Here is a 56,983-nt window from a genome sequence, read left to right as displayed (position 1 = left end):
AGCCCGGGTCCTGGAACACCGCGCCGATGCGCGTGCCGCGGATGGCCCGCCACTGCGCGCTCGTGGTGCGGTTCAGATCGATGCCGTCGAAGACGCGGCGCTGGGCCGTCACGACGAGCGCGTCGGGGACGATGCCGAGCACCGAGCGGCAGGACAGGGATTTGCCACTGCCGGACTCGCCCACCAGCCCCAGCGTCTGCCCGCGGTCGATGGTGAACGACACGTCGTCGACGAGGATCGAGCCGTCCGTGGTCGTGATCGAGAGCTGCGAGACCTCGAGAAGGGTCATGCTGTCACTTCCTGTCGTGTGCGTGCAGCATTCTGCGGCTGCGGTGCGCGAGTGCTGAGGGTCTGGGCGTCTCTCAGCGCATCGGCGAGTGCGTTGAACGCCCACACCGTGGCCACGATGAGTGCGGCGGGTGCCAGCGGGCCGGCCGGGCGCTGATAGAGGTATTTCAGGTCCCCGGCGAGCAGGCCGCCCCAGGTCGGCTCCGGCGGTACGACGCCGATCCCGAGGAAAGTCAGGGAAGCCACGACGACCAGCGCCGTGCCCATCATCGACGCCGCGGTCACGGTGATGGCGGGGAGCACCTGCTGCCACACGTGCCTGCGGAGCACCCATCCGGTGGACGCGCCCATCAGCTCTGCGGCTTCGACGTACTGCGATCGCGCAGTGCTGAGAGCAGCAGCACGGGCCACGCGGAAGAACGCAGGGGAGATCAGGATGCCGACAGCAACCATCGCCTGCGGCACCCCGTTGCCGAGCAGTGCGGTCATCGCGATCGCGAACACCAGGAAGGGCAGCGTCATCAGCGCGTCCGTCACGCGGAGCGCGAACCATTCGAACGTCCGCGACAGCTGGACGGACAGCAGCGCCGGCACCACTCCCAGGGCGGCGCCCACGAGCACCGCCAGCAGCGCCGAGATCACGGAGAGCGGCGACCCGGCCAGCAGCCTGCTGAGCACGTCGCGTCCCAGTTCATCCGTTCCCAGCAGGTGCGCCGGGCTTGGGCCCTGCAGCATTGCCGCGGTGTCCTGCGCATAGGGATCGTGCGGTGCGATCAGCGGCCCCACGACGGTCAGCAGTGCGATGACCACGAGGATCGCCACGGCGATCCGTGCGCTGGTGGACCGCAGGATGTCGGTGATTCTCATTCCGCGCTCCTTCTGGATGCCGGCTGCAGGATCGTCAGTCCGATGTTCACGAGCACGTTGAAGACGAGCACGAGGATGATCGACACGACCAGGGTTCCCAGCACGACGGGCACGTCGCCGCGGAGCGCCGAGTCGGCGGCGAGCAGTCCGAACCCCGGCATGTTGAAGATGGTCTCGGTGACCACGGCGCCGCCCAGCAGCGCGGGGATCTTCATGCCCAGTGCAGCGACAGCGGGCCCCGATCCGTTGCGCAGCGCGTGCACGAACAGGATCCGCCCGGGGGAGAAGCCGCGCAGGACGGCACCAGTGATGTACGGCTCGGACAGCGTGTGCACGAGGCCCGTGCGCAGCTGCCGGGCGATGTCCGCCGCAGGCTCCAGGCTGAGCGCGATGGCAGGCATGATGATGAGCTTCAGCCACATGGCGGGATTCTGCTCGAAGGGCACGTATCCCGACGAGGGGAGCAGCTTCAGCCAGACGCTGAGCAGGACGATCAGACCGATCGAGACGACGAACGGGGGGAGCGTGGACACCGCCGACACGAACGCGGTGATGCTGCGGTCCACCACCCGTCCCTGGTTGACGGCTGCCGCCAGCCCGAGCACGATGCCGGCGGCCACACCGAGCAGCAGTGCGACGACCACGATGGACGTGGTGATCGTGAGCCGCTGCCCGATCAGCGTGGAGACCTGGAAGTGGTTGTACCAGCTGACGCCGAGATCACCGGACAGCAGTGACCGCATCCAGTCGAGGTACCTCACCAGCAGCGGTCGGTCCAGGCCCAGCCGGTGCTCGATCTGCGCGATGCGCTCCGGTGTGGCCTCGTCTCCCGACAGCGATGCTGCCGGGCTCAGGCCGCTGGCGGCGCCGAGCAGGAACGTGATGAGCGTCGCGATGATGAACACCGGGACGACGGTGATGAGGGTCGCGCCCACCGTCCGGAAGGCGCGACCTGAGATGTATCTCATGAGTGAGGAGTCAGCGGCATCAGCTGTCGACTCGCACCCCCTCCCAGCGCACCTGCGAGGGCAGGAGGTTCAGGTCGCTCACCCCGGGCGCCGAGATGAAGATCCACGGCGAGGTGTAGAGGTAGTTCGTCGGCGACTGCTCCACGCCCGCCTTCACGGCCGCGCGCAGGACGGTCGGGTAGTCCGGCGAATCGATGGGCGTCGCGCGGACGGCATCCAGCGCCTTCTGGAATTCGGTTGAGGAGTGCGGGCCGGACAGATTCATGATCCCGGCGGGGCCGTACGTCGCGAGCAGGTTCGCCACCGGCGATTCCCGCCCGATGGTGCCGTCCAGGGCCAGCTGCGGGGACTTGGCCACGTACACGTCGTCCTGCCAGGTGGTGGACCCTGCGGGAACCAGGCGGATCGTGGAGTCGATGCCGACCGCCTTCAGCTGCGACTGGGTGAGCTGGGCGTCGAGTTCGCCGCCTGCGTGCGCGGTGATCTCGATGGACAGCTGTCCGTCCTTGTAGCCGGCGTCGGAGAGGATCTTGCGCGCCTTCGCCGGGTCGTAGGTCCAGAGCTTCTCGACCTCGGGGTTGAAGGCGATGTATCCCTTCGGGAACGGCTGGTGCACAGCGCTGCCCTTGCCCGCGGTGATGGCGTCGACGAACGCCTTCCGATCGAACGTGTAACGCAGCGCCTCGATCACAGCGGGGTCGTTCAACGGCGCCTTGTTGAGGTTCAGCGAGGCGTCGTTGACCGCGAGGGTGTCGGCGATGGTCACGTGCAGACCCGCGGCCTTCGCCTGGTCCAGCTGAGTGGCGGGGAGCCTGGCCACATCGACGGAGCCGGACTGGACCGCGGAGACGACGGTGGCGGCATCCAGCGCCGTGCTCAGCTCCAGCTTGTCGATGTGGATGTCCTTCGCATCCCAGTAGTCCTTGTTCTTCACGAACGTGGCGTGCGACTCGGGTACGAACTCGGTCAGGACGAATGGACCCGCGCCCACCGGGTCGACGGCCAGCTTCGCGGGATCCTCCGCGGCCTTGGGGCTCGCAATGGCACCGGTGCGCCCGGCGACGAGGTAGGGGATCTGGTAGTCGACCTCGGAGAGGTGCAGGGTCACCTGGGTCGGCGAGTCGGCGGTCACGCTCGCGAGGTCGGCGAGCTGGTCGCGCAGATGGGAGTCGGCCTGCGTCTTGCCGCGCTCGAAGTGCGCTTTGACCGCCTCGGCATCCAGCGGCGTGCCGTCGCTGAATCTCAGGCCTTCTCGAAGCGTGAAGGTGATGGCGGTGCCGGCGTCATCGTACTTCCAGCTCTTCGCCAGACCCGGGGTGACGTCGCCCTTCGCGTCCAGCTGGGTGAGCGAGGCATAGGCCAGCGAGATCGTGTTGATGTCGATGCCTGTGCGGCTCGCGACCGGATCCCACGACGTGGGCAGTCCCATCGACCAGCGCAGCACTGTCTGCTGTCCGGATGCTCCGGCATCGCCGGATGCGCCGGACGCGCACGCGGCCATGCTCGCGGTGAGGGTCACTGCGAGGGCTGCTGCGGCAAGGGTGCGCCATGATCTGGTCACTGTCGGTCTGCTTTCTGTGAGGTGGTTCCGGTGAGGTGGAATGGGAGAAGCGCGGTCAGGAGATCGTCGCGAGCTGATCCGCATCGACGGCGGATGCGACGGATTGCGCGGATGCCGCCGTCGTGTGGCGGTTCTGGGGGACTGGCAGTCCGAGGTGCTCGCGGAGCGTGGTGCCCTCGTACTCGGTGCGGTGCAGGCCACGGGCCTGCAGGATCGGGATCACATCCCGTAGCAGGCGGCGGAACTGCGCGGGTTGGGCGACGTAGACGTTGAAGCCGTCGACGGCCCCGGCCTCGAACCACTCCTGGAGACGGTCTGCGACGGTGGTCGGCGAGCCCACGAACGGAGAGGGGTGGAAGGCCGAGAGCCGCTCGACGACCTGTCGGAGCGTGAGCGAGTCCTTCTTCGCGAAGGCGACGATGTGCTCCGCGTTCGTGCGGAAGCTGCGCTGGGCGAGATGCAGCACGTCGGGGAACGGCGCATCCAGGTCGTGGACGGTGAAGTCGTGCCAGCCGAACGGCCTCCCGAGCTCTGCCAGGGCGATATCGAATGAGTTGCTCTGCTGGTGGGCGGCGCGCTCGAGCGCCCTGGCTTCCTCATCCGTGTCGCCGACGAAGATCCGCGCCCCGGGCAGGATCAGCACGTTCTCGGGGTCGCGACCGGCCGCTGCGGCGCGCCCTCTGATGTCCTGCCGGAACGCGATGCCCGCCTCGATCGTCGATGCGTGGGTGAAGATGCCCTCCGCGTGACGTCCACCCAGGTCTCGACCGTCGTTGCTGTCGCCGGCCTGGAAGATCACCGGCTGGCCCTGTGGGGAGCGCTGGATGTTCAGCGGACCGGCGATGTCGAAGAACTCCCCGTGGTGATCGGTGTCGTGCAGCTTCTCCGGATCCAGGAACACCCTTGTGTCCCGATCACGGGGGAACGCGTCGTCCTCGTAGCTGTCCCACAGCGCCTGCGACGCCTGGATGTGCTCGGCGGCGCGACGATACCGGGTCGGATAGTCGAAGTGCTCGTCGAGTCCATAGTTTCTGGAGGTCCCCGCGTCGCCGCTGGTGACCACGTTCCATCCGGCCCGACCGTGGCTGATGAGGTCGAGCGATGCGAATCTCCGGGCGAGGTTGTACGGGGAGTTGTACGACGTCGTCGCGGTGCCCACCAGACCGATGCGGTCGGTGGCGACGGCGAGGGCGGACAGCAGCGTCAGCGGCTCGAGCCGATTCAGGTAGTGGGGCGGTGAGTTCGGGGTGATGAACTGGCTGTCAACGATGAAGACCAGGTCGAACTTCGCCTGCTCGGCGAGACGCGCGTACTCGATGTACCAGTCGATGTCGACGCTGGCATCTCCGGGGATCTCCGGATCCAGCCAACGCAGCTGATCGCCGGGCCCGCCGGTGCCGGTGAGGATCGCGCCGAACTTGATCTGACGCGGGGTGTTCGTCTCTGCCACTTTCCGACTCCTGTTCCTTGTGCTGTCCCACGATTGTGGGACGCGGTCCAGGAAGGCGGAAGGACAGATGTAACACGGCGTGACTTCGCGAAATCGGATGACGAGGGACTACCGCTGGAGCAGAAGTTGTGCTGCAGGTCATGCGATCGGCGGCACTGTCGATGGTGTTCTCCGTGCGGAGACCGCTCTGATCAGGGGATCAGCACGATCTTGCCCGTGGCGGTGTGCTGCTCGATGAGTTCGTGGGCGTGTGCGGCCTCGGCCAGCGGCAGCTCGGGACCGAGCTCGACTTGGAAGTCACCGGCCTCGATGAGATTGATGGCCACGCCGACGGCTTCGTGGCGCCACGCCAGCTGCTGCTCGGTGAGCGGAATCGGGTTGCCGCCGGAGTACGCCTGGATGCCCAGCTCTGCGGCATCCGGCCCCCGCACGATGGTCGCGATGCGGTCGTGGTCTGAGACCAGGTCCAACGAGGTCTGGATGGCCTCGTCGGTGCCCGCGCCGTCCAGGGCTACGGTGACACCCTGCGGCGCGGCCTCGCGGACGCGGTCGGTGAGGCCCTCGCCGTAGGCGACGGGGATCGCGCCCAGCGCGCGCAGCTGGTCGTGCCGCGCGGGACTTGCCGTGGCGATGACCGTGGCGCCCCACAGCACGGCGAACTGGATCGCGGCCTGGCCGACAGCGCCGGAGCCGGCGTGGATCAGCACGGTGTCGCCCTTGCGCACCCCGAGCGAGCGCAGCGACTGGTACGCGGTGCCGGCGGGGATCGCCAGAGCCGCGCCCTCGGCGGACGTGACGCCGTCCAGCAGGCGGGTGATGTGCCCCACTGGCACGGCCAGCGACGTGGCGTATGTGCCGCGGGTGTCGCCGATGGCGACGCGCTCACCGACCGCGTAGCCGCTCACGCCCTCGCCGATCGCGGTGATGGTTCCCGCGCCGTCGAAGCCCACGTGCCGCGGCTCGGTGATGGGAGGCAGCGGACGGAGTCCCGAGCGCTGCTTGACGTCGATCGGGTTCACTCCGGCCGCCTCGATGCGCACGACCACCTCGCCGGGGCCGGCGACAGGGTCGGGCACCTCCACCAGCCGGAGCACGTCAGGGGAACCGAGTTCTGTGTGGACGATCGCGCGAGCCATGGATTCAGGCTAACCCGACTCAGGCGCCTGCGAGCGCCTTCATGATGCGCTGAGGCGAGACGGGCTGGGCGGTGCCCAGCCGCTGCGCGAACACGCTGACGCGATACTCCTCCAGCAGCCAGCGCACGTCCACCAGCGCGGCGGATGCGTCGGAGGCGAGGGGTATCGTGCCGCCGGCGTCCTCGTAGGCCTTCGCCATGCGCTCGAACTCCGTCATGCGGGTACGGTCCTTGCCGGGCTCGTTGGCCAGTATCTTCAGGCGCTCCAGCATCCCGTCCAGGTAGCGCGGCAGGTGCGCGAGGCGCTCCACACCGGTCGCGGAGATGAAGCCGGGCCGGATGAGCCCGGCCAGCTGAGAGCGGATGTCGTTCAGCGGGCCCAGCAGGGCCAGCGAGTTCTGCGACTTGATGCCGCGCTCCACGGCGCGGCTCTTGGTCAGGATGGCGGCGACCAGCGACACGCAGGCGAACAGGCTGTCCACGAGCGCCGCGTTCACGGCATCCTGCACCCGGCGGAACTCTGCCTCGTCTCGGATCACGCCGTTCGGAACCTCGGCCTCGATGAGTCCGCGCACCACGGCCGTACGCGCGTCCTCGATGAGGGCCGCCACGTTCTGGTACGGCGATGCCGCCAGCGCGAGCTTCTCGGCCGAGGTCAGGTGGTTCTGCACGTACGAGGCGGGCGAGGGGACGTTCAGCAGCACCAGCCGCAGCACGCCGTCGCGGGTGGCGGATGCCGCGGCATCCGCCGTCGCCTCCAGCCGCACCGACACGCTCGCGCCGCGATCGACGATGGCGGGGTACCCGCGCACCACCCCGCCGGCGACCTTCGTGTCGAGCACCTCGGGCAGGTCGCCGAAGGTCCAGTCGGTGAGGTCGTCGCGCTCGATGGACGTGGGGCCGCTCGACGGGCTTACGGACCCACGGAGCGCAGCGGGCATGCGACCCTTCGACAGGCTCAGGGATCCAGTCCCATCGCGGGTGCTCTTTCCGATGGACCGCGCCACGCTCTGCCGGGACCGGTCCGACAGTCGCTGCTGCAGCGTCACCAGATCGCGATCCGACCCTGCCACGCGCCCGCGCTCGTCCACGGCGCGGAAGTTCATCCGCAGGTGCCCCGGCACCCGCTCGTCGTCGAAATCCGCGGCTGATACCCGCTGGTTGGCGATCGGCTGGATGAGCCTGGCCAGCGCCTCCTTCAGCGAGCGCTCCGGCACGCCGGCGTGCTTCTCCGGGCCCTCGTCGGCGAGCTCGGCGCTGAGCTTCGCCGCCCAGTCCGCCGCGGGCACGACATGCCGGCGGATGGCCTTCGGCAGCGCTCGCAGCAGTGCGGTGATCAGCTCATCGCGCAGTCCCGGCACCTGCCAGTCGAACCCGGTGTCGCGGATCTGCGCCAGCAGCGCCAGCGGCAGCACCACGCTCACGCCGTCGTCCTCGGCGCCCGGCTCGAACCGGTACGCCAGGCCCAGCACCTGGTCGTCCTGCGTCCAGCGGGTGGGGAACTCGGACTGGTCTGCACGGTCGTCGTCCTCGAGCAGGTCGCTCTCGCGCATGACCAGCAGTTTGGGCGTGGATGCCAGCGCGTCGCGCCACCACTTCTCGAACGAGCGCACGTCGAACACCTCGTGCGGGATGCGCTCCTCGTAGAACGCGAGCACCGTCTCGTCTCCGACCAGGATGTCGCGGCGTCGCTCGCGCTCCTCGAGCTTCTCCAGCCGGCGGCGCAGCTCGGCGTTGGCGCGCCAGAACGCGCTGACGCGCTTGTCGATGCGGGACGGATCCCACTCGCCCTCCACCAGCGCATGCCGGATGAACAGCTCCCTGGCTCCCGCGCGGTCGATGCGCGCGAACTGCACGCGCCGGCGCGGGATGATCTCCACGCCGAACAGCGTCACCTTCTCGTAGGCGACCGCGGCCCCGGCATCCTTCGACCAGTGCGGTTCGGTCACCTGACGCTTGGCGAGGTCTCCGGCCAGCGCCTCGGCCCACGCCGGGTCGATGGCGGCGACCGTGCGGGCGTAGGTGCGCGAGGTCTCGACGACCTCGGCGGCCATCACCGCCTGCGGGGACTTCTTGCGCAGGCCCGATCCGGGGAAGATCGAGAATCGGATGCCGCGCGCGCCGCGGTACTCGGCGATACGGCGCTTCTCACCCTTCCGAGGCTTGTCCTTGTTGGAGCTCGGCGCCGCGGTTCGCTCATCGAGGATCCCGATCTGCGAGAGCAGACCCGCCAGGATCGCGCGGTGGATGGCATCCGGATCGGGACCGGATTCCCGATCGCCCGCAGCGTGGGTCGCTGAGCCCGTCGAAGCGCCCTTCACCAGCGTCTTCAGCTGACGGTGCACGTCGAACCACTCGCGCACGCGCACATAGTTCAGGTGCTCGCTGCGGCACATCCGCCGGAACGCGCTGGAGCCGAGCTCCTTCTGGCTGGTGCGCAGATGCTTCCACAGGTTCAGGAGCGTGAGGAAGTCGCTGGTGGGGTCCACGAACCGGGCATGGGAGCGGTCGGCCTCGTCGCGCACCGACTGCGGGGCATCCGCCGACGGCCGCTCGCGCACATCCTGGATGGAGAGCCCGGCGACGATGGCCAGCACCTCGCGCAGCACGCCGGACGACGGCTTCGCGGCCTCGACCAGCATCCGCGCGAACCGCGGATCCATCGGCATCCGTGAGATTTCCCGACCGATCCGCGTCAGGCGCGGCGATGCTCCCCGGGCCAGGTCGACCGCGCCGATCTCGGTGAGCAGATCCAGCGCGGCCTTCACGCCGCGGGAGTCCGGGGGAGTGAGGAACGGGAACGCCGTGATGTCGCCGAACCCCAGCGACAGCATCTGCAGCACCACCGAGGCCAGCGACGTGCGCAGGATCTCGGGCTCGGTGAACTCTGGCCGCTTCTCGAAGTCGTCCTCCGAGTACAGGCGGATGGCGATGCCGTCACTGGTGCGGCCTGCACGTCCCGAGCGCTGATTCGCGGATGCCTGCGAGATGGCCTCGATGGGCAGGCGCTGCACCTTGGAGCGGGCGCTGTACCGCGAGATGCGGGCGGTGCCGGCGTCGATCACGTACTTGATGCCGGGCACGGTGAGGCTGGTCTCGGCGACGTTGGTGGCGAGGATCACACGGCGGCGCAGGCCGGCGACCTTCGAGCGCTCGAACACCCGGTGCTGCTCGGATGCCGACAGCCGGCCGTACAGCGGCAGCACCTCCACGGGTGCGGACGTGGAGCGGTACGCGCCCCGGACGGCCTCGGCGGCATCCCGGATCTCGGCCTCGCCGGGCAGGAACACCAGCACGTCGCCGTTGGGCTCGCGGTCCAATTCGCGCAGCGCCGCGACGATGGCGGTGACCTCGTCCTCGGACTCCTTCTGCGCGTCAGCCGCATCGTCCACCAGCGGTCGGTACCGGATCTCCACCGGATAGGTGCGCCCGGACACCTCGATGATGGGGGCGGGCTCGCCGTCGGCATCCGCGAAGTGCGCGGCGAAGCTCTCCGGATCGATGGTGGCCGAGGTGATGATGAGCTTCAGATCCGGCCGCTCGGGCAGGATGCGGTGCAGATAGCCCAGCAGGAAGTCGACGTTCAGCGAGCGCTCGTGGGCCTCGTCGATGATGATCGTGTCGTAGCGGCGCAGGAGCCGGTCGCGGTGGATCTCGTTCAGCAGGATGCCGTCGGTCATCAGCGCGATGCGCGTGGCATCCGACACCTGATCCGTGAACCGCACCTTGTAGCCGACCAGGTCGCCCAGCTGCACGCCCAGCTCCTCGGACACGCGCTCGGCGATGGTGCGTGCGGCCAACCGCCGCGGCTGGGTGTGCGCGATGCGCTGGCGGCCCAGTTCCAGACAGATCTTCGGTAGCTGCGTGGTCTTGCCCGAGCCCGTGGCGCCGGCGACGATCACGACCTGGTGATCGCGGATGGCGGCGGTGATCTCCTCCCGTGCCGCCGAGACGGGCAGCTCGGGCGGGTACGAGATCACGGGCGAAGACATAGCCCTCCATCGTACGACGCGACCGAGCCGCATGTCGCTTGTCCGTCCTACGCTGGAGCCATGACGATTCCCACAGTCCGGTTCAACGACGGCAACAGCATCCCCCAGCTCGGATTCGGCGTCTTCAAAGTGCCCGCCGATGAGGCCGAGCGCGCGGTGACCCTGGCGTTCGAGGCCGGGTACCGGCACATCGACACCGCCGCCATCTACGGCAACGAGGAGGGCGTGGGCGCCGCCATCGCGGCATCCGGCATCCCGCGCTCCGAACTGTTCATCACCACCAAGCTCTGGAACGACCGCCATCACGACGACGAGCCCGATGCGGCCATCGCCGAGAGCCTGGAGAAGCTCGGGCTGGAGCAGGTCGATCTGTACCTGGTGCACTGGCCCACGCCCGCCAAGGACGACTACGAGCACGCCTGGGAGAAGATGATCGGCATCCGCGATCGGGGGCTGGCGCGTTCCATCGGCGTCTCGAACCACCTCGTGCCGCACCTGGAGCGCATCGTCGCCGCCACCGGCGTGGTGCCCGCCGTCGACCAGATCGAGCTGCATCCCGCCTACCAGCAGCGCGACGTCACGGACTGGGCCGCCGCCCACGACGTGCGCATCGAGGCATGGGGCCCGCTGGGCCAGGGCAAGTACGACCTGTTCGGCACTGCTCCCGTCGCCGACGCCGCCGCGGCGACCGGCCGCACTCCCGCCCAGGTCGTGCTGCGCTGGCACCTGCAGAAGGGGAACATCGTCTTCCCCAAGTCGGTGCACGAGGGCCGCATCCGCGAGAACCTCGACGTGTTCGGCTTCGAGCTCAGCGACGCGCAGATCGCCGCCATCGACGCTCTGGATCCCGGCGACGGCTCCGGCCGCGTGGGCTCCCACCCCGACGACGTCAACTGACTCCTGTCGGCGGCGTCACATGACGCCGTGTTTCACTCGGATGACGCCCCGTGTCGCTTCCCGCGACGCGGGGCGCTCCGCTCAGTAGCGTCGATGCCATGCCAGCTCCCTACCGCGTCGTCGCCGTCTCCGGATCCCTGCACGAGCCCAGCAAGACCACGGCGCTGCTGCGCGCCATCGCGGATGCCGTCGCCGCGCGCATCGACGTGGACGTGCGTGTGATCGAGCTGACCGAGATCGGACCGGGCCTCGCCGGAGCGCTGCGCCGCGACGACCTGCCGGATGCCGTGGAGCAGCAGCTGCGCGCCATCGAGGACGCCGACCTGCTGATCGTCGGCAGCCCGGTCTACCGGGCATCCTTCACGGGGCTGTTCAAGCACCTGTTCGACTTCATCGGGCAGTACGCGCTGGTCGGCAAGCCCGTGCTGCTGGCGGCCACCGGTGGCGGGGAGCGGCATGCGCTGATCATCGAGCATCAGCTGCGCCCGCTGTTCGCCTTCTTCCAGGCGCTCACTCTGCCGCTGGGCGTGTACGCCAGCAACACCGATTTCGACGGGTACGAGATCGTCTCGCCGCAGATCCTCTCGCGCATCACCCTGGCCGCCGAACGAGCCCTGCCGCTGGTGGGCTACGCGCCCGTGCAGGACCCCCGAGCGCTCGCCGCCTTCTGACCTGCACCCCGCCCGCCCACGGGCCCCGGTGCGCGGGTACGGTGGGTGCCATGACCAACCGGCTCGCCGAGACCCTCAGCCCCTACCTGCGCGCACACGCGGAAAATCCCGTCGACTGGCGGCCCTGGAGCGCGGAGGCCTTCGAAGAGGCCAAGCGTCGCGACGTGCCGGTGATGATCTCGATCGGCTACTCCACCTGCCACTGGTGCCACGTGATGGCCCGCGAGTCGTTCAGCGACGAGGCCACGGCCGCGCAGATCAACGACGGGTTCGTGGCGGTCAAGGTGGACCGCGAGGAGCATCCGGAGGTCGATGCGGCGTTCATGGCCTCGGCATCCGCCTTCACGCAGAATCTGGGCTGGCCGCTGACGGTGTTCACCACCCCGCAGGGCGGCACGTTCTACGCCGGCACGTACTGGCCCGACGAGGCTCGCGGCGGCACGCCGGCGTTCCGCGACGTGCTCACCGCCGTGCGCGAGGCGTGGACCGATCGGCATGACGAGGTGCTGGCGTCGGCGGATGCCGTGGCAGACGCTCTGCGCGCCGCCGCCCGCCAGCCGGAGTCGCGGCTGCCGGATTCGGGCGCGTTGCGGTCGGCGGCGGAGTCGATCACCGACCGCGAGGACCACGAGTTCGGCGGCTTCGGCGGGGCGCCGAAGTTCCCGATGGCCACCGCACTGCGGTTCCTGCAGCATCCGGTGGCGGGCGGAGCGGATGCCGTGGAGCGGGCGCTGGAGGCGATGGCCGACTCCGAGCTGCTGGACCGGGTCGACGGCGGGTTCTTCCGCTACGCCACCCAGCGGAATTGGACCGTGCCGCACTACGAGCGGATGCTGACCGACAACGCGCAGCTGATGCAGGTGGCGCTGGATGCCGGGCGCGCCGACATCGTCGAAGGCATTGCGGACTTCCTCCTGAACGTGCTGCGCCGCGAGGGCGGGGCGTTCGGCGCCGCGCAGGACTCGGAGTCGTGGATCGACGGGCAGCGGAACGAGGGCGGCTATTACCGGCAGGATGCCGCGGGCAGGGCCCAATTGGATCCGCCGGCCGTGGACGGCAAAGTGCTGACCGGCTGGAACGGCCTGGCCATCGGCGCGCTCGCGCGCGCGGGCGCCGTGCTGGGCGTGCCGGAGTGGGTCGAGGCAGCCGCAGCGGCGGCCGAGCACGTGCTGCGCGTGAACCGGTCCGAGGACGGTGCACTGGTGCGCTCGTCGCTGAACGGCCTCGCGGCCGATGCCGTGGCCACGCAGGCCGATCTGGGCCTGCTGGCCGATGGACTGCTGGCGCTGGGCATGGCATCGGGCGACGCGACCTGGGCCACCCGCGGCCTGGAGGTGCTGGCCATGACGCCCGCGCAGGATCCGGTGCTCACCGCACAGGGCATCGTCCGCGGTGCGGACGACGGCGACGGCGATCTGCCCTCGGGGCCCGCGGCTGCGGCATCCGCTCATCTGACCGCCTGGCTGCTGGGGGCGGGGGAGGACCATCGCTCGCACGCCGAGCAGCTCACCGCCGGCGTCGCCGGGCGCGCACTCGCGCATCCGATCGCGTACGGCGCGATCCTGCGCGTCGCGGCGGGGCTGTCGGTGCCGCCGCGACAGGTGGTGGCCGTGGTCTCGTCCCGCGAGGGAGGTCTTGCGGATGCCGCGCTCGAGGCCGAGGCCGACGTGATCGCCGTGGTCACCCCCGCGCAGGCGAAGGCGTTCGCGGATGCCGGGTTCGAGCTGTTCGCGGGCCGCGACGTCTCCGATGGCGTGGTCTACGACTGCCGTGACTTCGTGTGCAGGATGCCCGCCGCCGAGCCCAGGGAGTTCGCCCGCGCGCGCTGAGCCTGTGCCGCGCCGAGTCTGGGCCGCGCCGGGTCTGGGCCGAGCTGGGCCTATGCCACGCTGGGTGCATTCCACCTGCTGAGAACCGGAAGACTGCCCAGAACCGGTTGGATGCCCGCGCTTCCGTCCGGATCTGGGCGATCTTCCGGTTCTCGGATGCCGGATCGTCGTGACCATGCGCGTCGTGTATCAGGTATTTGATACACGTAAGCGTTTCTGTGTACTATCGGATCAGTACACGAGAGGGGCTGTCATGTTCGGTGGTGCGATCTTCCTGTTCGGTGCGGTCATCGCCGCGGTCGTCTTCCTCATCTGGCGCTTCGGCCGTCATCCACAGGTCGCCGTGCTGTCGGATCGGATCGCCCCGGTGGTGGCCGCGGCGCGGCGCCGGGCGCTCGTGGCTGTGGCATTCGCGCTGGTGGTGTTCTTCGCCGGCGCGGCGGTCACGATGCTGCTGCCTGGCCTGTTCGGGCTGCCGCTGGCTGTGGCGGCGCCGGTCGCTGGTGCCGCGGGCCTGCTGCTGTACGCGGCGACGCCCCCTCGGGCCGTCGGCGTGGATGACGGACAGCCACGCAGCGCCGGGCTGACACGTCGCACGTGGATCTCGACCATTCCGAAGAGGTGGCTCCGCATCGGCATCGGCGTCATCGTGCTGTTCGTCGCCGTCGTGATCCTCTGCGGTCTCACAGCGTCCGACGACGAGTACGGGCTCTCGCGCAGCATCACGTTCGAGGGTGCGGGGGTGCGTTCGACGGCTGGGCCCTACCCGGGCTGGTACTACGGCATCCCCGCGCTCATCGCTCTGGCGGTTCTGGTGGTGGCCGTCGTCGTCGCGCTGCAGCGGATCGGCTCCACGGCGGCCTTCCCCGACCGGAGTGATGCGGACAGCGACGAGCAGTGGCGCCGGGCGTCGGCATCCGTCATCCTGCGGCTGGCGGCGGGATCAGCACTCTTCACCGTCGGCGGACTCGCCGCGATGGCGGGTGCGATGATGGCTGGCACCGCGACCGGCGTCGGCGCCCCGATGGGCTGGGTCGTCACCGGCGTCACGCTGACGTGCCTCGGGTACCTGCTGCTGGTGCTCAGCGTCGTCAGCGTGACGTTGGCGATCCTCACCTCTCACACGATCGGGGAGAAGCTGGCCCGCACGCCGGAGCAGGTGCGATGATCACCGTCGATCCCGGCAGCGCCCTCGCGCCGTTCGAGCAGATCCGCTCGCAGCTGGCCGACGGCATCCGCTCCGGCGAACTCGGCAACGGCCACCGCCTGCCTTCGATCCGCCAGCTCGCGGGCGATCTGCGGGTCGCCGCCGGTACGGTCGCGAAGGCCTATGCGCTGCTGGAGGAGGAGGGGCTGGTCGAGACCAGCCGAGCCCGTGGCACCCGCGTGAGCGCTGGGCGGCAGCATCCGGATGCCGTGCGCAGCGCCGCGCGGGCCTTCGTCGCAGCATCCGCGGGTCTCACCCTGGACGAGGCGCTCGGCGCGATCCGCGCCGCCTGGGAGTCGCGCTGACCGGAGTATTCTGAGGCGTCCGCAACCAGGACGCCCGCATGACCGAGGAAGATCTCCGGTGACCAAGACCGACTTCAAGAAGACGCTCGATGCGTACCAGGCGAAGCGCGGAGAGTTCCGCGTCGTCGAGGTGCCCGAGATGCAGTATCTGATGCTGGACGGCCAGGGGGATCCCAACACGTCTCCGGCGTACGGGCAGGCGCTCGAATCGCTGTACCCGGTCGCATACGCGCTGAAGTTCGCCAGTGCGCGAGAACTCGGCCTCGACTACGTGGTCCCGCCGCTGGAAGGCCTGTGGTGGGCTGACGACATGTCCTCGTTCACCTCGGCGCGCGACAAGTCGCTGTGGCACTGGACCATGATGCTGATGGTGCCGGGCTGGGTGCCGGGCGAGCTGTTCGACGCGGCAATCTCGCGCGTCGCGGCGAAGAAGGAGGTGCCGGTGCGACTGGACGAGGTGCGCCTGGAAGCGCTGGTCGAAGGACTCTGCGTGCAGACGCTGCACGTCGGATCCTTCGACGACGAGGCCCCGGTGCTCGCGCGGATGCACGACGAGTTCATCCCGGATGCCGGACTGGCGCTCACCGGCAGGCATCATGAGATCTACCTCAGCGACGCTCGTCGCACCGCGCCGGGGAGGCTGCGCACACTGCTGCGTCAGCCGGTGCGCAGGCGGCCGGCCGGGGGCGATCACCGATGACCGAGGCTCCCGCGATCACGACGACGACCGCCGGCCTGCATCCCGGCCTCACCCGCAGACAGATCTCCATGATGGGCCTGGGCGGTGCGATCGGCGCGGGCCTGTTCGTCGGCTCCGGCGAGGCCATCAGCATCGCCGGTCCCGCCGTGCTGGTCTCGTACCTGGTGGCGGGCACCATCGTCATCCTGGTCATGTCGATGCTGGCCGAGATGGTCGCCGCGCACCCCAGCTCCGGTGCTTTCAGCTCGTTCGCGCAGCGCGCCATGGGCCGCAGCGCGGGCAGCGCCGTGGGCTGGCTGTATTGGATCCAGTTGGTCGTCGTGATCGCCGCCGAAGCCACCGGCGCCGCGGGGATCGTGGCCGGCTGGACGCCAGGAGTCCCCACCTGGGCGTGGGTGCTGGTGTTCGTTGCCGCGCTGACGGCCGTGAACCTGTTCGGCGTGCGCAACTACGGCCGGTTCGAGTTCTGGTTCGCCGCCATCAAGGTCTTCGCGATCATCGCGTTCCTGGTGATCGGCGCGTGCGCGATCCTCGGGCTCATCCCGAACGTTCCCGCCGTCGGCATCGGCAACCTCTTCGCCCACGGCGGATTCGTGCCGCAGGGCATCACCGGAGTCGCCGCAGCACTGCTGATCGTCTTGTTCGCGTTCGGCGGCACCGAGGTCGTCGCCATCGCGGCCGCGGAATCCGACGACCCGGCGAACAACATCCGTCGCATCGTGCGCGAGGTGATGGTGCGCATCCTGATCTTCTACCTGGGGTCGATCTTCGTGATCGTCGCCGTGCTGCCGTGGGATTCCCAGGAGGTCAGGGTCGGCCCCTTCTCGGCCGTGCTGGCGACCCTGCACCTGCCGGGCGTCGACCTGGTGATGTCGGGCATCGTCGTGCTGGCGCTGCTGTCGGCCATGAACGCCAACATCTACGGCGCCTCGCGCATGGCGTACTCGCTGGGCGAGCGCGGGCTCGCCCCGCTGGCTGCGACGAGCACCAGTGCGAAGGGCGTGCCGTACGTGGCGGTGCTGGCGTCGGTGGCGTTCGGTTTCGTGTCGGTGATCATCAACTGGGCGATCCCGCAGGACGTGCTGGGCGTGCTGCTGAACATCGTCGGCTCCACGGTGATCGTGATCTGGACGGCCACCGCCGTCGCGCAGATCGTCCTGCGCACCCGCGCCGATCGCAGCGGTGAGACGTTGCCCATGCACATGTGGGGCTTCCCGTGGCTGTCGTGGGTCTGCCTCGTGCTGCTGGTCGGAGTGATCGCCATGGCCATGATCGACCCCGCCGCGCGCCTGCAGCTGCTGCTGACGATCGGGCTGACGGCGGTGCTGCTGGTGGGCGCGCGTCTCACGCGCGGGTCGTCGCGGCCCGGTGTCCCGCGGGTGCCTCGGGAGTAGCATCCGCTAGCGTTGCGGGAGGCCCGCGCATCCGGTCGGCCGCACACGATCCCGATCCGGGAGGGACCGCATGTCCGTAGGCCTGCTCGCCGTCGTCGACGACATCCTCAGCGCGGCCGTCAAGGCGTCTGCCAAAGCCGCGGGTGTCGTGATCGACGATGCCGCCGTCACCCCGCAGTACGTGCAGGGGCTGACCCCGGCGCGTGAGCTGCCGGTGGTGGGGCGGATCGCCCTGGGCTCGATCGCGAACAAGTTCGTGATCATCATCCCCGTGGCGCTGCTGCTGACGGCGTTCGCGCCGTGGGTGCTGCCGTACCTGCTGATCGTCGGCGGCGCGTATCTGTGCTTCGAGGGTGCGGAGAAGGTGCTGGAGTGGTTCGGGTTCGGACACGGTCACGGCGACGAGGGCGGACGCGACGAGAAGCGGCTGGTGTGGGGAGCGATCCGCACCGACCTGATCCTGTCGACGGAGATCATGCTCATCTCCCTCGCGAGTCTGGACCGTGGCCTCGGCATCTGGCAGACCCTCGGAGTACTGGCCGTGATCGCCGTGATCATGACCGGTGTGGTCTACGGCGCCGTCGCCCTGCTGGTGAAGATCGACGACATCGGCCTGCGGATGGCGAAGAATCCGGTGCGTCGCGTGCGGCACGCCGGCACGCGGATCGTGCGGTCGATGCCCGCGGTGTTCCGCATGATCAGCGTGGTCGGCACCGTGGCGATGCTGTGGGTCGGCGGGCATCTGATCCTCGTCAACCTCGGCGAGGTCGGCCTGGCAGGGCCGGCGGAGCTGCTGCACGGCGTGGAGGAGCTGCTGGCGCCGCTCGGCGGGGCCATCACCTGGGTCGGCGACACGGCGTTCTCGGCGGTGGCCGGGCTCGTCGTCGGGCTGATCGTCGTCGGCGTGGTGCTGGGAGCGGGGCGGATGCTGGGGAGGCGGCCCCGCCTGGACGAGGGACATCGCGTCGAGGAGCCTGTCGCGGGCTGAGGTTCAGCCCCGGTGCGCGCGGAACAGCGCGATCAGCCCTGGTTGCGCGGATGCCGGCGGGCGGCGCGCTCGTTGCCGCGGCGGTAGTCGCCGGTCAGTCGCGCCATGAGCAGCTGCGGGTCCTCGGTCTCGAGGCGTGCCAGGAAGTCCGCCGCCTTCGCACCGTGGAGCGTCGTCGCGCGGATGCCGTGATGCAGGATGACGACCTCGTCACCGCGGACACGATGCTCGAAGCCGCTCGGAGCGGGCATCAGGCGGTCCTGGGGGCGATCATGATCATCCGCCGAGCGTATCGGGAACCCGTCAGATCCAGCCCGGGATCCAGTTGTGGATGAGCCAGAACTCGTAGGGCACGCTCATACCGGTCCACAGCGGGTAGTAGAACACCGAGAGCACGATCACCGCGATCAAGAACACGGTCACGGTGCGCTGCCCTGCCTGCCTGCGGTGCAGCGGTGCGCTCCTTCGGCCTGCCAGTTCCCGCAGCGCGACCGCGAGGCCGATCACGAGGAACGGCATCATGGCGATCGTGTAGAACTGGAAGATCGTGCGGTTGCCGACCAGAAGCCACGGCACGTACGTCGCGATGAGCCCCACCAGGGGGAACGTCAGTGCGGGGCCGACAGGGTTCCGGTCGATCAGGCCGCGCACGAACCTGTACAGCAGGTAGATCGCGGCGGCCATGCTCGCGTACCAGATCAGCGGGTTCGGGATCGACGTCACCACCGCGATGCAGTGGTCCGTGCCGCATCCGCTCGGCTTCGAATCCACCCAGATCGCCGTCGGGCGCAGCAGCAGCGGCCACTGCCAGGCCGGACTCGCGTACGGATGCGGGCTGACCAGGCCCGTGTGGAACTTCAGGATCGCCTCGTGGTACTTCCACAGGCCGACCAGGGGATTCGCATCCACCTGCCGGTCATACCCGCCTGCCGTGACCAGCCATCCCGTCCACGAGACGAAGTACGTCACCAGCGCGGGTCCGACCGCCAGCACGAAGGATGCCAGGCCCTGCCGGAACGCGGCATCCGTCGGCCAGAGCGCGATCCCCGCTCGCCGCCTGGCCAGCGCGTCGGTGACGACGACGTACAGGCCGTACACCGCCAGCGCGTACAGCCCCGACCATTTCACGGCGGATGCCGCGCCGAACGCGACTCCGGCGGCGATCAACCACGGCCGCGCCCAGAGGATCGGCCCGTACATGCGCGGCAGGGCGTCCTCGTCGTCCTCCGCGCCGACGGCCGCCAGCAGCGGCATGGTGCGCCGTCGGTCCAGCAGCACGAAGAGCACGCCCAGCAGGATGAAGAAGGTGAGGATGCCGTCCAGCAGGGCGATCCTGCTCAGCACGATCCCCAGCCCGTCGATGGCCAGCAGGCCGCTGGAGAGCGCGGCGATCGTGCGCGAGCGCGTCAGCAGCAGTGCGACCAGGTAGACCAGCAGCACGGTGAGCGTGCCGAGGATCGCGGCCGTGATCCGCCAGCCGAAGCTCGACCCGGGGCCGAACGCCGCCATGCCCAGAGCGATGAGCCACTTGCCGAGCGGCGGGTGCACCACGAACGAGCCGGTCTTCTCCATCGCGGAGTCGTCGCCGGTCGGCAGCTGCGCGTCGGCGCCGTCGCCCCACTTCGCCTCGTAGCCGAGGTTCCACAGCGACCAGGAGTCCTTGACGTAGTACGTCTCGTCGAACATGATCTCGTGCGGATGGGACAGGTTCACCAGGCGCAGCGCCGCCGCCAGCAGCGTGATCAGCGCGGGCACCAGCCAGCCCAGCATCCGCATCGTCGTGGGGTTCGCCGCCGCGCGCTCGCGCAACCGCTCCCACAGCGTCCCCCGCTCGTCCAACGGCGGCAGCAGGGAGGCGGGCGAGGTCACCTGCTCAGCCTAAGCTGAACGGGTGATCATCCTCGCGGCCACTCCGATCGGCAATCTGGGCGACGCGTCGCGACGGCTCATCGAGGTGCTCGAGAACGCCGAGATCGTCGCTGCCGAGGACACCCGCACCACGCAGAACCTGATGCGGGCGCTGAAGATCGAGAACCGCCCGCGCATGATCGCCCTGCACGACCACAACGAGAAGCACAAGGCGGCCGAACTCGCAGAATTGGCCGAAGAGCACGACATCGTCATGGTCAGCGACGCGGGGATGCCGGCGGTCAGCGACCCCGGCTACGGGCTGGTCGCGGCCGCGGTCGAACGCGGCGTGACGGTCACTGCGATCCCCGGACCCAGCGCCGTGCTCATGGCACTGGCGATCTCGGGGATGCCGACCGACAGGTTCACGTTCGAGGGCTTCCTGCCCCGCAAGCCCGCCGAGCGGCGCTCCACGCTCGTGGCGCTGGCATCCGAGCCGCGCACCATGGTGTTCTTCGAGGCGCCGGGGCGGCTGGCCGCGTCCCTGGCCGACATGGGAAGGGCCTTCGGCGCCGACCGCCGCATCGCCGTATGCCGCGAGCTCACCAAGCTCTACGAGGAGGTGCGCCGCGGCACAGCATCCGAACTGGTCGAGTGGGCCGAGCAGGGCGTCAAGGGCGAGATCGTCGTGGTCGTTTCCGGCGCCGAGCCCGTCGAGGTCTCGATCGAGGACGCCGTGGCCCAGGTGCAGGCGCTGGTCGCCTCCGGCATCCGTCTGAAGGATGCCTGCGCCGAGGTCTCCGCTGCCACCGGCCTGAGCTCCCGCGACCTGTACCAGCAGACCCTCGCCGCCCGATGACCCTCCCCTTCGCCGACAGCACGGGACCTCGGCGAGCGCACGGCTCCTTCGCGCGAACGCCCAGTGCGCTCGGCGAGATCCCGTGCTCTCGACGGAAGGAAGGGGCTGATCATCCCCGCCGCTCAAGCACGATGCGGATGATCCGGTAGCTCGCGACGGCGGTGAGCAATCCGCAGAACGCCAGGACAATGACGACTCCCGGCCCGCATCCCACCCGCGTGCGCTTCGCGCGGGGATGTGCACCGAACGCGGCCGAATCGTCACCATCCGTCCGCGCGAAGCGCACTTCTCCGCGCCAGGCGCCCGCAGCTCGATCCGAACCAGGAGGGCAAGAGGACGTTCCCGGAGCGAGCATCGGGGAGGGACCCGCGAAGCGGGAGGGGTCACCCGTTCTGCGAGCGAAGGGAACGTCCGCATGCCCGGCCCCCAGGAACAAGGACCCAACGAGCAGGAGTCACGCGACCGAACCGCATCCCTGATCCCGCCTAGAATCGAGAGCATGCCCGCAGGCGAATCGTTCTACATCACCACGCCGATCTACTATCCCAGCGACGTGCCGCACATCGGCCACGGCTACACGTCCGTCGCCGTCGACACTCTCGCGCGCTGGCACCGCCAGTCCGGCGATGACACCTGGATGCTGACCGGCACCGACGAGCACGGCCAGAAGATGCTCCGTGCCGCCGCGGCCAACAACGTCACGCCGCAGGAGTGGGTGGACAAGCTGGTCGGCGAGAGCTGGTTCCCGCTGCTGAAGACGCTCGAGGTCGCCAACGACGACTTCATCCGCACCACGCAGGAGCGCCACGAGCGCAGCGTGCAGCTGTTCTTCCAGAAGCTGTACGACGCGGGCTACATCTACGCCGGCGAGTACGAGGCGCTGTACTGCGTGGGCTGTGAGGAGTTCAAGCCCGAGTCCGAGATCGTCGACGGCACCGGCCCCTTCGAGGGGCTGAAGGTCTGCGCGATCCACTCCAAGCCGCTGGAGCTGCTGCAGGAGAAGAACTACTTCTTCAAGCTCAGCGAGTTCGGCGACCGCCTGCTCGAGCTGTACAAGACCCAGCCCGACTTCGTGCGCCCGGACTCCGCGCGCAACGAGGTCGTCTCCTTCGTCAGCCAGGGCCTGAAGGATCTGTCCATCTCCCGGTCGACGTTCGACTGGGGCATTCCGCTGCCGTGGGACGAATCGCACGTCATCTACGTGTGGGTCGACGCGCTGTTGAACTACGCCACGGCCATCGGCTATGGCTCCGACCAGGAGAACTTCGACCGCCGCTGGCCGGGCTACCACGTGGTCGGCAAGGACATCCTGCGCTTCCACGCCGTCATCTGGCCGGCCATGCTGATGGCCGCAGGGCTCGACGTGCCCAAGGGCGTGTTCGCGCACGGCTGGCTGCTGGTCGGCGGCGAGAAGATGTCCAAGTCCAAGCTCACCGGCATCGCGCCCACCGAGATCACCGATGTGTTCGGCGCCGACGCGTACCGCTTCTACTTCCTGTCTGCCATCGCCTTCGGCCAGGACGGCTCGTTCTCGTGGGAGGACCTGTCGGCCCGCTACCAGGCCGAGCTCGCCAACGGCTTCGGCAACCTGGCCTCGCGCACCATCGCGATGATCGAGAAGTACTTCGGCGGCGTCGTGCCCGAGGCATCCGACTACACCGAGGGTGATCTCGCGATCCAGAAGACGGTGGCGGACGCCGCGGCCAAGGCGGATGCCGCGATCGAGGTCTTCCGGATCGATGAGGCCATTCACGCCATCTGGACGATCGTGGATCAGCTGAACCACTACATCACCGAGAACGAGCCATGGGCCCTGGCCCGCGATGAGGATCAGCGCGCGCGGCTCGGCACCGTGCTGTACACCTGCGCCGAGGGCCTGCGGGCGCTCGCCGTGCTGCTGTCGCCGGTGATGCCGGAGTCCACCGCCAAGCTGTGGAGCGCGCTGGGCGTGCAGGACTCGCTGGGCGACCTGACCGCGCAGCCGCTGCGCGAGGCCGGGACCTGGGGCATCCTCCAGCCCGGCACCACGGTCGCGGCGCTCGCGCCGCTGTTCCCGCGCGTGGAGCAGACCGCGTAGCGGACATGTCCGACACCTACGTCCACGAGCGCTCGAAGAAGGGGCGCAAGGACCTCAGCTACCCGCCGCTGCCGGAGCCGCTCGCGGTGCCCGTGTACGACAACCACTGCCACCTGGAGATCACCGACGGCGTCGAACCGCTGTCCCTGCGCGAGCAGCTGGACCGCGCCGGTGCCGTCGGGATCGCCGGGGTCGTGCAGGCGTCCGGCGACATCGAGTCCTCGCGCTGGGCGGTGGATGCCGCCGAGTCCGACCCGCGCGTGCTGGCGGCCGTGGCCATCCACCCCAACGACGCCCCGACCTACAAGGCCGAGGGCCGGCTGGACGAGGCCATCGCCGTCATCGACGAGCTCGCCGCGCACCCGCGCACACGCGCCATCGGCGAGACCGGGCTGGACTACTTCCGCACCGACGAGCCCGGCCGTCCGGCGCAGCACGAGTCGTTCGAGGCGCACATCGCGCTGGCGAAGAAGCACGGCATCGCCATGCAGATCCACGACCGCGACGCCCACGACGACGTCCTCGAGACCCTGGCGCGTGTCGGCGCCCCGGAGAAGACCGTGTTCCACTGCTTCTCCGGCGATGCCGATATGGCACGCGTGGCGGCGGATGCCGGCTACTGGCTGTCCTTCGCCGGCAACCTCACGTTCAAGAACGCGCCCAACCTGCGCGAGGCGCTGCACATCACGCCGCGCGACCGCATCCTGGTCGAGACGGATGCCCCGTTCCTGACGCCCGTGCCGCTGCGCGGCCGTCCCAACGCCCCGTACCTCGTGCCGCTCACGGTGCGCTTCATGGCCGCGGAACTCGGCATGGACCTCGACGAGCTGTGCACGCGGCTGGCGGCCAACACCGTCGCCGTGTACGGATCGTTCGTCTGAGAGTCCGAAGCCGACGGAGACACCACGGCGCCCCGCGTCACTGAACGGCGTCGTCCGGTCCCTCATCCTCCAGCACCGGTTTCGCTGCAGCGATGTGCGAGATCTGCCGCCACATCACGGCCAGCGTGATCGCCGCGCCCGCGAACGCGAACCACCACGGCGCGGTCAGGCCCCAGGCCTGCGCGATCACGCCGCCGAGGGCCTGGCCGATCACCATGCCGCCGAACACGCCGACCATGTTCACCGAACCCACCCGGCCCTGCAGCGAATGCGGCACGAGGCGCTGGCGCACGGTGGTGGAGATCGTGCCCCACACGAACGCGTAGGCGCCGAACCCGAACATGATCACCAGCGCCACGACGCCGTTGGTGGTCAGCGCGAAAGACAGGTGCATGACCACCTCCAGCGACAGGCACACCTTCATGAGCGTGGCGAACGAGACGTGCCGCTCCAGAGCGCCGAAGCACAGCGTCGCCGCCAGCCCGCCCAGAGCGGATGCCGTGGTCAGCGCGCCGAATCCCACCGGACCCATGTGCAGATGCTCGGTGGCGTACAGCACGAGGATGCCCCAGGGTGCTGCCCAGAACACGTTGAACACCAGGATGATGATGATCAGCGTGCGGACGGGCTTGTTGGCCCACGCCCACCGCACGCCCTCGACGATGTCGTGCGCGACATGGGACTTCTCCTCCCGCCCCGGCACCGACTGGCGGGCGATCCGCGAGATCAGCACCAGCGCGACACTGACCGCCAGCACCTGTGTGAGGAACGGCCAGAACGTGCCCACCGCGAACAGGAACGCGCCCAGCGGCGGGCCCGCCAGCTGGTTGGCCACGAGGAACCCGGCCTGCAGCCTGGCGTTGCCCACACCCAGATCCGCGGGCTTCGCCATCATCGGCAGCAGCGTGCTGCTGGTGGTGTCGGCGAACACCTCGGCCGTGCCGTACAGGAACGACACGATCAGCACGATGGCGATGTTCGCGGTGCCGGTCAACAGGAAGATCACGAGCCCCAGCACCACGATGGCGCGGATGCCGTGCGCCAGCATCACCAGCATCCGCCGCTCCACGCGATCGGCGATCGCGCCCGCATGCAGGCCGAACAGCAGCCACGGCAGGTACTGCAGCATGGCGCCTGAGGCGACGAGGATCGGCGACGACGTCATCGAGGCGATCAGCAGGGGAGAGGCCGCCAGGGCGATGCCGTCGCCGATGTTGCTGGTCCACGCGGCCGACATCAGCCAGCGGAAATCGCGCCCCAGCCGGCGCGGCGCGATGAGCTCTCCCAGACCGGTCACTCGCTCGATCCTAGGGGCGGACGGCGACATACGGGAGAATGGACCCATGACCGTCTCCCTGCTCGGCGCCACCGACATCCGCCGGCTCGCAGCTTCGCTCGATGTCACGCCCACCAAGAAGCTCGGCCAGAACTTCGTCGTCGACGCCAACACGGTGCGCAAGATCGTGACCGCCGCCGCCGTGCAGCCCGGGGAGCGGGTCGTGGAGATCGGTCCGGGACTCGGGTCGCTGACGCTCGCGATCCTGGAGACCGGGGCATCCGTCACGGCGGTGGAGATCGATCACCGCCTGGCCGAGCGCCTGCCGCAGACCGCCGCCGAGCGGGGCGTTCCCGAGGGCGCGCTGACGGTGGTGGATGCCGATGCGATGCGGGTGACCGAACTGCCCGGCGAGCCCACGGTGCTGGTCGCCAACCTGCCCTACAACGTCTCCGTGCCGGTGCTGCTGCACTTCCTGGAGACCTTCCCGTACCTGCAGCGCGGCGTGGTGATGGTGCAGGCCGAGGTCGCCGAGCGCCTGGCCGCGAAGCCCGGCTCCAAGATCTACGGCGCTCCCAGCGTGAAGGCCGCCTGGTACGGGCCATGGCGGCTGTGCGGCAACGTGTCCCGCCAGGTGTTCTGGCCGGTCCCCAACGTCGACAGCCTGCTGGTCGGCTTCGAACGCGACGCCGCACCGCGGGGCGGTGAGGATGAGCGGCTGCGCACCTTCCAGATCGTGGATGCCGCGTTCAACCAGCGCCGCAAGATGCTGCGCCAGGCGCTGTCGGGCATCTTCGGCAGCTCGTCGGCGGCATCCGCCGTTCTGGAGTCCGCGAGCGTCGCTCCCACCTCCCGCGGCGAGGACCTCACCGTGGACGACTATCACCGGATCGCGCGCGTCCAGCAGGGCGACTAGCCTGGCTGAGTGACCGATCCTCGCTACCGCCCCGACGTCCCCGAGATCCACAAGCCCTACGCCGCGGCATCCGATCGCTACCAGCGCTTCGCATACCGTCAGGTGGGCTCCTCCGGTCTGTACCTGCCGCCCATCTCGCTGGGGCTGTGGTGGAACTTCGGCGACAACATCCCGATGGACGACCAGCGCGCGCTGCTGCGCCACGCCTTCGACAACGGCATCACGCACTTCGACCTGGCCAACAACTACGGTCCGCCCTACGGCTCGGCGGAGAAGAACTTCGGGCGCATCTTCGCCGAGGACTTCAAGCCCTACCGCGACGAGCTGATCATCTCGTCGAAGGCCGGGTACGACATGTGGCCCGGCCCCTACGGCGACCTGGGCAGTCGCAAGTACATCCTGGCCAGCGCCGAGCAGTCGCTGGGGCGCATGGGCCTGGACTACGTCGACATCTTCTACTCGCACCGCGTGGACCCGGTCACCCCGATCGAGGAGACCATCGGCGCGCTGGACACGCTGGTGCGTCAGGGCAAGGCGCTGTACGTCGGCATCTCGTCGTACAGTGCGGAGCGTACGCAGGCGGCGCTGGCCGTGGCCCGCGACCTGGGCACCCCGCTGGTGATCCATCAGCCCTCGTACTCGATCCTGAACCGCTGGGTGGAGGACGGACTGATCGATACGCTGCGCGCCGAGGGCGTGGGCGCCATCGCGTTCACCCCGCTCGCACAGGGGCTGCTGACCGGCAAGTACCTCGGCGACGGCACAGCCGTGCGCGCGCAGAAGCGCGGCTCGCTGCCCGACCGACCGCTGTCCGAGGAGGGCTTGGCCGTGCTGCGCGGTCTGAACGACATCGCCGCCGAGCGCGGTCAGAGCCTCGCGCAGATGGCCCTGCAGTGGGTCCTGCGCGACCCGGTGGTCGTCTCCGCACTCATCGGCGCCTCGCGACCCGAGCAGCTGGACGAGAACATCGCCGCCGTGAACGGCCCGGCCTTCACCGACCAGGAGCTCACCGCCATCGACGCGCTCGCGCACGGCATCGACGTCAACCTCTGGGCAGTCTCGTCGGACCTCTGATGCGGGCGGATGCCGTGCACGTGCGCGCGCCGGGGAAGATCAACGTCTACCTCGGCGTCGGCGCGCGCAGCGACGACGGCTACCACTCGCTGGCCACGGTGTTCCAGGCCGTCTCGCTCTATGAGGACGTCTACGCCTCGCCCTCCGACGGCTTCTCGCTGGAGGTGTCGGGCGACGTCGACGTGTCCGGCGTGCCGCTGGACGACCGCAACCTCGCCATGCGTGCGGCCAAGCTGCTGGCGCAGACCACCGGCGTGAGCGACGGCGTGCATCTGCGCATCCGCAAGGGCGTGCCGGTCGCGGGTGGCATGGGCGGCGGTTCGGCCGATGCCGCAGCGGCGCTGGTCGCCTGCGATGCGCTGTGGGGCACCGAACTGGGCCCGCGAGGACTGCACGACCTCGCCGCGCGGCTGGGCGCCGACGTGCCGTTCGCGATGCACGGCGGCACGGCCATCGGCACGGGCCGCGGCGATGTGCTGACCCCGGCTCTGGCGCGCGGGCGATTCGACTGGGTGCTGGTGCTCAGCGGGCAGGGACTGTCGACGCCCGAGGTGTACGACCGGCTCGACCGACTGCGCCTGCACGGCGATGCGCTCGCCGACGACCCGACCGAGCTGCTGGAGGTTCCCGCCGCGGTGCTGCAGGCGCTGCTGGCCGGGGATGCCCGCGATCTGGCGCCCGTCATGATGAACGACCTCGAGGTGGCCGCCGTCTCAGGCCGGTCGGATCTCGAACTCGCGCTCGCCGATGGCGTGCGGATGGGCGCCCTCACCGGCATCATCTCCGGTTCGGGACCCACGATCGCGTTCCTCGCCGACGGGCCCGAGGCCGCACGCGCGTTGCAGGACCAGTTGAGGGCCACCGGACGTGAGGCGCTGCACGTGCACGGGCCGGTGCCCGGCGCCCGGATCATCGACTGAGACCGCGGGCGACGAGAGGGGCCCGGCGGATCGTATCGATCCACCGGGCCCCTCGTCAGGCCAGGAGCGCCTGGGCGCTCAGGAGCGCTGGCGGCGCTTGTTCCAGACGTCGAACGCGACGGCCAGCAGCAGCACCATGCCCTTGATGAACTGCTGGGAGTCGGTGCCGACGCCCATCAGCGACATGCCGTTGTTCAGCACTCCCATGATCAGACCACCCGTGATGGCGCCGACGATGGTGCCGACACCGCCCTGCACGGCCGCACCGCCGATGAACGCCGCGGCGATGGCATCCAGCTCGAACAGGTTGCCCGCACCGGGGCCGGCGGAATTGAGCCGGCCAGTGAAGACCAGTCCTGCCAGGGCCGACAGCACGCCCATGTTCACGAACAGCCAGAAGTCGATCCGGCGGGACTTGATGCCGGACAGGTCCGCAGCGTGCCGGTTGCCGCCGATCGCGTAGATGTGCCGGCCGAACACGGTGCGGCTCATCACCAGCGAGTAGCCCACGATCAGCACGGCCAGTACGATCAGCACGATCGGGGTTCCTCGGGAGCCGTCGGCCACGCCCAGCAGGTACGTCAGATACGCGATCAGCGCCACGCCGCCGATCAGTCGCGTCAGGAACCAGGTGCGCGCCTCGGTCTCGAGGCCCGTCTTCCTCTGCTTGGAGCGCTCGCCGAGTTCATACCCGACGAACAGCACCAGGGTCAGCATCCCCAGCGTGAAGGTGATCCACTCCACGGGCGAGGATGAGGCGGGGAACAGCTGCGGGAACAGGTACCCGCCGCCCAGCTGGCGGTACTCGGTGGGGAAGGGGGTGATCTGGGTGTTGCCCAGCACCATCTGGGTGAGCCCGCGGAACAGCAGCATGCCGGCCAGTGTGACGATGAACGCCGGGATGCCGACCACGGCCACCCAGAAGCCCTGCCAGGCGCCGACCAGGGCGCCGACGAACAGCGCGGCCAGGATGCCGAGCCACCACGGCCACCCCCAGTGCACGACCATCACGCCCGACATCGCGCCGACGAAGGCCGCGACGGACCCGACCGACAGGTCGATGTGACCGGCGATGATGACCATCACCATGCCGATTGCGAGGATCAGGATGTAGCTGTTCTGGACGATGATGTTGGCGACGTTGCCCGCGGTCAGCAGCTTGCCGCCGGTGACGACCTGGAAGAACACGACGATGGCGATCAGCGCCAGGAAGATGCCGATCTGACGCATTCGCGACGTGAGCAGTGAGAGCACCTCTTGCGTCCGGGACGCGGTCTCGCTACGGGTGGACATGGTCGGCTTCCTTCTCCTTGGTCATGTACTGCATGAGGGTCTCGGGGGTTGCATCGGCGATGTCGACCTCTCCGGTGATGCGCCCCTCGGACAGGGCGTAGATGCGGTCGCAGATGCCCAGCAGCTCGGGCAGCTCCGACGAGATCACGATCACGCCCTTGCCCTGCGCGGCCAGGCTGTTGATCAGCGTGTAGATCTCGTACTTCGCGCCCACGTCGATGCCTCGGGTGGGCTCGTCCAGGATGAGCACCTCCGGGTCGGCGAACAGCCACTTGGAGAGCACGACCTTCTGCTGGTTGCCGCCGGAGAGCTTGCCGACCACTGAGGAAACCGACGGAGCCTTGATGTTCATGCTCTTCCGGTAGCCCTCGGCGACGAGGACCTCCTCGCGGCCGTTCACCCACCCGCCGCGCGTGAGCTTGCGAAGGCCCGCGACGGAGATGTTGCGCTTGATGTCCTCGATGAGGTTCAGGCCGTACTGCTTGCGGTCCTCGGTGGCGTAGGCGATGCCGGCGTCGATGGCGGCGGACACCGAGCGGGTGTTCACCTCCTTGCCCCGGACGAACACGCGGCCGGAGATGCCCGTGCCGTAGCTGCGGCCGAAGATGCTCATGCCCAGTTCGGTGCGGCCGGCGCCCATGAGCCCGGCGATGCCGACCACCTCGCCGGCGTGCACGGTCAGGTTCGCGCCGTGGATGACGGTGCGGCTCGGGTCGGACGGATGGTGCACCCACCAGTCCTCGATGCGGAAGACCTCTTCGCCGACGTCCACCGAGCGGTCCGGGTAGCGGTGCGCGAGGTCGCGGCCCACCATGCCCTTGATGATGCGGTCCTCGCTGATCTCCTCGCTGGTCAGATCCAGCGTCTCGATCGTGCGCCCGTCGCGGATGATGGTGACCTTGTCGGCGATGGCCTTGATCTCGTTGAGCTTGTGGCTGATGATGATCGACGTGATCCCCTGGCCCTTCAGGTGCCGGATCAGGTCGAGCAGGTGCGCGGAGTCGTCGTCGTTGAGCGCGGCGGTCGGCTCGTCCAGGATGAGCAGCTTGACCTCCTTGGACAGCGCCTTGGCGATCTCCACCAGCTGCTGCTTGCCCACGCCGATCTCGCGGACGGGCGTGGAGGGGTCATCGCCCAGCCCCACCCTGGCCAGCAGCAGCTGCGCCTGCTTGTTCGTGGCCCGCCAGTCGATGACGCCGTGGCGGGCGCGCTCGTTGCCGAGGAAGATGTTCTCGGCGATGGACAGGTACGGGCTCAGCGCCAGCTCCTGGTGGATGATGACGATGCCGCGGTCCTCGGAATCGCGGATGTCGCGGAACTCGGCGACCTCGTCCTCGAAGACGATGTCGCCCGTGTAGGTGCCGTGCGGGTACACGCCCGAGAGCACCTTCATCAGCGTGGACTTGCCGGCGCCGTTCTCACCGCAGATGGCGTGCACCTGTCCGCGCTCGACCTCGAGGGTGACGTTCTGCAGCGCCTTGACGCCGGGGAACTCCTTCGTGATCTCGCGCATCTCCAGGATCGTGCTCATGCGTTCTCCTCCTTTCTGCCTTCCGGATGCTGCGGTCGGGCCCGCCCGAGGAGGGCGGGCCCGACCCGGGTGCCTACTTGAGGTCGCCCTCGGTGTAGTAGCCGCTGTCGACGAGGACCTTCTTGTAGTTGTCCTTGGTGACGATGACGGACTTCAGCAGGTACGAGGGGACGACCTTCTTGCCGTTGTCGTAGGTCTTGGTGTCGTTCACCTCGGGCTTCTTGTCCTTGAGGATGTCGTCGACCATCTGCGCGGCCTGCTTGCCCAGCTCGCGGGTGTCCTTGAAGATCGTCGAGTACTGCTCGCCGGCGATGATGGACTTCACGCTGCCGGCCTCGGCGTCCTGACCGGTGATCACCGGCAGTGCCGAGGCGGAGTAGCCGCCCGACGTCAGCGCCGAGATGATGCCGATCGACAGGCCGTCGTAGGGGGAGAGCACGCCGTCGAGCTTGGTGCCGCCGATGATGGTGAGGATGTTCTCCATGCGCTTCTGCGCGGTCTCCGGCAGCCAGCGCAGGATGGCGGCCTGCTCGAAGTCGGTCTGGCCGGACGGCACCTTCAGCACACCCTTGTCGAGGTACGGCTTGAGGGTGTCCATCGCGCCGTTCCAGAAGAACGTGGCGTTGTTGTCGTCGGGGCTGCCGGCGAACACCTCGATGTTCAGCGGACCCGCGATGCCGGTGTCCTTGCCGTTCTCGTCGAGCACGCCGAGGCCCGTCAGCAGGCTCGTCGCCTGCTGCACGCCCACCTGGTAGTTGTCGAACGTCGTGTAGTAGTCGACGTTGTCCGTGCCGTTGATCAGGCGGTCGTAGGCGATCACCGGGATCTTGTCGTCGGCGGCCTGCTGCAGCACGTCGGTGAGGGTGGTGCCGTCGATCGACGCCACGATCAGCGCGTCGGCGCCGGTGGAGATCATGTTCTCGATCTGCGAGACCTGGGTGGGGATGTCGTCGTTGGCGTACTGCAGATCGACCTTGTAGCCCATGTCCTCGAGCGTCTTCTTGACGTTGTTGCCGTCGGCGATCCAGCGCTCGGACTGCTGGGTGGGCATCGCGACGCCGACGGTGAAGTCGGATGCCGCCTTGTCGCCGCCTGCTGCGGGAGTGTCGCCGCCGCGTGTGCCGCTGCAGCCGGCGAGAACGATCGCGGCCACGGCAGCCATGCCGACGAGCGCGAGAGACCTCTTCATCTTCACTGTGTGCTCCTTGTGTGGTGTTGCGGTTCTTCGTGGGTGGACGACGGGGAGCCGTCCTGGTCCGTCACGGCGTGGAGCGCCGCGGCGGGAGTCGAGGCGTGCGCGAGACGTCCTGCGCACGAGGCGACGGCGCGACCGGCGCCGGATCGGTGGGCTGCGGCGTGCGCAGCGGTGTCGGACGACGGCGCTGAGCGCCGATCCCACGCCGTACCGACCACCCGGCCGTCCAGGTCGACGAGGGAGGTCTGCGCGGGCCCGACGTCGTGCAGGCTGCTCGCGTCGGGCGTGATGACGAACAGGTCGGCGTTCTCGACGCGCAGCGAGACCGCGGTCGGCGCCTCGGCGTCGGATGCCCGAGCACACGCCTCGCAGAGCCGCTCCCGGGTGCGGGCGATGAGCACCTGCCGGACGGCGGCGGCGCGCACGTCGCAGCGTTCGCGCGGGGTGTCGTCGTGCGGCATGGGTGGGGACTCCATCGTCGATCGGCCGGACTGGTTCGCCAGGGCGGTTGTGAACGATCACAACGTGAGCACGATGATACATGCGAAACGGTCACATCTGTCAACGCCCACAGCGGCAGGGGTTATCGATTCGTGACGAAACCGGTTCAGAGCGAGAGAGGCGCAGGCGGTGCGGATGCCGTCGAACTTCGCACCACGAGCTCGGGCATCACGCGGGTGAGCTCGCCCTCACCGCCGCCGATCAGCGCCAGCAGCATGGTCATGGCCTGCCTGCCGATCTCGGCGAAGTCCTGCCTGACGGTGGTCAGGGGAGGTGCGAAGTGCGCAGCCTCGGGGATGTCGTCGAAGCCCACGACGCTGATCTCCTCGGGAGTGCGGATGCCGAGCTCGCGGCACGCGTGCAGGAAGCCCAGCGCCATCTGGTCGTTGCCCGCGAAGACCGCCGTGAAGTCGCGATAGCGCAGCAGCTCCTTGCCCGCGTAGTAGCCGAAGCCCGCGCTCCAGTCGCCGAGGATGGGCGCGCGGGTGCGCAGGTCGGCATCCGACAGCGTCTGCAGGTAGCCGCGCATCCGGGCATCCGCCTCGATCCAGTCACGGGGACCGGCGATGTGCACGATGTCGGTGTGACCCAGGTCGATCAGATGCTGCGTGGCCAGCCTGGCCCCGGCGATCTGGTCCACGCCGACGCTGTGTCCGCTGGCGCGTCCGCTGGTGTCCAGGGTGATGGTGGGGATCGTGATGGCCGCGTCCTCGAGGGCCTGGATGATGCGCTCCTGCGGTGCGATCACGACAAGGCCCTCGATGCCCTGCGACATCAGGAAGTCCAGGCTGCTGCGGATGGCTGCATCGTCGCTGCTGGCGAGCGTGGTCAGGCTCATCCGGTACCCCGCGTCGCGGGCGGACTGCTCGAGTGCGTTGATGGCGGTGGTGGGGCCGTAGTGCACCGACATCGACGTGAGCACGCCGATGGTCTGGGAACGGCTGGTCACCAGCGTGCGCGCGGCCTGGTTCGGCCGGTACCCCAGTTCGTCGATCGCGGCCAGCACGCGATCCTTCGTCGCGTCGCGGATGTTGGGGGAGTCGTTGAGCACGCGCGACACGGTCTGGTACGAGACGCCGGCCAGGCGCGCGACATCGCGGATGTTGGGAGCGCGAACGCGATCCACGATCGTCCCCTTCCTGATGCGCACGGTCACACGGTGAACTCCATTATGGTGGCGGCGACCTGCAGCGGGCTGGATCCCGCGCGCCCCGACTACCCTTGAGAGGTCATGGCACATCTTCTCGGGGCCGAAGGCCTCCACCTCGAGTTCCCCACCCGCGTCGTCTTCGAAGCGGTGACCCTCGGCATCGAGGAGGGTGACCGCATCGGCATCGTCGGCCGCAACGGCGACGGCAAATCCAGCCTGCTCGCCATGCTGGCGGGGCGCCGCGAACCCGACAGCGGCCGTGTGACCGTGCGCGGCGGCACGACCATCGGCGTGCTGGATCAGGCCGACACCCTCGACGACGCGCTGACCGTGGCGCAGGCCGTCGTGGGGGACACCCCGGAGTACATCTGGGCCGGGGACGCGAAGGTGCGCGACGTGATCGCCGGGCTGGTCGCCGACCTCGACTGGAATGCGTCCGTCACATCCCTCAGCGGTGGTCAGCGCCGCCGCGTGGCGCTCGCTGCGCTGCTGACCGGCGACTGGGACGTGCTGGCGCTCGACGAGCCCACCAACCACCTCGACGTCGAGGCGATCACCTGGCTGGCCGGGCACCTGAAGACCCGGTGGGCGCGCAGCTCCGGCGCACTGCTGGTCGTGACGCACGACCGCTGGTTCCTCGACGAGGTGTGCACCGACACCTGGGAGGTGCACGACCGCATCGTCGAGCCCTTCGAGGGCGGCTACGCCGCGTACATCCTGCAGCGCGTGGAGCGCGACAGGATGGCGGCGGCATCCGAGGCCAAGCGGCAGAACATCGCCCGCAAGGAGCTGGCCTGGCTGCGCCGTGGCGCCCCCGCCCGCACCAGCAAGCCGAAGTTCCGCATCGAGGCCGCCAACGAGCTCATCGCCGACGTGCCGCCCATCCGCGACTCCGTCTCGCTGCAGTCTCTGGCTGTCTCCCGGCTCGGCAAGGACGTGGTCGACCTGCTGGACGTCGGGGTCTCCTACCCCTCGACGGGCTCAGGGACCGAGCCGAACGTCGTGCTGAAGGACGTCGAGTGGCGCATCGCGCCGGGGGAGCGCACCGGCATCCTCGGCGTCAACGGCGCAGGCAAATCGACTCTTCTGGGACTGGTCGCAGGCACCGTCGAGCCCACCAGCGGCCGCGTCAAGCGCGGGAAGACCGTGCAGGTGCGCACTCTCACGCAGCGGATCGACGAGCTCGAGGAGCACTGGGACGAGCCGGTGCGCACCGTGATCGAGGGCCTGCGCACCTCGTACACGTTCGGCGCGGGATCGAAGGCTCAGGAGCTCACGCCCGGGCAGCTGCTGGAGCGCCTGGGCTTCAGCTCCGCGCAGCTGTCCACGCGGGTGAAGGAGCTCTCCGGTGGCCAGCAGCGCCGCCTGCAGCTGCTGCTGGTGCTGCTGGACCAGCCCAACGTGCTGATCCTCGACGAGCCCACCAACGACATGGACACCGACATGCTCGGCGCCATCGAGGACCTGCTGGACTCCTGGCCGGGCACGCTGCTGGTGGTCAGTCACGACCGGTACTTCCTGGAGCGCGTCACCGACCAGCAGTACGCCGTGATGGGCGGGCATCTGCGGCATCTGCCCGGTGGTATCGACGAGTATCTGCGGCTGCGCGCCGCGCAGCAGAAGGCGGATGCCGGAGCGCACGGCGCCCCCGCGGGGTCCGCCTCAACGGCATCCGTTCCGCTCTCGACCCCGGCGCTCGACGGAGCGGCCCGCCGCGCTGCGGAGAAGGAGCTCTCGGCCCTCGAGCGGAAGATGCAGAAGCTCAACCAGCAGATCGACCGGGCCAAGCGTGCGCTGGCCGACCACGATCAGTCCGACTACGCGGGCCTGGGCGAGAAGATGAAGGCCATCCAGGCCCAGCAGGACGACGTGGACGAGCTCGAGCTGCGCTGGTTCGAGCTCACAGAGCAGCTGGGCTGACCGCCGGCAGCGCGACGGAGACACCCCGCCCGGATACTCGTCCGCGGAGGCCGTGTCGCTGTTCGCGGCGGCATTGACCGGGATCCGCGTTGCGGATGCGGATGACGTGGTCGCCGACGGCGTGCGCGCGGTCTGGGCATCCTGATCCCTGGGCGCGAGTGATCCGGACCCGGTGCTGTGACGCCATGTGACGGCCCGATTACAGACACTGCCGTTCACGCACGTACCGTCTTCGAGTCCCCACGAGAGGAAACCCGAACCATGTCCCGCCGCATCACCACCATCGCAGCCGCTGCCGCAACCGCCGCTGCCCTGATCGCCTCCCTCGTCGGGTGCGCTTCGAGCCCGGCTTCGTCCAGCGACGCCGGTTCCACGAACGCGAACCCCTACGGACTCATCCAGCCGGGGGTGCTGCGCACGGGAACCCTGACGGACGCTCCGCCGAACGTCTACCTCAAGGACAGCAAGTTCACCGGTTTCGACAATGACCTTCTCACCGCGATCGCGAAGAAGCTCGACCTCAAGGTCGAGTTCGTCGGCACCGAGTTCAGTTCGCTGCTCGCGCAGGTGAAGACCAAGAAGTTCGACGTCGGCTCCAGCTCGATCACGATCACGGATGCCCGCAAGAAGACCGTCGACTTCACGAACAAGTACGACTTCGGGTACCTCGGCCTCGAGACTCCTGCGGGCTCCTCGATCACCTCGTTCGATCAGCTCAAGGGCAAGCGCGTCGCTGTCGTGCAGGGCACGGTGCAGGATGACTACGCCACCCATGAGGGCCTGGACCCGGTTCGCGTGCCGGACTACAACGCGGCGCTGAACCAGCTGCGGGCCGGCACGGCCGATGCGTGGGTCTCGCCCGCGGAGATCGGCGAGAAGACGGCTTCCGAATCGGGCGGCAAGATCGTCGCCGTCGCGAAGAAGCTCAGCGAGAACGGAATGGCCTACGCCGTGGCCCCCGGCAACGACAAGCTCCGCGAGGCCCTCAACAAGGCGCTGGACGAGGTCATCGCGGACGGCACCTGGAAGAAGCTCGTCGAGCAGTACTACCCCGGTCGGGCGATCCCCGACGGATTCGTGCCCGGCAGCGGCAAGTGAGCCGCTCCGACACGAGCAGGGTGCCGGCGTGGACGCACTGATCGCGGTCTGGGAGTCCTTCTTCGACTTCGATGCGATGCGGGCGGCTCTTCCCGAGCTGCTCGCCGTCGGGCTGCCCAACACGCTGATCCTCGCCGTGTCGTCCGGGATCCTCGGCACTGTGCTGGGCATGCTGCTGGCGGTCGCCGGGATGTCCAAGCGCCGTTGGCTCCGGTGGCCCGCGAGGATCTACACCGACATCCTGCGCGGGCTGCCCGCCGCGGTCACCATCCTGCTGATCGGCGTCGGCTTCGCCCCGCTCGGGCTGATGGTGTGGGGGCCCAACCCCTATCCGTTCGGGATCCTGGCGCTGGGGCTGATCGCCGGCGCGTACATCGGAGAGATCTTCCGGTCGGGGATCCAGAGCGTCGATGCGGGTCAGACCGAGGCGGCTCGCGCGATCGGGTTCTCCGGGGGCGCCGCGATGCGGCTGGTGATCATCCCGCAGGGCGTGCGGCGCGTGCTGCCGGCGCTGGTGAACCAGCTCATCGCCCTGATCAAGGACTCCTCGCTGATCTACTTCCTCGGCCTGCTCGCGAGCCAGCGCGAGCTGTTCCGCGTCGGGCAGGACGTCGCCGCGAACACGGGGAATCAGTCCGCTCTCGTCCTCGCAGGCCTGTTCTATCTGGCCATCACGATCCCGCTGACGCATGCGGTGAACGCCATCGACAAGCGGCTGCGGGAAGGGCGAAGGGTCGACGTCGTCGACCCGGACGCGGATGACTTCGATGCGGAGATGGACTCCGTCGCAGAGCAGGGGAGCGCGAAGTGAGCGGCGTGACGGAATCCGAGCGGTCGATCGCGCCGGGCAAGGGCGTGAGCGTCTCCACCCGCGACATCCGGCTCTCGTTCGGCAGCAACCGGGTGCTGCGGGGCATCGACCTCGATGTTCCGGCCGGCACCGCCACGTGCATCATCGGGCCGTCCGGGTCGGGCAAGTCCACGCTGCTGCGCACCGTGAACAGGCTGATCGAGCCCGACTCGGGGGACGTGCTGCTGGACGGCAGGTCGGTGCTCGAGGACAATCCCGATCAGCTGCGCCAGCGTGTGGGAATGGTGTTCCAGCATTTCAACCTGTTCCCGCACAAGACGGTGCGTGCCAACATCACGCTCGGGCTCGTCAAGCTGCGAGGCATGTCGAAGGACGAGGCCTCGGAGCGCGCGCTGCGCGAGCTCGACCGGGTGGGGCTCGCGCACAAGGCCGATGTGCGCCCGTCGCGCCTGTCCGGCGGGCAGCAGCAGCGTGTCGCGATCGCACGGGCGCTGGCGATGGATCCCGAGGTCATGCTCTTCGACGAGTCCACCTCGGCGCTCGACCCCGAGCTGGTGAAGGGCGTGCTCGAGACTATGGCGGAGCTGGCGGGCTCGGGGATGACGATGCTGGTCGTCACGCATGAGATGGGCTTCGCCCGCTCGGTGGCGCAGCAGGTGCTGTTCATGGACCGAGGGCGCGCGATCGAATCCGGCGCACCGGATCAGATCTTCGACGCTCCGGCGAGCCCTCGCCTGCAGCGATTCCTGTCCCAGGTGCTGTGACCGACGGTCAGTGCGGGGCCTCCTGCAGCGTGCGCCGGGTGACGAACTCGCGCTGCTCGCCCGTGAGCGGGTCGGTGAACCTCAGCTCGCGGGCCAGCAGCTGCAGGGGCTTGGAGAAGTCGTCCGGTGCCTCCGGCAGCAGCTCCGGATAGAACGTGTCGTGCAGGATGCCCGCGCCCAGCGCCGCCAGGTGCACGCGCAGCTGGTGCATCTTCCCGGAGTGCGGGCGCAGCGTGGTGTGCAGCACCCGATCGTCGAACCCGCGCAGCTCGATGAGCGTCTCGGAGTTCGGCTCGCGATCCGCATCCACCCGCACGCACACGTGCGCTCGGAGCTTCTCGATGTGGTTGCGGAAGACGATCGGGAACGGCTGCCCGCCCAGGGCGGGGGATGCCGGATCCCAGTCCGCAGGCAGCGGGGAGACGGCCTCGTACACCTTCTCGACCCGGCGCCTCTCGAACAGCAGCTGGTAGGCGCCGCGGGTCGCGGGACGCGTGGAGAACATCAGCAGGCCCGCCGTGGCGCGATCCAGCCGGTGGATGGGCGTGAGCTCGGGGTTGTCCAGCAGGTTGCGCAGCCGCACCAGGGCGGAGTTCTGCAGGTACTTGCCGCCCGGGGTGGTCGGCAGGAAGTGCGGCTTGTCCACGATCACCAGGTCGCGGTCCTGGTGCAGCACCTCGATCGGGAACGGGATCTCGCGCTCCACGGGCGGCTCACGGTAATACCAGATGAACTCGTGCGCGCCCAGCGGCGTCTCCCTGGTCAGCGGCGAGCCGTCGCGGGCGACGATCTCACCGCGGTCGAAGCGCGTCAGCAGCCGCTCCGGATCCAGGTGGAAGAACCGCTCGGCCATGTAGGCGCCGATGGTCGCCCAAGGGCCCTCCAGGGGCACGTGCAGGCGCGTGGCGCCGACGCCGTCGCGCACCGGCAGGGGCGATGCCATCGCCATCAGGGGCGCCCGCTCACGCGTCGAAGCTCAGGCTGAGCTTGCGCAGGAGGCCTGCCAGCCGGTCGCGGTCCGTGCGGGGGAGAGCCTGCAGCAGCTCGGCTTCGGCATCCACCAGGCGGGTGATCGCGGCATCCGCCCGCACCCTCCCGTCGTCGGTGAGGATGACCAGGATGCTGCGCCCGTCGTCGGGGTCGGCCTCGCGACGCACGAATCGGCGGCCCACGAGCCGATCGATGCGGTTGGTCATGGTGCCGCTGGAGACCAGGGTCTGCTGCAGCAGCTGCTTGGGGGAGAGCCGGAACGGTGCGCCCGCGCGGCGCAGCGCCGAGAGCACGTCCCACTCCCAGGGCTCGATGTCGCTGCGGTGGAACACCTCGCGGCGGGCGCGGTCGAGCTGGCGCGAGAGGCGGTCCATGCGCGAGAGCACCTCGAGAGGGGAGAAGTCCAGGTCGGGTCGCTGCGTGTTCCACGCACTGACGATCCGATCGACCTCGTCCACCTCGCTCATCCCTCCATCATCGCGCACGCAGGGGGCGGCGCACGCGGCATGGCAGACTTGTCACGCGGAACGCGCGCGGCGCGATCCGCGGTCCGCCGTGGTGTAATGGCAGCACGACAGCCTTTGGAGCTGTTAAGTCCAGGTTCGAGTCCTGGCGGCGGAGCATGTCGGAGAATGAACTCGCCATCATCGTCCTGGCCGCAGGGCAGGGCACTCGCATGCGCTCGCGCCTGCCCAAGGTGCTGCACCGCATCGGCGGGCGCACGCTGGTCGGCCATGTGCTGACCACGGCTGCGGCGCTCGGTGCGACGCACACCGAGGTGATCGTGCGGCACGAGCGCGATCAGGTCGCAGCCCTGCTCGCCGACCGCTACCCGGACGCCGACGTCGTCGATCAGGACGAGATCCCCGGCACCGGCCGCGCCGTGCAGGTCGGGATGGAGGCGCTGCCCGCCGACTTCGACGGCGACGTGCTGGTGCTCTCCGGCGACGTGCCGCTGCTGCAGCCGGAGACCCTGCAGTCGCTGCTGGCCCGGCACCGCGCGGCATCCGCAGCCGCGACGCTGCTCAGCGCCCACCTGGACGACCCCACCGGCTACGGCCGTGTCATCCGCGGCGCCGACGGCGGCGTGGAGCGCATCGTCGAGCAGAAGGACGCCACCGCCGAGGAGGCGGCCGTCACCGAGATCAACGCGGGCGTGTACGTGTTCCGCGCATCCGCGCTGCGTGCCCACCTGGGGCGCATCGATCAGAACAATGCCCAGGGCGAGATGTACCTCACCGACATGATCGGTCTGCTCCGCGGCGCATCCGAGCCTGTCGCCGCCGAGCTCGCGGCCGATGTGGCCTCCACGTTCGGCGTCAACGACCGCGCGCAGCTGGCCGAGGCCGGCCGGGTGCTCAACCAGCGCATCGTGTGGCACTGGCAGCGCGAGGGCGTCACCGTGGTCGACCCCGCGACCACGTGGATCGACGACGACGCCACGCTCGCCCCGGACGTGACGATCCTGCCGAACACGCAGATCCTGCACGCCTGCGTGATCGCCACAGGCGCCACCATCGGCCCCGACACCACTCTGGTGGACACCGAGGTCGGCGAGGATGCCACGGTCAAGCGCACCGATGCCAACCTCGCCGTGATCGGCGCGCGTGCCACCGTCGGTCCGTTCTCGTACCTGCGACCGGGCACGGTGCTGGGTGAGGACGGCAAGATCGGCGCCTATGTGGAGACGAAGAACGCCGAGATCGGCGAGGGGAGCAAGGTCCCGCACCTCTCCTACGTCGGGGATGCCACCATCGGCAGGCACGTGAACCTGGGCGCCAGCACCATCACGGCCAACTACGACGACGTCAACAAGCACCGCACCGAGATCGGGGATGAGGTGCATACCGGCTCGCACACGGTGCTCGTCGCTCCCGTTAGGCTGGGAGCAGGTGCGAAGACCGGTGCAGGCGCCGTCGTCCGCAAGGACGTCCCCGCCGGCTCGCTGGCCATGAGCGTCGCCCCTCAGCGCAACATCGAGGGGTGGGTCCAGAAGAACAGGGCAGGAACCGGTGCGGCGGATGCTGCCGCACGGGAACGATCGGCGGAATAGGCGGCTCGAATGGGGCACAAGCACAAAACAGTGGCACTGGATCGGGAGAACGGGGTCGCCCCCGGACTGATCGCCAAGACCAAGAAGCGGCTGGTCGTCGCCGGAGGTCGTTCGCATCCCGAGCTGACGGCGGCCGTGGCCGCGGCCCTCGGCCAGGAGATGGCTCCCGTCGAGCACCGCACCTTCGCATCCGGTGAGATCTACGCGCGCTTCGAGGTCTCCATCCGCGGCTGCGACCTGTTCATCGTGCAGTCGTTCGGCGAACCCGTGAACGAGTGGCTGATGGAGACGCTGATCATGCTGGATGCCGCCAAGCGCGCATCCGCCAAGCGCATCACCGTCGTCGCCCCGTACTACCCGTACTCGCGTCAGGACAAGAAGGGCCGCGGCCGCGAGCCGATCAGCGCCCGCCTGGTCGCCGACATGCTCAAAGTGGCCGGCGCCGATCGCGTGATGAGCGTCGACCTGCACGCAGCGCAGATCCAGGGCTTCTTCGACGGACCCGTCGACCACCTCTTCGCCAAGCCCGTGCTGCTGAAGCACTTCGAGGAGACTCTGACCCCCGACGACCGCGAGCACCTCACGATCGTCTCCCCGGACATGGGCCGCGTGCGCGTGGCCGACACCTGGTCCGACAGCCTGGGCGCCCCGCTGGCCATCATCCACAAGCGCCGCGACCCGAAGGTGGCCAACCAGGTCTCCGTGCACGAGATCGTCGGCACGGTGAACGACCGCACCTGCCTGCTCGTGGACGACATGATCGACACCGGCGGCACCATCGTCAAGGCCGCCCAGGCGCTGAAGGCCAACGGCGCCCGCAAGGTGATCGTGGCGGCCACGCACGCCATCTTCAGCGAGCCGGCATCGCAGCGCCTGCAGGACGAGGCCATCGACCAGGTGGTCGTCACCGACACGATCCCGCTGGCGCCCGAGCGCTGCTGGCCCGAACTGATCATCCTCCCGATCGCCCCGCTGCTGGCGCGCGCCATCAAGCAGGTCTTCGAGGACGGCTCCGTCACCAGCATGTTCAACGGCGCAGCCTGACGGGTGGTGCTCGACTCGCTGTGATCGCCTCCCTCACCGCGCTGCGCCAGCGCGTGCTGGCCGTGCTGGGCGCCATCTCGATGTATCGGATGGTGTTCTACACGCTGGTGGCGCTGGCGCTGCTGGCACTGGGCTTCTCGTTCACGGGGCTGGTGGCTCCCGGCGCGGGGGAGATCCTGGCATCCTTCGCGGTGCTCGCGGTGGTGATCAGCGCGGTGGATGCCGCCGCGCAGCGCATCCTGCGGCTGCCGTGGCGGTTGGAGTCCTCGCTGCTGACCGCCCTCATCCTGCTGTTCGTGCTGCAGCCCTCCGTCACGATCGCAGGGCTCGGAGGCATCGCCGCCGCGGGTGCGGCGGCCAGCCTGTCGAAGTACCTGCTGGCCTGGCAGGGGCGGCACATCTTCAACCCCGCCGCCTTCGGAGCCACCGTGGTCACGGTGCTGGGGCTGGGCACCTTCTCGTCCTGGTGGGTGGGCACCCCGGCGCTCTCCGTGGCCGTCGCCGTGCTGGGCCTGCTGGTGCTGTGGCGCACCGAGAAGATCCGCCTGGTGCTGGTGTTCCTGGTGATCGTCGTCGCCGTCGGCGTGGTGCGGCAGGCCGTGCAGCTCGCGCAGCTCGGCGACGGGTTCTCGACGGCGGATGCCGTGCTGTTCGCGCTCACGCAGACCCCGTACCTGTTCCTCGGAGCGTTCATGCTCTCCGAGCCGCTCACGCTTCCGCCGCGCCGGTGGCAGCAGTTCAGCGTCGCGGCGCTGGTCGGCGTGCTGGCGGGCTGGCCGATCCCGCTGGGCGGCACGGTCACGCTCGGCGCGGAGCGCGCGCTGCTGATCGGCAACGTGCTGGCGTTCGCCTTCGCCGTCCGCGGCTCGGTGCGCCTGATCCTGCAGGGCCGCCGGATGGTGACGCCCACCGCGCAGGAGCTCACCTTCCGCACCCGAGGACGGCTCGGGTTCCTGCCCGGCCAGTACCTCGAGCTGGAGGTGCCGCATCGGCATCCGGATGCCAGGGGCACGCGCCGCGAGTTCAGCATCGTCTCCGCGCCCGCCGACCTGCCCACGCTCCGCATCGCGTACAAGAACGGCGATCAGAAGCATCCCTCCAGCTACAAGCGCGCACTGGCCGCCGCCGAGCCGGGCGCCGTGCTGGCAGTCACCGGCACCTGGGGTGACTTCGTCCTGCCGCGCGGCGGCGCGCCCGTGCTCATGGTCGCCGCAGGCATCGGCGTGACGCCGTTCGTCTCGCAACTGCGTCAGCTGCGGGCCCTGGGACGCGAGCGCGACGTGGTGCTGGTGTACGTGGCATCCGAGGCGTCCGAACTGGCCTACCGCGACGAGCTGGAGGCCACCGGCGTGCGCGCCGTGGTCTTCACCCGCGATGAGCCGAAGGAGCTCGGCGCGAACTGGGCGTGGGCGCAGGGCGTGCGACTGGATGCTGCGGGCCTGGAGCGCGTGGTGCCCGACATCGCCGCCCGGCACGCGTTCATCTCGGGCCCGCCACGGCTGATCGCCGACCTGGCGCCCGCGCTGGCCAAGGCCCGCAGCCTCACCACCGACGCATTCGCCGGCTACTGAGCAGGCTTCTGCTCAGCAGCCGCAGGCGAGGCGGCCTCCGGAGCCGCCAGCGGCAGCGTCACGGTGAAGGTCGTGTCACCGGGGGTGCTGTCCGCGCGGATCGTGCCGCCGTGGCCCTCGACGATGGCCTTCGCGATGGCGAGGCCCAGACCCGTGCCGCCGGTCTTCCGGGCCCGCGACACGTCACCACGGGCGAAGCGCGCGAACAGCTCGTCGCGCACCTCGGGATCGATGCCCGGTCCGTCGTCGTGCACGCGCAGCACGGCGGAGTCCCCCGTGGTGTGGAGCGAGAGCGTGATGGTGGTGCCGGCGGGCGTGTGCGTCCGGGCATTGGCCAGCAGGTTCGCCAGCACCTCGTGCAGCCGACCCGCGTCTCCCGAGAGCATGACGGGGTCGCCCGGAACCTCCAGCTCCCAGTCGTGATCCAGCGCCGTCGGCTGCGCGTCGGTGAGCGCCTCCACGGCCAGCTGAGTGAGGTCCACGTCCGACCGCTGCAGCTCCCGGCCCTCGTCCAGGCGCGCCAGCAGCAGCAGGTCCTCGACGAGCCTGGTCATCCGCAGGGACTGCGCCTGGATGCGCTCCATCGCGGTGGTGGTGCTCTCCAGCGTCCGGGCCCTGTGGTCGGGATCCTGCACCTGCGCGAGCGCTTTCAGCGACAGTTCGGAGTAGCCGCGGATCGAGGCCAGCGGCGTGCGCAGCTCGTGACTGGCATCCGCCACGAATCTCCGCATCCGCTCCTCATTGCGCTGGCGGGCCGCCAGCGAGGAGTCGACGTGGTCCAGCAGCGTGTTCAGAGCCACGCCCACCCGGCCCACCTCCGTGCGCGGATCGGCCTCGAAGTCCGGCACGCGCTCGGTGATGCTGACCTCGCCTCGATCCAGCGGCTGCCCGGCCACGCGCGTGGCGGTGGCGGCGACGGCGCGCAGGGGCCGCAGGCCCATGCTGATGGTCAGCGCCGTGGTCAGCGCCAGCAGCAGCAGTCCGCCCAGGGTCGCCAATGCGATCACCGTGAACAGCGATCCCAGCGTGCCCAGCACCTCGGAGCGGGACAGCCCGGTGACGACGATCGTGCCGCTGGGCGTCTGCGTGACGGTGGCGAGGTACGAACCGCCCGACGGCAGCGAGACCGTCGCGACCCGGCTCTCGCGCAGCGCCTCGGTCAGTTCGAACAGGTCGCCCGAGGTGAGGGTCGGCGCCTGCCCGGAGGAGGTGATCGTCACCCCGGAGCCCGATTGTCCCGGGGGGAACACGGCCAGCAGCAGGCCCGGAGGGACGCGCTGGCCCTGCAGGGCGCGCTCGGCCAGCTGGGTTCCGGTCAGCGCCGCGGCCGGCTCGGCGTTCGCCACCCACTTCGTGGTCGACGCGGCGTAGCTGCCGAGCTGCTCGGTCAGCCTCTGCTCGAGCGATGTGCCGAGCGTGGCGCTGGTGATGATGGCGACGATCACCAGGATCAGCGAGACGAACCCGATAACGGCGGCCATCAGCCGTGCCTGCAGGCTCAGCGGACGAGCGGACATGAGCGACTACTGCGGGGACTTGATCATGTAGCCGACGCCCCGCACGGTGTGCAGCAGCGGGGTGCGGCCGGCATCGATCTTCTTGCGCAGGTACGAGATGTACAGCTCCACGACCGAGGACTTGCCGCCGAAGTCGTAGCTCCACACCCGGTCGAGGATCTGCGCCTTGGACAGCACGCGGCGCTCGTTGCGCATCAGGAACCGCAGCAGCTCGAACTCGGTGGCGGTCAGCTCGATCTCGTCGTCGCCGCGCATGACCTCGTGGCTGTCCTCGTTCAGCGACAGGTCCGCGACGCGCAGGATCGACTGCTCGTCGTCCACGCGCCCCTGCCCGGAGCGGCGGATCACCGCACGCAGCCGGGCGATGACCTCTTCCAGGCTGAACGGCTTCGTCACGTAGTCGTCGCCGCCGGCGGTGAGCCCTGCGATGCGGTCGCCGACCGAGTCCTTGGCGGTGAGGAACACGACCGGCACGAGGTTGCCGGCCTCGCGGAGCCGGCGCAGCACGCCCACGCCGTCCAGATCCGGCATCATGACGTCCAGTACCAGGGCATCCGGTTCGAAGTCGCGCGCGACCTGCAGCGCCTCCAGACCCGAGCCGGCGGTGCGCACCTCCCAGCCCTCCATGCGCAGGGCCATGGCCAGCAGGTCGGTCAGCATCTGCTCATCGTCCACAGCGAGGATCCGCAGCGGAGAGCCGTCCGGACGGCGCAGATCGGGGTGCTCGTGAGTCATGCACTCATTGTGCACGTGCTGTCATCGAGAATCCATAGCCGACGCTATGGGGATGCTGTGAGCAGGATCTGCCGGTGCCTAGTGGGCGTCTGTGGAGAGTCTGTGCGTGAGCGCGGTGGGCGGCGTCTGCGCGGGATCTGCTCCCTCGAGGGCCCAGATCGAGCCCATCTCGTCCAGCGTGCGATCCATGATGGCGACCATGGCCGCCGCAGCGGCATCGGCGTTCCCGGCCTGGATCGCCGTCGCGGTGTCGACGTGCAGCTGCAGGGCCTCGGGGGCGGGGAATCGGGGCATCAGGCCGTACTGGGTGCGGCCGGACAGCACTTCGTCCACGAGGTCGTGCAGCGTGGAGAACATCTCATTGCCGCCCATGTCCAGGACCAGCGCATGGAACTGCATGTCCAGCTGCAGGAAGGCGGTGGAGTCGCCCTCGCGGCCGGCGGCCCACAGCCGACCGGCGAGTCCGACCAGGTCGCTGGCGCCGCTCAACGGCGCCCGGTGCGCAGCGAGGCGCGCGGCAGCGGGCTCGATCGCGGCGCGCAGCTCGGTCAGGGAGCGCAGCTGGGCGGCTCTGTCGGGGCCTGCCAGACGCCAGCGGATGATCTGCAGGTCGTAGACGTTCCACTGCGTGGACGGCTGCACGCGCACGCCGATGCGTCGCTTGGAGACCACCAGTCCCATGGACTCGAGCGCATGCAGTGCCTCACGCACCACGGAGCGTGACACCTGGAAGCGCTCTTCGAGCGACTCCGTGGTGAAGGTCGCACCCGCCTTCGTCGTGCCGGCACAGATCTCGCGGCCGAGCGTGTCGAGCACGAGATTGCGCAGATCGCCGGCCGCGATGCCGATATGTGGGGACGCCATGTGCATGAGCATATCTTTTTTGCAACGAAGGTTGATATGTCATATTTATTCGATCTAGATTCGTCATTGAGCAGACGTAACGATGCGTCTCACGGAGGCCGCGACGAGGATGCGCGGTTCAGGATGGAGTCACAGTGAAGTACGGATCCACGCTCGTCCGCGTCGTCGCGGCGGCAAGCATCGCAGTGGTCGCCGGTGGGCTGGCCAGCTGCAGTTCCACGCCTGAGGTGAAGGACAGCGCCTCGATCAAGGGAACGACCATTCGCGTCACCCTTGCCAACCATGTCTGGACGGAGTCGATCAAGGGGCTGATCCCCGAGTTCGAGAAGGAGACCGGCGCGAAGGTGGAGATCACCCAGCTCGCCGAGGACCAGCTCTCCGACCAGTACAACGTCAAGCTCAATGCCGGCACCGACGAGATCGACGTGATGATGTACCGGCCGCTGCAGGAGGGCAAGCTCTTCGCGGACAACGGCTACCTCGCCGACCTCACCGATCTCGCCAAGGGCGACAAGGAGTGGGACTGGTCCGACTTCCAGAAGGGACCCGCCGACCTCACCACCTATGACGGCGAAATCGTCGGCGTGCCGCTGATCACCGAGCGCACCGTGCTGTACTACCGCAAGGACCTGCTGGAGAAGGCCGGTCTCGAGGTCCCCAAGACGCTGGATGAACTGCAGGCGGCCGCGGCGAAGATCCACGAGCAGAACCCGGATGTCGCCGGGTACATCGGGCGCACGGGCAAGGCCGCGGCGGTCACGCAGTTCAGCGCCTTCCTGTACAGCTTCGGCGGACAGTGGATCGCCAAGGACGGCAGCTCGGCCATCGGCAGCGACGAGGCTCGCGCCGCGTACGAGTACTACGGCAAGCTGATCCGCGACAACACGTCGGCCACCGTCAACCCCGAGATGAGCTGGCCCGAGGCGTTCGCGGTGTTCCAGCAGGGCAAGGCCGCGTTCATCGCCGATGCTGACAGCCTCTACAAGAACATGACCGATCCCACGCAGTCCACCGTCTCCGACAGCGTCGGGTTCGCGACCTTCCCGGCCGGCCCCGACGGCTCCAAGCCGTACAACGTGGCCTCCTGGGCGCTGGGCATGAACGAGTCCTCGACGCACAAGGACGCGGCGTGGCAGTTCATCAAGTGGGCGACGTCCAAGCAGACGACGCTGAAGATGTCCGAGCTGGGCGTCTCCGGGGCCCGCACGTCGGTGTGGAGCGACCCGAAGGGCACCTCGGGCTACCCGGCCGAGCTGGTCGAGGCCATCAAGGAGAACGGCGCCAACGGCGTCGGCCAGGACCGCCCGCTGGTGTTCCAGGTCGCACAGGCACGGGAGATCGTCGGCGACCCGATCGTCGTCGCGATCGCCGGTGGCGACGTGTCGGCCGCGGTGGACGCCGCCGACAAGTCCTTCGGCGAGTTCCTCAAGACCGACTCCGAGTGACCATCCTCCGCACCGCCCCGTCTGCGACGGGGCGGTGCGGACCCAACCCCTCAGGACGCAACATGACCGCATCTGAGACGGCCACCGCACTGTCGTCGCGCGAGCGCTTCAGCCGCTGGGCCGACAGGCACCGCAAGTGGCTCTTCGCCGGGCCATCCATGGTCTTCACCCTGCTACTGCTGGCGATTCCGCTCGGCTGGACGCTGTTCCTCAGCCTCACCGACGCGCGGCGGTCGGTGCGCAGGAAGTTCGACTTCGCCGGGTTCGAGAACTACCTCTCCGCCCTCACTGACACCGAACGCTTCTGGCCGTCCGTGGGCCGCACCATGTACTTCACCGCCGGCGCGCTGTTCTTCGAGCTCGTCCTCGGCATGGTCATCGCACTGCTGCTGTGGAAGCCGTTCCGCGGTCAGGGCGTCGTCCGCACCATCGTGCTGCTGCCGCTGGTGGCGACGCCGGTCGCCGTCGGCATGATGTGGCGACTGCTGTTCGAGCCGAACATCGGGTTCGTCAACGAGATGCTCTCCTGGTTCGGCATCCCCGCTCAGCCCTGGCTCGCTGATCCGGCCACGTCGCTGCCGACCCTGATCTTCGTCGACATCTGGCAGTGGACGCCGATGGTCGCGCTGATCCTGCTCGCGGGCCTGACCGGCCTGTCCGAGGAGCCGCAGGAGGCGGCGCGCGTGGACGGCGCCAACGCGTGGCAGCGGTTCTGGTACGTGACCGTGCCGCTCATGCGGCCGGTGATCATCGCCGCCGTGCTGCTGCGCGGGATCGACGCGCTGAAGACGTTCGACATCCTGTACGCGACGAAGGGCAAGGGCGGCGGCTCCTCGCACGACGTCGAGACGCTCAACGTCTACGCGTACGGGCTGAGCTTCGACTACAACGAGTACGGGCTGGCCTCGGCCGTGCTGATCCTCTTCTTCCTCATCATCCTCGCGGTGATCTGGGTGCTGCAGATGCAGAGAAAGGGCAAGGAGTCATGACCTCCCTCACCGCGACGCGCCCCGCCGTCACGCCCCGTCCGACACCCGCTCGCCGCCGACGGAGGTTTCGCTGGGGAACCGCCGGCCGCTTCATCGGACTGGCCGTCATCGTGCTGGCGTTCCTCGGGCCCATCGTGTGGATGGTGCTGGCGAGCTTCAAGCTCAACGTGCAGATCTACGACTCGAGCCAGGCGTTCATCTTCACGCCGACGCTGGAGAACTACGGCACGGTGTTCGACCCGCTGCGCGGCAACTACCTCGTCTACATCTGGAACTCGTTCTTCGTCGCGTTCATGGCCACCGGGCTGTCCATGGTGCTGGCCGTCCCCGCCGCGTACGCGATGAGCAGATTCATGATGGGCCGCTCCGCGATGGTCGTGCTCCTCGCGCGCATCATCCCCGGGGTCAGCCTGCTCGTGCCGTGGTACTTCATCTTCGCCCAGCTGAAGATGACCGGCGGCTACCTGCCGCTGATCCTGTCGCACATGTTCGTGTCGCTGCCGCTGATCCTCTACATCATGATGTCGTTCTTCGACCAGATGCCGGAGGAGCTCGAGGAGTCCGCGCAGGTCGACGGACTCACCGCGATCGGCGCGTTCTTCCGCATCACGATGCCGCTGTCGGTGCCGGGCATCGCCACCGCGACGATCCTGTCGTTCATCTTCTCGTGGAACAACTTCATGTTCGCGCTGGTGCTGGCCGGGCAGTCCACCAAGACACTGCCTGTGGCGATCTTCGACTTCATCGGCTACGCGTCCATCGACTGGGGAGCGCTGATGGCGGCATCCGTCGTCGTGACCACCCCGATCATGCTCATCGCCCTGTTCACGCAGCGCTACATCGTCTCGGGACTCACAGCGGGGGCGACGAAGGGATGACCGTGCCTGATGAGGGAAGGATCACCATCGCGCGCGTGGAGGCGCTGCCGGTGGCGCCGCGCTGGCTGTTCGTGCGGATCGAGACCTCCGACGGGCTGGTCGGATGGGGTGAGGCGTCGCTGGAGGGGTACGCGGATGTCGTCGCCGCGGCCGTCGAGCAGTTCGCCGGCTACCTGGTCGGCAAGGACCCGATGCGCATCGAGGACCACTGGCAGGTCCTCACCAAGTCGCAGTTCTACCGCGGGGGGCCCGTGCTCTCCAGCGCGGTGTCCGGAATCGACCAGGCGCTCTGGGATCTTGCGGGCAGACGAGCAGGCGTTCCCGTGCACGAGCTGCTCGGTGGCGCCGTGCGCGATCGTATCCGCGCCTACGGCTGGGTCGGCGGCGATGACCCGTCCCAGGTGGCGGATCACATCTCGGCGCAGGTCGAGGTGGGCCTCACCGCGGTGAAGATGAACGCCTCGGGGCGGATGAGCCGCAACGGCTCGGTCGCCGAGCTCGACGGCGTCGTCGCCCGTGTCGCCAGCGCGCGCGAGGTACTCGGGCCCGATCGAGACGTCGCCGTCGACCTGCACGGCCGCTTCACCCTCGCCACCGCCCGCCGGCTGGCGCCGCTGCTGGAGCCGCTGCATCCTTTCTTCCTCGAGGAGCCGGTGGTCCCCGAGAACACGCATGTGATCGAGCGGATGGTCGACACCACGAGCATCCCGATCGCGACGGGGGAGCGGCTGTACTCGCGGCAGGAGTTCCTGCCGGTGCTGCGCGCCGGCGTTGCGATCGTGCAGCCGGACCTGTCGCACGCCGGCGGCATCAGCGAGGTCCGCCGCATCGCCGCACTGGCCGAGGCGCACGACGCGATGATCGCCCCGCACTGCCCGCTGGGACCGATCGCGCTCGCCGCCTGCCTGCAGGTCGCGTTCACGACGCCCAATCACCTGATCCAGGAGCAGTCGATCGGAATCCATTACAACAAGGGCGCCGAGGTGCTCGACTACGTGATGGACACCGAGCCGCTGAAGTTCGTGGACGGCTGCTTCGAGCGCCTCACGGGGCCCGGCCTCGGCATCGAGATCGATGAGTCGGCCGTGCGCGATGCCGCGCGTCGCTGGAAGACCTGGCAGAACCCGATCTGGCGCCACGCCGACGGCTCCCTCGCGGAGTGGTGACGGACCCAGTGACCCAGCGGCTCTGAGCGCCGTCGGGCGGCGTTTCGACGGGCTCAGTGACCCGGGAAGTCGGGTCGCTGAGCCTGTCGGGGTGGTGTCAGTGGGTGTCTTCGGCTTCGATTTCGGTGCGGTCGCCGGACCAGAGGGTGTGGAAGGTGCCGGGCCGGTCGACGCGTTTGTAGGTGTGTGCGCCGAAGAAGTCGCGTTGGCCTTGGACGAGGGCGGCGGGGAGGCGGTCGGCGCGGATGCCGTCGTAGTACGACAGGGACGAGCTGAACGCGGGCGCGGGGATCCCGGCTTGGGCTGCGGCGGTGACCACCCGCCGCCAGGCGGCCTGGCCGCGGGTGAGGGCTTCGGCGAAGTACGGGGCGGTCATCAGCACCGGCAGGTCCGGGGTCTGCTCGTACGCGTCGGCGATGCGGTTGAGGAACTGGGCGCGGATGATGCACCCGCCGCGCCAGATCTTCGCGACCTTCCCCAGGTCGATCTGCCAGTCGTACTCCGCCGCCCCGGCACGGATCTCATCGAACCCCTGCGAGTACGCGACGATCTTCGACGCATACAGCGCCAGCCGCACATCCTCGATGAACGCCGCCTCGTCCGCCACGGCGAACGGCTCGGCCGGGCCGGGCAGGCCCGAGGCGGCGGCGCGCTGCTCCGGGTGGGAGGACAGCGACCGGGCGAACGTGGCCTCCGCGATCCCGGAGACCGGGACCCCCAATGCCAGCGCCGTCTGCACGGTCCACGCGCCGGTGCCCTTGGCTCCTGCCTGGTCCAGGATCACATCCACCAGCGGCAGCCCGGTCGCCGCGTCCGTCTGGCGCAGCACCTCCGCGGTGATCTCGATCAGATACGACTCCAACTCCCCGGTGTTCCAGTCGGCGAAGATGTCCGCGATCTGCGCGGGAGTCCGGCCGGTGCCGCGGCGGATCAGGTCGTACGCCTCGGCGATCAGCTGCATGTCGGCGTACTCGATGCCGTTGTGCACCATCTTCACGAAATGCCCCGCACCGTCATGACCGATATGCGTCACGCACGGCTCCCCCTCCGCGACCGCCGCGATCGACTCCAGGATCGGGCCCAACGTCACCCACGACTCATCCGACCCGCCCGGCATGATGCTCGGACCCAAAAGTGCACCCTCCTCGCCGCCGGAGATCCCCGCGCCCACGAAGTTGATCCCGGTGGCGCGCACCGTCTTCTCGCGGCGGATCGTGTCAGGGAAGTAGGCGTTGCCGCCGTCGACGATGATGTCACCGGGCTCGAACACCCGCACCAGCTCATCGATCACCGCATCCGTGGGACCACCGGCCTTGACCATGACGATCGCCGCACGAGGCCTCTGCAGACTCGCCGCGAACTCCTCATACGAGAACGCCGGCACGAACCCCGCCTCCGGGAACCCCGCCACCAGCTCATCCGTCTTCGCACGAGAACGGTTCAACACCGCCACCGTGTTCCCCTCACGACTCGCGAGATTCCGGGCCAGATTCGACCCCATCACAGCAAGCCCGACGACTCCGATATTGGCAGATGCTTCAGACAAGGTGCACTCCTCGATGACGCGGAAAGGATGCGTTCAGAGTACCGGGCGAGCAGACGCCGGAGAGCCTTGTGACGATCAGTCCCGACGGTTGGTGGCGCGACCCAGGGAGAACAGCGCGCCGAAGCACAGCACGGAGCCGAGGACGAACATGCCGCCGAGGAACCAGCCGATGATGTGCGAGATGAAGGCGGCGTCCATGGTGTTCCGATCTGCGAGGAGAGAACTGACGTCTCAAGAGTATCGGGGTTTCGGGTACGATGGAGGAGTTCCTCGGCGAGGGATGCGCTCCTGCGTGCGCGCATCCGTTATCGACGCGGTGATGTGAGCCCGGTGGTTCGCGTCCTCGCGCTCGCGTTCGAGGTGCTGAGAACCCATGACCACCGTGTGGCCCGTCGCCGCACGTCTGAAGGAGAACATCATGTCCGACGACAACAAGGTCCAGGTCGACCTCCGCACCAGCTTCGGCAAGGGCTTCGCGCGCCGCCTGCGCGCCGAGGGCAAGATCCCCGCGGTGCTCTACGGTCACGGCACCGACCCCGTGCACGTCGCGCTGCCCGGCCACCAGGTCTCGCTGATCATCCGCCGCGCCAACGCTCTGCTCGACCTCGACATCGAGGGCAAGGCCCAGCTGGCCCTCGTCAAGGACGTGCAGAAGGACCCGGTGCGCCAGATCATCGAGCACATCGACCTGCTGGTCGTGAAGAAGGGCGAGAAGGTCCACGTCGAGGTCCCGATCGTCGTGACCGGCGAGTCGTTCTCGGGCACCATCGTCACGGTCGATGTCGCCACCATCAAGCTCGAGGTCGAGGCGACCCACATCCCCGAGCACGTCCAGGTCTCGGTCGAGGGTCTCGAGGAGGGCGCGCGCATCACCGCCGGCGACGTGACCCTGCCCAAGGGCGCCTCGCTGCTGGATGATGCCGACCTGCTGCTGATCGCCGTGTCCACGCCGGTCGCCGAGGAGGCCGAGGAGTCCGCCGAGGCCGAGGCCGAGGCTGCTCCGGCCGCGGAGGCCGCCGCGGAGTGATCCGCTGATGCATTATCGGGAGGGGGCGCGACGAGTCGCGTCCCCTCCCGCATACCCGGATCCTGAGCACCTGGAGGGGAATCTCGCATGGCATCGACCTGGCTGATCATCGGGCTGGGGAATCCCGGACCGCGCTATGCAGCGACCCGTCACAACATCGGGCAGATGGTGATGGATGAACTGGCGGACCGCCGCGGTGAGCGCTTCCGCGAGCACAAGGCCGGAGCGCGCGTCGTGGAGACCTGGCTGCGTCCCGGTGGCGACAAGCTGGTGCTGGCCAAGCTCAACTCGTTCATGAACGTGTCGGGCACTCCGGCGGCGGCGCTGGCGAAGTTCTACTCCACGGATGCCGATCACATCGTCGTGGTGCACGATGAACTGGACATTCCCTTTGACAGCATCCGGTTGAAGACCGGTGGCGGGCACGGCGGGCACAACGGCGTCCGCGACATCGCCCGGGCTCTGGCCACGCCGGACTTCACGCGGGTGCGGGCCGGCATCGGCCGCCCGCCGGGACGTCAGGATCCCGCCGACTGGGTGCTCGGCACGTTCAGCGCCGCGGAGCAGAAGACCCTGCCGATCTTCCTCTCCGACGTGGCGGATGCCGTGGAGCTGCTCGTCGACGAGGGGCTGCTTGCCGCGCAGCAGAAGCACCACTCCCGCGCCTGATCGAGATCTGACCGCTCAGCTCGGGATCTGTGCGCCCAGCTCGGGGAGGGGCGCTCAGGCCGAACCGGTGAAGGCGATGCCGTTGCCGACGCCCAGCAGCACCCCGAAGAGCAGGAAGAACCCGAGTGGTCCGATCGCCGCGAGGACGATGGCGAAGACGCCCATGCCGCGGCCCCGCCGGCGGGCTGTCGCGACGATCCCGAGGATCAGAGCGAGGATGCCGATCACGGTGGCACCCCAGAACAGGACCTCCAGCCACAGCACCTGCGTGCGCACCGGTGAGAGCGCGGCCGGCGACACGGCACCGGTCGCGGGGTCCGCGATGTCCTCCAGACGCACCTGCAGGCCGATCTGGAGGCCGAGCACTCCGGCGAGCACGGGCGCGACGACCGCCGCCACCAGGGCGCTCAGCAGTGCGATCAGCCCGGTGGTGCGCGCCCGTCGCGGCGCCTGCGGCGGCACCTGATAGCCGCCCACGGGGGCCTGATAGCCGCCGACGGGCACACCGTACGCGCCGGGCGGGGGAGCGGGCGCTCGCGGCACCGGCGGGATGGAGCCGTGCGGCTGCGCGCCGGGTGCGGGGAACTGCGGCTCGGTCATGATCTCTCCCGCCTCAGACGCGGCGCAGCAGGCCCATCTTGTCGTACACGTCGGCGAGGGTGACGTCCGCGACCTCGTCGGCCCTCGCGGCGTTGGCAGCCAGCAGCCGGTCGAGCTCGGCGGGGTCGTCCAGCAGCTCGTTGGCGCGCTCGCGCACCGGACCGAACTCGTTCACGACGACCTCGGCGAGGCCCTTCTTGAAATCGCCGTAGCCGCGGCCCGCGTACTCGTCCTCGATGGCGCCGACCTGGCGGCCGGTGAGAGCCGCGTAGATCGCCAGCAAGTTGGAGACGCCGGGCTTGTTCTCACGGTCGTAGTGCACCGAGCCCTCGGTGTCGGTGACAGCGCGCATGATCTTCTTCGCCGACTTCGCCGGGTCGTCCAGCAGCCACAGCACACCCGCGTCGCTCTCGGCGGACTTGGACATCTTCGACGTGGGGTTCTGCAGATCGTAGATGCGTGCGGTGTCCTTCTGGATCACGGCCTTCGGCACCTGGAACGTCTTCCCGAAGCGCTTGTTGAAGCGCTCCGCGAGGTCGCGGGTGAGTTCGACGTGCTGCTTCTGGTCATCACCGACCGGCACGAGCTCGGTCTGGTACAGCAGGATGTCGGCGGCCATCAGCACGGGGTAGGTGAACAGGCCCACCGAGGTGGAGTCCTGGCCGTAGCGGGCGGACTTGTCCTTGAACTGCGTCATGCGGCCAGCCTCGCCGAAGCCGGTGATGGTGCTGAGGATCCAGGCGAGCTCGGCATGCGCGCGCACATGCGACTGCACGTACAGCGTGGACTTCGACGGCTCGATGCCTGCCGCGATGTACTGCGCGGCGGTGCGGCGGGTCTTCTCGCGCAATACGGCCGGGTCCTGCGGGACGGTGATGGCGTGCAGGTCGACCACCGAGAAGAAGGCATCGAACGAGCTCTGCATCTCACGCCACTGCAGGAGCGCCCCGATGTAGTTGCCGGCCTGGAGGGAGTCGGCGGAGGGCTGCATTCCTGAGTAGAGGCGTGGTTTCGTGGTCACCGTTCAATCCTAGGCCGCTGCTGGCAGCGACTCAGCGGCAGCGGGTGATCAGGCTGGGCGTGAGTCATTCTCGATCGGGCAGCACGGCATCGCGGATCTGGGTGGTCAACGCGGTCAGTTCATCGAGCCGGGTATCGATCCCGTCGAGTCGGGTATCGATCCCGTCGAGTCGGGTATCGATCCCGTCGAGTCGGCTATCGATCCCGTCGAACCGCTTGTCATGCGCGTCGAACCGCTTGTCATGCGCGTCGAACCGCTTGTCATGCGCGTCGAACCGCTTGTCATGCTCGGCGGCCTTCCGCGTGAGCAGGCCGACGTGCTCCTCCACCTGGCCCAGGTGCTTGCGCACGTCCGCGATATCACCGGTGAGCATGAGGAATTCGGCCTTGCTCCTGTCCTCGGCCGCATCCAACTGCTTCTGGAACCCGTCGAATCGCAGGTTCATGATCTGACAGTGATGATGGTGGTGGGAGCCCCGCAGCGGTCTTCCTGACTCATGCTC

Annotated in this window: 51 protein-coding genes, 1 tRNA gene and 1 pseudogene (1 of these 53 cut by a window edge); 28 read left to right on the top strand and 25 right to left on the bottom strand. The window is 69.0% G+C overall.

The features are described from left to right. From Q0568_RS08640 to hrpA, 7 genes are all read right to left on the bottom strand, one after another. On the bottom strand, nt 1-289 hold the start of the coding sequence (locus tag Q0568_RS08640) for an ABC transporter ATP-binding protein (protein WP_298865431.1). Its footprint begins 524 nt before the window's first position; the window shows 289 of its 813 coding nt (coding positions 1-289); its start codon is at nt 287-289; its stop codon lies off the left edge, out of view. Further along, nucleotides 286-1,155 (bottom strand): ABC transporter permease, encoded by an 870-nt coding sequence (locus tag Q0568_RS08635; RefSeq protein ID WP_298865429.1) that lies wholly within the window; start codon nt 1,153-1,155, stop codon nt 286-288. Before Q0568_RS08635 ends, Q0568_RS08640 begins: the two co-directional genes overlap by 4 nt. Further along, entirely contained in the window at nt 1,152-2,123 is a 972-nt protein-coding gene (locus Q0568_RS08630) for an ABC transporter permease (protein ID WP_298865428.1), read from the bottom strand. The genes Q0568_RS08635 and Q0568_RS08630 overlap by 4 nt, the downstream gene beginning before the upstream one ends. Before the next feature lie 19 nt (nt 2,124-2,142). After that, nucleotides 2,143-3,684, bottom strand: coding sequence for an ABC transporter substrate-binding protein (locus Q0568_RS08625; RefSeq protein WP_298865426.1), 1,542 nt, complete (start codon nt 3,682-3,684; stop codon nt 2,143-2,145). Nucleotides 3,685-3,739: 55 nt separating this feature from the next. Then, nucleotides 3,740-5,134: an LLM class flavin-dependent oxidoreductase gene (locus tag Q0568_RS08620; protein ID WP_298865424.1), complete on the bottom strand. Its 1,395-nt coding sequence runs from the start codon at nt 5,132-5,134 to the stop codon at nt 3,740-3,742. A 191-nt stretch (nt 5,135-5,325) separates the two neighbouring features. Beyond that, nucleotides 5,326-6,270 carry an NADP-dependent oxidoreductase gene (locus Q0568_RS08615; RefSeq protein ID WP_298865422.1) on the bottom strand — a complete coding sequence of 315 codons (945 nt, stop codon included), beginning with the start codon at nt 6,268-6,270 and terminating at the stop codon, nt 5,326-5,328. Nucleotides 6,271-6,289: 19 nt separating this feature from the next. Continuing rightward, nucleotides 6,290-10,294 carry an ATP-dependent RNA helicase HrpA gene (gene hrpA, locus Q0568_RS08610; RefSeq protein WP_298865420.1) on the bottom strand — a complete coding sequence of 1,335 codons (4,005 nt, stop codon included), beginning with the start codon at nt 10,292-10,294 and terminating at the stop codon, nt 6,290-6,292. 27 nt (nt 10,295-10,321) lie between these two features. On the opposite strand from hrpA, the gene Q0568_RS08605 reads away from it, so the two are divergent. The 8 genes from Q0568_RS08605 (at nt 10,322) to Q0568_RS08570 (ending at nt 18,252) form a co-directional block, all read left to right on the top strand. Then, nucleotides 10,322-11,158: an aldo/keto reductase gene (locus Q0568_RS08605; protein ID WP_298865418.1), complete on the top strand. Its 837-nt coding sequence runs from the start codon at nt 10,322-10,324 to the stop codon at nt 11,156-11,158. Nucleotides 11,159-11,256: 98 nt separating this feature from the next. Further along, nucleotides 11,257-11,829 carry an FMN reductase gene (msuE, locus tag Q0568_RS08600; protein ID WP_298865416.1) on the top strand — a complete coding sequence of 191 codons (573 nt, stop codon included), beginning with the start codon at nt 11,257-11,259 and terminating at the stop codon, nt 11,827-11,829. Between the two features lie 50 nt (nt 11,830-11,879). Next, nucleotides 11,880-13,658, top strand: a complete 1,779-nt coding sequence (locus Q0568_RS08595; protein ID WP_298865413.1) for a DUF255 domain-containing protein — start codon at nt 11,880-11,882, stop codon at nt 13,656-13,658. Nucleotides 13,659-13,911: 253 nt separating this feature from the next. Next, complete coding sequence (locus Q0568_RS08590) at nt 13,912-14,826, top strand: hypothetical protein (protein ID WP_298865410.1); 915 nt, start codon at nt 13,912-13,914, stop codon at nt 14,824-14,826. After that, complete coding sequence (locus Q0568_RS08585; protein WP_298865407.1) at nt 14,823-15,170, top strand: GntR family transcriptional regulator; 348 nt, start codon at nt 14,823-14,825, stop codon at nt 15,168-15,170. The genes Q0568_RS08590 and Q0568_RS08585 overlap by 4 nt, the downstream gene beginning before the upstream one ends. 58 nt (nt 15,171-15,228) lie before the next feature. Next, nucleotides 15,229-15,870, top strand: coding sequence for a GyrI-like domain-containing protein (locus Q0568_RS08580; protein ID WP_298865404.1), 642 nt, complete (start codon nt 15,229-15,231; stop codon nt 15,868-15,870). Next, nucleotides 15,867-17,264 (top strand): amino acid permease, encoded by a 1,398-nt coding sequence (locus tag Q0568_RS08575; RefSeq protein WP_298865401.1) that lies wholly within the window; start codon nt 15,867-15,869, stop codon nt 17,262-17,264. Before Q0568_RS08580 ends, Q0568_RS08575 begins: the two co-directional genes overlap by 4 nt. Before the next feature lie 70 nt (nt 17,265-17,334). Further along, nucleotides 17,335-18,252 (top strand): DUF808 family protein, encoded by a 918-nt coding sequence (locus tag Q0568_RS08570; protein WP_298865399.1) that lies wholly within the window; start codon nt 17,335-17,337, stop codon nt 18,250-18,252. Between the two features lie 32 nt (nt 18,253-18,284). Here Q0568_RS08570 and Q0568_RS08565 read toward each other — a convergent pair whose 3' ends face one another. Both Q0568_RS08565 and Q0568_RS08560 read right to left on the bottom strand, forming a co-directional pair. Further along, nucleotides 18,285-18,503 carry a hypothetical protein gene (locus Q0568_RS08565; RefSeq protein ID WP_298865397.1) on the bottom strand — a complete coding sequence of 73 codons (219 nt, stop codon included), beginning with the start codon at nt 18,501-18,503 and terminating at the stop codon, nt 18,285-18,287. 52 nt (nt 18,504-18,555) lie between these two features. Next, nucleotides 18,556-20,121 (bottom strand): phospholipid carrier-dependent glycosyltransferase, encoded by a 1,566-nt coding sequence (locus tag Q0568_RS08560; protein ID WP_298865395.1) that lies wholly within the window; start codon nt 20,119-20,121, stop codon nt 18,556-18,558. A gap of 22 nt (nt 20,122-20,143) precedes the next feature. Between Q0568_RS08560 and rsmI the strand changes: the two genes are divergently transcribed. The 3 genes from rsmI (at nt 20,144) to Q0568_RS08545 (ending at nt 23,917) form a co-directional block, all read left to right on the top strand. Next, nucleotides 20,144-20,959: a 16S rRNA (cytidine(1402)-2'-O)-methyltransferase gene (gene rsmI, locus Q0568_RS08555; protein WP_298865392.1), complete on the top strand. Its 816-nt coding sequence runs from the start codon at nt 20,144-20,146 to the stop codon at nt 20,957-20,959. Between the two features lie 499 nt (nt 20,960-21,458). Beyond that, nucleotides 21,459-23,036: a methionine--tRNA ligase gene (gene metG, locus Q0568_RS08550; protein WP_298865390.1), complete on the top strand. Its 1,578-nt coding sequence runs from the start codon at nt 21,459-21,461 to the stop codon at nt 23,034-23,036. Between the two features lie 5 nt (nt 23,037-23,041). Then, on the top strand, nt 23,042-23,917 hold the full coding sequence (locus Q0568_RS08545; protein WP_298865388.1) for a TatD family hydrolase: 876 nt from the start codon (nt 23,042-23,044) through the stop codon (nt 23,915-23,917). Nucleotides 23,918-23,954: 37 nt separating this feature from the next. Here Q0568_RS08545 and Q0568_RS08540 read toward each other — a convergent pair whose 3' ends face one another. Beyond that, nucleotides 23,955-25,214: an MFS transporter gene (locus Q0568_RS08540; protein ID WP_298865385.1), complete on the bottom strand. Its 1,260-nt coding sequence runs from the start codon at nt 25,212-25,214 to the stop codon at nt 23,955-23,957. Nucleotides 25,215-25,260: 46 nt separating this feature from the next. Here Q0568_RS08540 and rsmA point away from each other — a divergent pair, with 46 nt between their 5' ends. The 3 genes from rsmA to Q0568_RS08525 are packed head-to-tail and all read left to right on the top strand — an operon-like array spanning nt 25,261 to nt 28,103. Further along, nucleotides 25,261-26,109 (top strand): 16S rRNA (adenine(1518)-N(6)/adenine(1519)-N(6))-dimethyltransferase RsmA, encoded by an 849-nt coding sequence (rsmA, locus tag Q0568_RS08535; protein WP_298865381.1) that lies wholly within the window; start codon nt 25,261-25,263, stop codon nt 26,107-26,109. A gap of 9 nt (nt 26,110-26,118) precedes the next feature. Then, nucleotides 26,119-27,183, top strand: coding sequence for an L-glyceraldehyde 3-phosphate reductase (mgrA, locus tag Q0568_RS08530; protein ID WP_298865378.1), 1,065 nt, complete (start codon nt 26,119-26,121; stop codon nt 27,181-27,183). Beyond that, complete coding sequence (locus Q0568_RS08525; RefSeq protein ID WP_298865373.1) at nt 27,183-28,103, top strand: 4-(cytidine 5'-diphospho)-2-C-methyl-D-erythritol kinase; 921 nt, start codon at nt 27,183-27,185, stop codon at nt 28,101-28,103. Before mgrA ends, Q0568_RS08525 begins: the two co-directional genes overlap by 1 nt. 78 nt (nt 28,104-28,181) lie before the next feature. On the opposite strand, the gene mmsB is transcribed toward Q0568_RS08525, so the two are convergent. The 5 genes from mmsB to Q0568_RS08500 form a co-directional block, all read right to left on the bottom strand. Further along, nucleotides 28,182-29,396: a multiple monosaccharide ABC transporter permease gene (gene mmsB / locus Q0568_RS08520; RefSeq protein ID WP_298865370.1), complete on the bottom strand. Its 1,215-nt coding sequence runs from the start codon at nt 29,394-29,396 to the stop codon at nt 28,182-28,184. Next, nucleotides 29,383-30,927: a multiple monosaccharide ABC transporter ATP-binding protein gene (gene mmsA / locus Q0568_RS08515; RefSeq protein WP_298865367.1), complete on the bottom strand. Its 1,545-nt coding sequence runs from the start codon at nt 30,925-30,927 to the stop codon at nt 29,383-29,385. Before mmsA ends, mmsB begins: the two co-directional genes overlap by 14 nt. A 73-nt stretch (nt 30,928-31,000) precedes the next feature. Beyond that, entirely contained in the window at nt 31,001-32,116 is a 1,116-nt protein-coding gene (gene chvE, locus Q0568_RS08510; RefSeq protein ID WP_298866015.1) for a multiple monosaccharide ABC transporter substrate-binding protein, read from the bottom strand. A gap of 2 nt (nt 32,117-32,118) precedes the next feature. Further along, nucleotides 32,119-32,583, bottom strand: coding sequence for a class II aldolase/adducin family protein (locus tag Q0568_RS08505; RefSeq protein ID WP_298865363.1), 465 nt, complete (start codon nt 32,581-32,583; stop codon nt 32,119-32,121). Nucleotides 32,584-32,729: 146 nt separating this feature from the next. Continuing rightward, the gene (locus Q0568_RS08500) at nt 32,730-33,752 is read right to left on the bottom strand and encodes a LacI family DNA-binding transcriptional regulator (protein WP_298866013.1); all 1,023 of its coding nucleotides are present in this window, start codon (nt 33,750-33,752) and stop codon (nt 32,730-32,732) included. A gap of 102 nt (nt 33,753-33,854) precedes the next feature. On the opposite strand from Q0568_RS08500, the gene Q0568_RS08495 reads away from it, so the two are divergent. The 4 genes from Q0568_RS08495 (at nt 33,855) to Q0568_RS08480 (ending at nt 38,366) form a co-directional block, all read left to right on the top strand. Continuing rightward, on the top strand, nt 33,855-35,693 hold the full coding sequence (locus tag Q0568_RS08495; RefSeq protein ID WP_298865360.1) for an ABC-F family ATP-binding cassette domain-containing protein: 1,839 nt from the start codon (nt 33,855-33,857) through the stop codon (nt 35,691-35,693). 261 nt (nt 35,694-35,954) lie between these two features. Beyond that, on the top strand, nt 35,955-36,791 hold the full coding sequence (locus Q0568_RS08490) for an ABC transporter substrate-binding protein (RefSeq protein ID WP_298865356.1): 837 nt from the start codon (nt 35,955-35,957) through the stop codon (nt 36,789-36,791). Between the two features lie 28 nt (nt 36,792-36,819). Continuing rightward, nucleotides 36,820-37,602, top strand: a complete 783-nt coding sequence (locus Q0568_RS08485; protein WP_298865353.1) for an amino acid ABC transporter permease — start codon at nt 36,820-36,822, stop codon at nt 37,600-37,602. A 5-nt stretch (nt 37,603-37,607) separates the two neighbouring features. Beyond that, entirely contained in the window at nt 37,608-38,366 is a 759-nt protein-coding gene (locus Q0568_RS08480; protein WP_298866011.1) for an amino acid ABC transporter ATP-binding protein, read from the top strand. Nucleotides 38,367-38,373: 7 nt separating this feature from the next. On the opposite strand, the gene Q0568_RS08475 is transcribed toward Q0568_RS08480, so the two are convergent. Together Q0568_RS08475 and Q0568_RS08470 are read right to left on the bottom strand one after the other, a co-directional pair. After that, nucleotides 38,374-39,309, bottom strand: coding sequence for a pseudouridine synthase (locus Q0568_RS08475; protein ID WP_298865350.1), 936 nt, complete (start codon nt 39,307-39,309; stop codon nt 38,374-38,376). 19 nt (nt 39,310-39,328) lie between these two features. Next, nucleotides 39,329-39,823 (bottom strand): MarR family transcriptional regulator, encoded by a 495-nt coding sequence (locus tag Q0568_RS08470; protein WP_298865347.1) that lies wholly within the window; start codon nt 39,821-39,823, stop codon nt 39,329-39,331. Nucleotides 39,824-39,905: 82 nt separating this feature from the next. Here Q0568_RS08470 and Q0568_RS08465 point away from each other — a divergent pair. The 4 genes from Q0568_RS08465 (at nt 39,906) to Q0568_RS08450 (ending at nt 44,024) form a co-directional block, all read left to right on the top strand. Further along, nucleotides 39,906-39,977: transfer RNA gene (locus tag Q0568_RS08465), tRNA-Gln, on the top strand. Between the two features lies 1 nt (nt 39,978). Next, nucleotides 39,979-41,409, top strand: a complete 1,431-nt coding sequence (gene glmU / locus Q0568_RS08460) for a bifunctional UDP-N-acetylglucosamine diphosphorylase/glucosamine-1-phosphate N-acetyltransferase GlmU (protein ID WP_298865345.1) — start codon at nt 39,979-39,981, stop codon at nt 41,407-41,409. A 9-nt stretch (nt 41,410-41,418) separates the two neighbouring features. Next, nucleotides 41,419-42,453: a ribose-phosphate diphosphokinase gene (locus tag Q0568_RS08455; RefSeq protein ID WP_298865342.1), complete on the top strand. Its 1,035-nt coding sequence runs from the start codon at nt 41,419-41,421 to the stop codon at nt 42,451-42,453. 20 nt (nt 42,454-42,473) lie between these two features. After that, on the top strand, nt 42,474-44,024 hold the full coding sequence (locus Q0568_RS08450) for an FAD-dependent oxidoreductase (RefSeq protein ID WP_298865339.1): 1,551 nt from the start codon (nt 42,474-42,476) through the stop codon (nt 44,022-44,024). On the opposite strand, the gene Q0568_RS08445 is transcribed toward Q0568_RS08450, so the two are convergent. The 3 genes from Q0568_RS08445 to Q0568_RS08435 all read right to left on the bottom strand — a co-directional run bounded on the left by Q0568_RS08445 (nt 44,018) and on the right by Q0568_RS08435 (nt 47,140). Next, on the bottom strand, nt 44,018-45,541 hold the full coding sequence (locus tag Q0568_RS08445) for an ATP-binding protein (RefSeq protein ID WP_298865336.1): 1,524 nt from the start codon (nt 45,539-45,541) through the stop codon (nt 44,018-44,020). The genes Q0568_RS08450 and Q0568_RS08445 overlap by 7 nt on opposite strands. A 6-nt stretch (nt 45,542-45,547) precedes the next feature. Further along, a complete protein-coding gene (locus tag Q0568_RS08440; protein ID WP_298865333.1) occupies nt 45,548-46,276 on the bottom strand; it encodes a response regulator transcription factor in 729 nt (242 codons plus the stop codon). A gap of 78 nt (nt 46,277-46,354) precedes the next feature. Beyond that, a complete protein-coding gene (locus tag Q0568_RS08435; protein WP_298865331.1) occupies nt 46,355-47,140 on the bottom strand; it encodes an FCD domain-containing protein in 786 nt (261 codons plus the stop codon). A gap of 134 nt (nt 47,141-47,274) precedes the next feature. Between Q0568_RS08435 and Q0568_RS08430 the strand changes: the two genes are divergently transcribed. The 4 genes from Q0568_RS08430 to dgoD all read left to right on the top strand — a co-directional run bounded on the left by Q0568_RS08430 (nt 47,275) and on the right by dgoD (nt 51,618). Further along, nucleotides 47,275-48,585, top strand: a complete 1,311-nt coding sequence (locus tag Q0568_RS08430) for a sugar ABC transporter substrate-binding protein (RefSeq protein ID WP_298865326.1) — start codon at nt 47,275-47,277, stop codon at nt 48,583-48,585. A 62-nt stretch (nt 48,586-48,647) separates the two neighbouring features. Continuing rightward, nucleotides 48,648-49,574, top strand: coding sequence for a carbohydrate ABC transporter permease (locus tag Q0568_RS08425; protein ID WP_298865324.1), 927 nt, complete (start codon nt 48,648-48,650; stop codon nt 49,572-49,574). Continuing rightward, nucleotides 49,571-50,452, top strand: coding sequence for a carbohydrate ABC transporter permease (locus Q0568_RS08420; RefSeq protein ID WP_298865317.1), 882 nt, complete (start codon nt 49,571-49,573; stop codon nt 50,450-50,452). Before Q0568_RS08425 ends, Q0568_RS08420 begins: the two co-directional genes overlap by 4 nt. A 2-nt stretch (nt 50,453-50,454) precedes the next feature. Next, nucleotides 50,455-51,618, top strand: coding sequence for a galactonate dehydratase (dgoD, locus tag Q0568_RS08415; RefSeq protein WP_298865314.1), 1,164 nt, complete (start codon nt 50,455-50,457; stop codon nt 51,616-51,618). A 97-nt stretch (nt 51,619-51,715) separates the two neighbouring features. On the opposite strand, the gene gndA is transcribed toward dgoD, so the two are convergent. Continuing rightward, entirely contained in the window at nt 51,716-53,164 is a 1,449-nt protein-coding gene (gene gndA / locus Q0568_RS08410) for an NADP-dependent phosphogluconate dehydrogenase (protein ID WP_298865311.1), read from the bottom strand. A gap of 75 nt (nt 53,165-53,239) precedes the next feature. Continuing rightward, a complete protein-coding gene (locus Q0568_RS08405) occupies nt 53,240-53,362 on the bottom strand; it encodes a hypothetical protein (RefSeq protein ID WP_298865309.1) in 123 nt (40 codons plus the stop codon). A 220-nt stretch (nt 53,363-53,582) separates the two neighbouring features. Between Q0568_RS08405 and Q0568_RS08400 the strand changes: the two genes are divergently transcribed. Both Q0568_RS08400 and pth read left to right on the top strand, forming a co-directional pair. Further along, nucleotides 53,583-54,191 carry a 50S ribosomal protein L25/general stress protein Ctc gene (locus Q0568_RS08400; RefSeq protein ID WP_298866009.1) on the top strand — a complete coding sequence of 203 codons (609 nt, stop codon included), beginning with the start codon at nt 53,583-53,585 and terminating at the stop codon, nt 54,189-54,191. Nucleotides 54,192-54,278: 87 nt separating this feature from the next. Then, nucleotides 54,279-54,860, top strand: a complete 582-nt coding sequence (gene pth, locus Q0568_RS08395; protein ID WP_298865307.1) for an aminoacyl-tRNA hydrolase — start codon at nt 54,279-54,281, stop codon at nt 54,858-54,860. 54 nt (nt 54,861-54,914) lie between these two features. Here pth and Q0568_RS08390 read toward each other — a convergent pair whose 3' ends face one another. From Q0568_RS08390 to Q0568_RS08380, 3 genes and pseudogenes are all read right to left on the bottom strand, one after another. Beyond that, a complete protein-coding gene (locus Q0568_RS08390) occupies nt 54,915-55,460 on the bottom strand; it encodes a hypothetical protein (RefSeq protein ID WP_298865304.1) in 546 nt (181 codons plus the stop codon). A 13-nt stretch (nt 55,461-55,473) separates the two neighbouring features. Then, on the bottom strand, nt 55,474-56,481 hold the full coding sequence (gene trpS / locus Q0568_RS08385; protein WP_298865302.1) for a tryptophan--tRNA ligase: 1,008 nt from the start codon (nt 56,479-56,481) through the stop codon (nt 55,474-55,476). Between the two features lie 64 nt (nt 56,482-56,545). Beyond that, a pseudogene (locus tag Q0568_RS08380) lies at nt 56,546-56,983 on the bottom strand (hypothetical protein); the annotation flags it as partial.

It is taken from the genome of uncultured Microbacterium sp. (genome assembly GCF_937927635.1).
GTDB lineage: Bacteria > Actinomycetota > Actinomycetes > Actinomycetales > Microbacteriaceae > Microbacterium.
The sequence above is the reverse complement of the archived record's forward strand: the minus strand, read 5'-3'. Positions and strand labels throughout refer to the sequence as shown.

Excerpts from the sequence above, each read along its gene's own strand:
- Q0568_RS08635 (WP_298865429.1), bottom strand. The coding sequence starts at position 1,155 with ATGAGAATCACCGACATCCTGCGGTCCACCAGCGCACGGATCGCCGTG.
- Q0568_RS08630 (WP_298865428.1), bottom strand. The coding sequence starts at position 2,123 with ATGAGATACATCTCAGGTCGCGCCTTCCGGACGGTGGGCGCGACCCTC.
- Q0568_RS08615 (WP_298865422.1), bottom strand. The coding sequence starts at position 6,270 with ATGGCTCGCGCGATCGTCCACACAGAACTCGGTTCCCCTGACGTGCTC.
- hrpA (WP_298865420.1), bottom strand. The coding sequence starts at position 10,294 with ATGCGGCTCGGTCGCGTCGTACGATGGAGGGCTATGTCTTCGCCCGTG.
- Q0568_RS08605 (WP_298865418.1), top strand. The coding sequence starts at position 10,322 with ATGACGATTCCCACAGTCCGGTTCAACGACGGCAACAGCATCCCCCAG.
- msuE (WP_298865416.1), top strand. The coding sequence starts at position 11,257 with ATGCCAGCTCCCTACCGCGTCGTCGCCGTCTCCGGATCCCTGCACGAG.
- Q0568_RS08595 (WP_298865413.1), top strand. The coding sequence starts at position 11,880 with ATGACCAACCGGCTCGCCGAGACCCTCAGCCCCTACCTGCGCGCACAC.
- Q0568_RS08590 (WP_298865410.1), top strand. The coding sequence starts at position 13,912 with ATGTTCGGTGGTGCGATCTTCCTGTTCGGTGCGGTCATCGCCGCGGTC.
- Q0568_RS08585 (WP_298865407.1), top strand. The coding sequence starts at position 14,823 with ATGATCACCGTCGATCCCGGCAGCGCCCTCGCGCCGTTCGAGCAGATC.
- Q0568_RS08575 (WP_298865401.1), top strand. The coding sequence starts at position 15,867 with ATGACCGAGGCTCCCGCGATCACGACGACGACCGCCGGCCTGCATCCC.
- Q0568_RS08570 (WP_298865399.1), top strand. The coding sequence starts at position 17,335 with ATGTCCGTAGGCCTGCTCGCCGTCGTCGACGACATCCTCAGCGCGGCC.
- Q0568_RS08565 (WP_298865397.1), bottom strand. The coding sequence starts at position 18,503 with ATGCCCGCTCCGAGCGGCTTCGAGCATCGTGTCCGCGGTGACGAGGTC.
- metG (WP_298865390.1), top strand. The coding sequence starts at position 21,459 with ATGCCCGCAGGCGAATCGTTCTACATCACCACGCCGATCTACTATCCC.
- Q0568_RS08545 (WP_298865388.1), top strand. The coding sequence starts at position 23,042 with ATGTCCGACACCTACGTCCACGAGCGCTCGAAGAAGGGGCGCAAGGAC.
- rsmA (WP_298865381.1), top strand. The coding sequence starts at position 25,261 with ATGACCGTCTCCCTGCTCGGCGCCACCGACATCCGCCGGCTCGCAGCT.
- Q0568_RS08525 (WP_298865373.1), top strand. The coding sequence starts at position 27,183 with ATGCGGGCGGATGCCGTGCACGTGCGCGCGCCGGGGAAGATCAACGTC.
- mmsB (WP_298865370.1), bottom strand. The coding sequence starts at position 29,396 with ATGTCCACCCGTAGCGAGACCGCGTCCCGGACGCAAGAGGTGCTCTCA.
- mmsA (WP_298865367.1), bottom strand. The coding sequence starts at position 30,927 with ATGAGCACGATCCTGGAGATGCGCGAGATCACGAAGGAGTTCCCCGGC.
- chvE (WP_298866015.1), bottom strand. The coding sequence starts at position 32,116 with ATGAAGAGGTCTCTCGCGCTCGTCGGCATGGCTGCCGTGGCCGCGATC.
- Q0568_RS08505 (WP_298865363.1), bottom strand. The coding sequence starts at position 32,583 with ATGCCGCACGACGACACCCCGCGCGAACGCTGCGACGTGCGCGCCGCC.
- Q0568_RS08495 (WP_298865360.1), top strand. The coding sequence starts at position 33,855 with ATGGCACATCTTCTCGGGGCCGAAGGCCTCCACCTCGAGTTCCCCACC.
- Q0568_RS08490 (WP_298865356.1), top strand. The coding sequence starts at position 35,955 with ATGTCCCGCCGCATCACCACCATCGCAGCCGCTGCCGCAACCGCCGCT.
- Q0568_RS08475 (WP_298865350.1), bottom strand. The coding sequence starts at position 39,309 with ATGGCATCGCCCCTGCCGGTGCGCGACGGCGTCGGCGCCACGCGCCTG.
- Q0568_RS08470 (WP_298865347.1), bottom strand. The coding sequence starts at position 39,823 with ATGAGCGAGGTGGACGAGGTCGATCGGATCGTCAGTGCGTGGAACACG.
- glmU (WP_298865345.1), top strand. The coding sequence starts at position 39,979 with ATGTCGGAGAATGAACTCGCCATCATCGTCCTGGCCGCAGGGCAGGGC.
- Q0568_RS08455 (WP_298865342.1), top strand. The coding sequence starts at position 41,419 with ATGGGGCACAAGCACAAAACAGTGGCACTGGATCGGGAGAACGGGGTC.
- Q0568_RS08445 (WP_298865336.1), bottom strand. The coding sequence starts at position 45,541 with ATGTCCGCTCGTCCGCTGAGCCTGCAGGCACGGCTGATGGCCGCCGTT.
- Q0568_RS08440 (WP_298865333.1), bottom strand. The coding sequence starts at position 46,276 with ATGACTCACGAGCACCCCGATCTGCGCCGTCCGGACGGCTCTCCGCTG.
- Q0568_RS08435 (WP_298865331.1), bottom strand. The coding sequence starts at position 47,140 with ATGGCGTCCCCACATATCGGCATCGCGGCCGGCGATCTGCGCAATCTC.
- Q0568_RS08425 (WP_298865324.1), top strand. The coding sequence starts at position 48,648 with ATGACCGCATCTGAGACGGCCACCGCACTGTCGTCGCGCGAGCGCTTC.
- Q0568_RS08420 (WP_298865317.1), top strand. The coding sequence starts at position 49,571 with ATGACCTCCCTCACCGCGACGCGCCCCGCCGTCACGCCCCGTCCGACA.
- Q0568_RS08405 (WP_298865309.1), bottom strand. The coding sequence starts at position 53,362 with ATGGACGCCGCCTTCATCTCGCACATCATCGGCTGGTTCCTCGGCGGC.
- Q0568_RS08400 (WP_298866009.1), top strand. The coding sequence starts at position 53,583 with ATGTCCGACGACAACAAGGTCCAGGTCGACCTCCGCACCAGCTTCGGC.
- pth (WP_298865307.1), top strand. The coding sequence starts at position 54,279 with ATGGCATCGACCTGGCTGATCATCGGGCTGGGGAATCCCGGACCGCGC.
- Q0568_RS08390 (WP_298865304.1), bottom strand. The coding sequence starts at position 55,460 with ATGACCGAGCCGCAGTTCCCCGCACCCGGCGCGCAGCCGCACGGCTCC.